Origin of the sequence: Caballeronia sp. M1242, assembly GCF_017220215.1 — a bacterium.
Taxonomy (GTDB): Bacteria; Pseudomonadota; Gammaproteobacteria; order Burkholderiales; family Burkholderiaceae; genus Caballeronia.
The window spans coordinates 1249113-1305883 of sequence record NZ_CP071130.1; the positions used below are offsets into that span (position 1 = coordinate 1249113).

At 65.2% G+C, this 56771-nt stretch carries 51 protein-coding genes (2 of these 51 cut by a window edge); 23 read left to right on the forward strand and 28 right to left on the reverse strand.

The window, feature by feature from the left end; translation table 11 throughout:
- A protein-coding gene (locus JYK05_RS19255) for a glycosyltransferase (protein ID WP_206468922.1) crosses the window boundary here: on the reverse strand, positions 1 to 499 show its 5' end (the start). 704 nt of this gene lie to the left of the window's left edge; the window shows 499 of its 1203 coding nt (coding positions 1-499); it begins with the start codon at positions 497 to 499; the stop codon falls past the left edge of the window.
- Between the two features lie 455 nt (positions 500 to 954).
- Between JYK05_RS19255 and ispH the strand changes: the two genes are divergently transcribed.
- Both ispH and hpnH read left to right on the forward strand, forming a co-directional pair.
- Positions 955 to 1929, forward strand: a complete 975-nt coding sequence (gene ispH, locus JYK05_RS19260) for a 4-hydroxy-3-methylbut-2-enyl diphosphate reductase (RefSeq protein ID WP_206468923.1) — start codon at positions 955 to 957, stop codon at positions 1927 to 1929.
- Positions 1930 to 1943: 14 nt separating this feature from the next.
- Positions 1944 to 3098, forward strand: coding sequence for an adenosyl-hopene transferase HpnH (hpnH, locus tag JYK05_RS19265; protein ID WP_175940761.1), 1155 nt, complete (start codon positions 1944 to 1946; stop codon positions 3096 to 3098).
- A gap of 69 nt (positions 3099 to 3167) precedes the next feature.
- Here hpnH and JYK05_RS19270 read toward each other — a convergent pair whose 3' ends face one another.
- From JYK05_RS19270 to JYK05_RS19285, 4 genes are all read right to left on the reverse strand, one after another.
- Positions 3168 to 3578: a type II toxin-antitoxin system VapC family toxin gene (locus JYK05_RS19270; protein WP_206468924.1), complete on the reverse strand. Its 411-nt coding sequence runs from the start codon at positions 3576 to 3578 to the stop codon at positions 3168 to 3170.
- Positions 3560 to 3799, reverse strand: a complete 240-nt coding sequence (locus tag JYK05_RS19275) for a type II toxin-antitoxin system Phd/YefM family antitoxin (protein WP_206469685.1) — start codon at positions 3797 to 3799, stop codon at positions 3560 to 3562. Before JYK05_RS19275 ends, JYK05_RS19270 begins: the two co-directional genes overlap by 19 nt.
- Before the next feature lie 142 nt (positions 3800 to 3941).
- Positions 3942 to 4136 (reverse strand): YbdD/YjiX family protein, encoded by a 195-nt coding sequence (locus tag JYK05_RS19280; protein ID WP_086967065.1) that lies wholly within the window; start codon positions 4134 to 4136, stop codon positions 3942 to 3944.
- A 22-nt stretch (positions 4137 to 4158) separates the two neighbouring features.
- Positions 4159 to 6243 carry a carbon starvation CstA family protein gene (locus JYK05_RS19285; protein WP_206468926.1) on the reverse strand — a complete coding sequence of 695 codons (2085 nt, stop codon included), beginning with the start codon at positions 6241 to 6243 and terminating at the stop codon, positions 4159 to 4161.
- A gap of 160 nt (positions 6244 to 6403) precedes the next feature.
- On the opposite strand from JYK05_RS19285, the gene JYK05_RS19290 reads away from it, so the two are divergent.
- Positions 6404 to 7816 (forward strand): cache domain-containing protein, encoded by a 1413-nt coding sequence (locus JYK05_RS19290; RefSeq protein WP_206468927.1) that lies wholly within the window; start codon positions 6404 to 6406, stop codon positions 7814 to 7816.
- Complete coding sequence (locus JYK05_RS19295) at positions 7806 to 8450, forward strand: response regulator transcription factor (RefSeq protein ID WP_206468929.1); 645 nt, start codon at positions 7806 to 7808, stop codon at positions 8448 to 8450. Before JYK05_RS19290 ends, JYK05_RS19295 begins: the two co-directional genes overlap by 11 nt.
- A 1-nt stretch (position 8451) precedes the next feature.
- Here JYK05_RS19295 and JYK05_RS19300 read toward each other — a convergent pair whose 3' ends face one another.
- Complete coding sequence (locus JYK05_RS19300) at positions 8452 to 9069, reverse strand: phospholipid-binding protein MlaC (protein WP_206468931.1); 618 nt, start codon at positions 9067 to 9069, stop codon at positions 8452 to 8454.
- Positions 9070 to 9332: 263 nt separating this feature from the next.
- On the opposite strand from JYK05_RS19300, the gene JYK05_RS19305 reads away from it, so the two are divergent.
- Both JYK05_RS19305 and JYK05_RS19310 read left to right on the forward strand, forming a co-directional pair.
- Positions 9333 to 11990 carry an MMPL family transporter gene (locus JYK05_RS19305; protein ID WP_206468933.1) on the forward strand — a complete coding sequence of 886 codons (2658 nt, stop codon included), beginning with the start codon at positions 9333 to 9335 and terminating at the stop codon, positions 11988 to 11990.
- Positions 11987 to 12946, forward strand: coding sequence for an MlaA family lipoprotein (locus JYK05_RS19310; RefSeq protein WP_371826441.1), 960 nt, complete (start codon positions 11987 to 11989; stop codon positions 12944 to 12946). Before JYK05_RS19305 ends, JYK05_RS19310 begins: the two co-directional genes overlap by 4 nt.
- A 55-nt stretch (positions 12947 to 13001) precedes the next feature.
- On the opposite strand, the gene JYK05_RS19315 is transcribed toward JYK05_RS19310, so the two are convergent.
- The 8 genes from JYK05_RS19315 to JYK05_RS19350 all read right to left on the reverse strand — a co-directional run bounded on the left by JYK05_RS19315 (position 13002) and on the right by JYK05_RS19350 (position 20598).
- The gene (locus JYK05_RS19315; RefSeq protein ID WP_206468935.1) at positions 13002 to 13475 is read right to left on the reverse strand and encodes an acyl-CoA thioesterase; all 474 of its coding nucleotides are present in this window, start codon (positions 13473 to 13475) and stop codon (positions 13002 to 13004) included.
- Between the two features lie 120 nt (positions 13476 to 13595).
- Positions 13596 to 14252, reverse strand: a complete 657-nt coding sequence (locus JYK05_RS19320) for a phosphorylase (RefSeq protein ID WP_241270021.1) — start codon at positions 14250 to 14252, stop codon at positions 13596 to 13598.
- A gap of 71 nt (positions 14253 to 14323) precedes the next feature.
- Complete coding sequence (gene shc, locus JYK05_RS19325; RefSeq protein ID WP_206468939.1) at positions 14324 to 16303, reverse strand: squalene--hopene cyclase; 1980 nt, start codon at positions 16301 to 16303, stop codon at positions 14324 to 14326.
- Complete coding sequence (gene hpnE / locus JYK05_RS19330) at positions 16303 to 17598, reverse strand: hydroxysqualene dehydroxylase HpnE (protein WP_206468941.1); 1296 nt, start codon at positions 17596 to 17598, stop codon at positions 16303 to 16305. Before hpnE ends, shc begins: the two co-directional genes overlap by 1 nt.
- Positions 17598 to 18446 (reverse strand): presqualene diphosphate synthase HpnD, encoded by an 849-nt coding sequence (gene hpnD / locus JYK05_RS19335; protein ID WP_206468943.1) that lies wholly within the window; start codon positions 18444 to 18446, stop codon positions 17598 to 17600. Before hpnD ends, hpnE begins: the two co-directional genes overlap by 1 nt.
- A gap of 213 nt (positions 18447 to 18659) precedes the next feature.
- Positions 18660 to 19601 carry a GGDEF domain-containing protein gene (locus tag JYK05_RS19340; protein WP_175940773.1) on the reverse strand — a complete coding sequence of 314 codons (942 nt, stop codon included), beginning with the start codon at positions 19599 to 19601 and terminating at the stop codon, positions 18660 to 18662.
- Between the two features lie 12 nt (positions 19602 to 19613).
- Positions 19614 to 20237, reverse strand: coding sequence for a chemotaxis protein CheC (locus JYK05_RS19345; protein WP_175940774.1), 624 nt, complete (start codon positions 20235 to 20237; stop codon positions 19614 to 19616).
- Positions 20230 to 20598 carry a response regulator gene (locus JYK05_RS19350; protein ID WP_175940775.1) on the reverse strand — a complete coding sequence of 123 codons (369 nt, stop codon included), beginning with the start codon at positions 20596 to 20598 and terminating at the stop codon, positions 20230 to 20232. The genes JYK05_RS19345 and JYK05_RS19350 overlap by 8 nt, the downstream gene beginning before the upstream one ends.
- A gap of 713 nt (positions 20599 to 21311) precedes the next feature.
- On the opposite strand from JYK05_RS19350, the gene JYK05_RS19355 reads away from it, so the two are divergent.
- Positions 21312 to 23561, forward strand: a complete 2250-nt coding sequence (locus tag JYK05_RS19355) for a hybrid sensor histidine kinase/response regulator (RefSeq protein ID WP_206468945.1) — start codon at positions 21312 to 21314, stop codon at positions 23559 to 23561.
- 92 nt (positions 23562 to 23653) lie between these two features.
- Complete coding sequence (locus JYK05_RS19360; protein ID WP_206468947.1) at positions 23654 to 25039, forward strand: hypothetical protein; 1386 nt, start codon at positions 23654 to 23656, stop codon at positions 25037 to 25039.
- A gap of 60 nt (positions 25040 to 25099) precedes the next feature.
- On the opposite strand, the gene JYK05_RS19365 is transcribed toward JYK05_RS19360, so the two are convergent.
- The 3 genes from JYK05_RS19365 to JYK05_RS19370 all read right to left on the reverse strand — a co-directional run bounded on the left by JYK05_RS19365 (position 25100) and on the right by JYK05_RS19370 (position 27214).
- Positions 25100 to 25651, reverse strand: coding sequence for an NADPH-dependent FMN reductase (locus tag JYK05_RS19365; RefSeq protein ID WP_206468949.1), 552 nt, complete (start codon positions 25649 to 25651; stop codon positions 25100 to 25102).
- A 311-nt stretch (positions 25652 to 25962) separates the two neighbouring features.
- On the reverse strand, positions 25963 to 26097 hold the full coding sequence (locus JYK05_RS26535) for a hypothetical protein (protein WP_256443411.1): 135 nt from the start codon (positions 26095 to 26097) through the stop codon (positions 25963 to 25965).
- A gap of 142 nt (positions 26098 to 26239) precedes the next feature.
- Entirely contained in the window at positions 26240 to 27214 is a 975-nt protein-coding gene (locus JYK05_RS19370; protein ID WP_206468958.1) for an AEC family transporter, read from the reverse strand.
- A 461-nt stretch (positions 27215 to 27675) separates the two neighbouring features.
- Here JYK05_RS19370 and JYK05_RS19375 point away from each other — a divergent pair, with 461 nt between their 5' ends.
- Complete coding sequence (locus JYK05_RS19375) at positions 27676 to 28245, forward strand: lipocalin family protein (RefSeq protein ID WP_206468960.1); 570 nt, start codon at positions 27676 to 27678, stop codon at positions 28243 to 28245.
- Between the two features lie 12 nt (positions 28246 to 28257).
- Here JYK05_RS19375 and JYK05_RS19380 read toward each other — a convergent pair whose 3' ends face one another.
- Together JYK05_RS19380 and JYK05_RS19385 are read right to left on the reverse strand one after the other, a co-directional pair.
- Positions 28258 to 28512, reverse strand: a complete 255-nt coding sequence (locus JYK05_RS19380; RefSeq protein ID WP_175940781.1) for a hypothetical protein — start codon at positions 28510 to 28512, stop codon at positions 28258 to 28260.
- 97 nt (positions 28513 to 28609) lie between these two features.
- On the reverse strand, positions 28610 to 30052 hold the full coding sequence (locus tag JYK05_RS19385) for a sigma-54-dependent Fis family transcriptional regulator (protein WP_206468963.1): 1443 nt from the start codon (positions 30050 to 30052) through the stop codon (positions 28610 to 28612).
- Positions 30053 to 30328: 276 nt separating this feature from the next.
- Here JYK05_RS19385 and JYK05_RS19390 point away from each other — a divergent pair, with 276 nt between their 5' ends.
- From JYK05_RS19390 to JYK05_RS19410, 5 genes are all read left to right on the forward strand, one after another.
- Positions 30329 to 31729: a GntP family permease gene (locus JYK05_RS19390; protein ID WP_175940783.1), complete on the forward strand. Its 1401-nt coding sequence runs from the start codon at positions 30329 to 30331 to the stop codon at positions 31727 to 31729.
- Positions 31730 to 31957: 228 nt separating this feature from the next.
- Positions 31958 to 33157, forward strand: a complete 1200-nt coding sequence (locus JYK05_RS19395) for a GNAT family N-acetyltransferase (protein ID WP_175940784.1) — start codon at positions 31958 to 31960, stop codon at positions 33155 to 33157.
- Between the two features lie 66 nt (positions 33158 to 33223).
- Entirely contained in the window at positions 33224 to 34015 is a 792-nt protein-coding gene (locus tag JYK05_RS19400) for a 3-hydroxybutyrate dehydrogenase (RefSeq protein WP_175940785.1), read from the forward strand.
- Positions 34016 to 34153: 138 nt separating this feature from the next.
- Positions 34154 to 35731 (forward strand): PAS domain-containing methyl-accepting chemotaxis protein, encoded by a 1578-nt coding sequence (locus tag JYK05_RS19405; protein WP_206468965.1) that lies wholly within the window; start codon positions 34154 to 34156, stop codon positions 35729 to 35731.
- Positions 35732 to 35788: 57 nt separating this feature from the next.
- Positions 35789 to 36022: a hypothetical protein gene (locus JYK05_RS19410; protein ID WP_159839271.1), complete on the forward strand. Its 234-nt coding sequence runs from the start codon at positions 35789 to 35791 to the stop codon at positions 36020 to 36022.
- On the opposite strand, the gene JYK05_RS19415 is transcribed toward JYK05_RS19410, so the two are convergent.
- The gene (locus tag JYK05_RS19415) at positions 36019 to 38043 is read right to left on the reverse strand and encodes an AI-2E family transporter (protein ID WP_206468967.1); all 2025 of its coding nucleotides are present in this window, start codon (positions 38041 to 38043) and stop codon (positions 36019 to 36021) included. The genes JYK05_RS19410 and JYK05_RS19415 overlap by 4 nt on opposite strands.
- Positions 38044 to 38270: 227 nt before the next feature.
- On the opposite strand from JYK05_RS19415, the gene JYK05_RS19420 reads away from it, so the two are divergent.
- The 4 genes from JYK05_RS19420 to zwf all read left to right on the forward strand — a co-directional run bounded on the left by JYK05_RS19420 (position 38271) and on the right by zwf (position 43626).
- Complete coding sequence (locus tag JYK05_RS19420; RefSeq protein WP_206468969.1) at positions 38271 to 38891, forward strand: glutathione S-transferase family protein; 621 nt, start codon at positions 38271 to 38273, stop codon at positions 38889 to 38891.
- Positions 38892 to 38913: 22 nt separating this feature from the next.
- Positions 38914 to 40992 (forward strand): pyridoxamine 5'-phosphate oxidase family protein, encoded by a 2079-nt coding sequence (locus JYK05_RS19425; protein ID WP_206468971.1) that lies wholly within the window; start codon positions 38914 to 38916, stop codon positions 40990 to 40992.
- 77 nt (positions 40993 to 41069) lie between these two features.
- On the forward strand, positions 41070 to 41969 hold the full coding sequence (locus JYK05_RS19430; RefSeq protein ID WP_206468973.1) for a LysR family transcriptional regulator: 900 nt from the start codon (positions 41070 to 41072) through the stop codon (positions 41967 to 41969).
- Between the two features lie 181 nt (positions 41970 to 42150).
- A complete protein-coding gene (gene zwf, locus JYK05_RS19435) occupies positions 42151 to 43626 on the forward strand; it encodes a glucose-6-phosphate dehydrogenase (RefSeq protein ID WP_206468974.1) in 1476 nt (491 codons plus the stop codon).
- Position 43627: 1 nt separating this feature from the next.
- Here zwf and JYK05_RS19440 read toward each other — a convergent pair whose 3' ends face one another.
- Positions 43628 to 44911, reverse strand: a complete 1284-nt coding sequence (locus JYK05_RS19440) for an FUSC family protein (protein ID WP_206468975.1) — start codon at positions 44909 to 44911, stop codon at positions 43628 to 43630.
- Positions 44912 to 45058: 147 nt separating this feature from the next.
- Here JYK05_RS19440 and wrbA point away from each other — a divergent pair, with 147 nt between their 5' ends.
- The gene (wrbA, locus tag JYK05_RS19445) at positions 45059 to 45664 is read left to right on the forward strand and encodes an NAD(P)H:quinone oxidoreductase (protein WP_206468977.1); all 606 of its coding nucleotides are present in this window, start codon (positions 45059 to 45061) and stop codon (positions 45662 to 45664) included.
- 743 nt (positions 45665 to 46407) lie between these two features.
- A complete protein-coding gene (locus tag JYK05_RS19450) occupies positions 46408 to 46941 on the forward strand; it encodes a nucleoside deaminase (RefSeq protein WP_206468978.1) in 534 nt (177 codons plus the stop codon).
- A gap of 14 nt (positions 46942 to 46955) precedes the next feature.
- On the opposite strand, the gene JYK05_RS19455 is transcribed toward JYK05_RS19450, so the two are convergent.
- Positions 46956 to 47726: an IclR family transcriptional regulator C-terminal domain-containing protein gene (locus JYK05_RS19455; RefSeq protein ID WP_175940794.1), complete on the reverse strand. Its 771-nt coding sequence runs from the start codon at positions 47724 to 47726 to the stop codon at positions 46956 to 46958.
- A 272-nt stretch (positions 47727 to 47998) separates the two neighbouring features.
- On the opposite strand from JYK05_RS19455, the gene JYK05_RS19460 reads away from it, so the two are divergent.
- Positions 47999 to 49405 carry an MFS transporter gene (locus tag JYK05_RS19460; RefSeq protein ID WP_206468979.1) on the forward strand — a complete coding sequence of 469 codons (1407 nt, stop codon included), beginning with the start codon at positions 47999 to 48001 and terminating at the stop codon, positions 49403 to 49405.
- Between the two features lie 95 nt (positions 49406 to 49500).
- Entirely contained in the window at positions 49501 to 50424 is a 924-nt protein-coding gene (locus tag JYK05_RS19465; RefSeq protein WP_206468980.1) for a LysR family transcriptional regulator, read from the forward strand.
- Between the two features lie 47 nt (positions 50425 to 50471).
- Here JYK05_RS19465 and JYK05_RS19470 read toward each other — a convergent pair whose 3' ends face one another.
- The 6 genes from JYK05_RS19470 to JYK05_RS19495 all read right to left on the reverse strand — a co-directional run bounded on the left by JYK05_RS19470 (position 50472) and on the right by JYK05_RS19495 (position 56138).
- On the reverse strand, positions 50472 to 50693 hold the full coding sequence (locus JYK05_RS19470) for a hypothetical protein (protein WP_206468981.1): 222 nt from the start codon (positions 50691 to 50693) through the stop codon (positions 50472 to 50474).
- A gap of 27 nt (positions 50694 to 50720) precedes the next feature.
- Positions 50721 to 52100, reverse strand: a complete 1380-nt coding sequence (locus JYK05_RS19475) for an ATP-binding protein (protein ID WP_206468983.1) — start codon at positions 52098 to 52100, stop codon at positions 50721 to 50723.
- On the reverse strand, positions 52097 to 52759 hold the full coding sequence (locus tag JYK05_RS19480) for a response regulator (protein WP_175940799.1): 663 nt from the start codon (positions 52757 to 52759) through the stop codon (positions 52097 to 52099). The genes JYK05_RS19475 and JYK05_RS19480 overlap by 4 nt, the downstream gene beginning before the upstream one ends.
- An 873-nt stretch (positions 52760 to 53632) precedes the next feature.
- Positions 53633 to 53911 carry a muconolactone Delta-isomerase gene (catC, locus tag JYK05_RS19485; RefSeq protein ID WP_206468985.1) on the reverse strand — a complete coding sequence of 93 codons (279 nt, stop codon included), beginning with the start codon at positions 53909 to 53911 and terminating at the stop codon, positions 53633 to 53635.
- 73 nt (positions 53912 to 53984) lie between these two features.
- Entirely contained in the window at positions 53985 to 55112 is a 1128-nt protein-coding gene (locus JYK05_RS19490) for a muconate/chloromuconate family cycloisomerase (protein ID WP_206469689.1), read from the reverse strand.
- 102 nt (positions 55113 to 55214) lie between these two features.
- Positions 55215 to 56138: a LysR family transcriptional regulator gene (locus JYK05_RS19495; protein WP_206468987.1), complete on the reverse strand. Its 924-nt coding sequence runs from the start codon at positions 56136 to 56138 to the stop codon at positions 55215 to 55217.
- 172 nt (positions 56139 to 56310) lie between these two features.
- Here JYK05_RS19495 and catA point away from each other — a divergent pair, with 172 nt between their 5' ends.
- Positions 56311 to 56771, forward strand: partial view of a catechol 1,2-dioxygenase gene (catA, locus tag JYK05_RS19500; protein WP_206468989.1) — the 5' end (the start) only. It continues 475 nt past the right edge of the window; 461 of the gene's 936 nt are visible here — the first part of the coding sequence; the start codon lies at positions 56311 to 56313; its stop codon lies beyond the right edge, outside the window.

Below are 56771 nucleotides of genomic sequence, written 5' to 3' on the forward strand. Positions count from 1 at the left end.
CGACCAGTTGCGTCGCGGCATCGGCCGGATGGTAGATGTCGGCGTCGGTGAGCAGCAGGAATTCGGCGGGAAGACCAAGCGTGTCGATTGCATTGATGCCCTGCGACTGCGCCCAGACCTTGCCCGACCATCCCGGCGGCAACGGCTTGCCCGTCAGCACGGTCAGGCGGTCTTCGAGGCCGAGATCGCGGGCCGCAGCGAGCGCGACGGCGGCCGTGCCATCGGCGCTGTGATCGTCGACGACCACGACGTGGAACGCGCCCGCATAGTCCTGCTTCAGCAACGAGCCGACCGCGCGGCCGATCACGTCGGCTTCATTGCGGGCGGGCACGACCGCGACGAGCGCGGGCCACGCGCCGCGTCGCGCGATCTCCGCTCGGCCGACGGCGTGCACCGCGGCATCCGAAAGCGCGGGCGCGGGCTGCGCGCGCCAGAAGCCACCTCGCGCAACGAGCAGCACGATCCAGATCAGGAATGACAGCCAGGCGATGAGTAACATGAGTTTGACGATTAGCTTGAACCCGCGTGGCGGGCAGCGCACCCATGCGCGCGCGAGCACCGACCGCGCTTGACGGCGAAGCACGCGTTGCGCGGAGGACACACGAATCAGGATGGCGGCGGCCTGCCGAAACCAGCCGCCGCGGATGTACACGGCGCGGGAAACGCGATGCGGCACGCCTTCACGCCGTCCCGGGCGACCGACAGTTTAATGGCTTTGGCGCGCGGGCGTATCGACGTCGCGCCGCACGCGTTCGCCCGCGCCGCGCGGCGAGCGCTCAAAAAGGGAACGCGTTAGAATACGCGGTCAATCTCGGCGCGCAGACAAACTTACCGGGTCCTTCTGCCGGTGTGCTTTCAGGACGTTGCAGGCATTGCGAATGCAACGTCAGTCAATCGAAGCGTGAGTTGCGCGTCTATTACCCGAAACCCGCGCTAGTCGGAGTTCGCTCGAACATGCGTATCATCCTTGCTCAACCCCGCGGTTTTTGTGCGGGCGTGGTCCGTGCGATCGAAATCGTCGATCGCGCGCTCGAACGGCATGGCGCCCCGGTCTACGTTCGCCATGAGATCGTTCATAACCGGCACGTTGTCGACAACCTGCGTGGCAAGGGCGCGCGTTTCGTGGAAGAGCTCGACGAAGTGCCGCAAGGCGCGGTCGCCATTTTCAGCGCGCACGGCGTGGCGCACAGCGTCGAGCGCGACGCCGAGGCGCGCGGTCTCGATGTGCTCGACGCCACCTGCCCGCTCGTGACCAAGGTTCACGTGCAGGGCCGGCAGTATGTATCGCAAGGGCGCACGCTGATTCTGATCGGCCACGCCGGGCATCCGGAAGTGGAAGGCACCATCGGCCAGATTCCCGGCAAGGTGGTGCTCGTGCAGAGCGAAGCCGAAGTCGACACCATGTCGCTGCCGCCCGACACGCCCGTCGCTTACGTCACGCAGACGACGCTTTCGGTGGACGACACGCGCGGCATCATCGACGCATTGCAGCGCCGCTTCAGCGATATCGTCGGGCCGGACACGCGCGACATCTGCTATGCGACGCAGAACCGGCAGGCCGCGGTGCGCGAGTTGTCGACGCAAGTCGATGTCCTGCTCGTGGTCGGCGCGACCAACAGTTCCAATTCGAACCGTCTGCGGGAGATCGGCACCGAGAGCGGCGTGCCGAGCTATCTCGTCGCGGACGGTTCCGAAATCAAGCCCGAATGGTTTGCGCATGCGCAGACGGTCGGCATCACGGCGGGCGCTTCGGCGCCCGAAGAAATGGTCGAACATGTGATCGATGCCCTGCGCGCCTTCGGACACGTCGAAGTCACGACGATGAACGGCCGCGAGGAAAAGGTCGAATTCAAACTCCCCGCGAAGTTGCTGCAACCGCTCGCCGCGCTGTCGGCCACGGCAACGGCAACGGCCATTCGCGAAGAATAAGGAGAGGACGCAAATTGTCTATTCCGATGCTCCAGAAGGTCCGCGTTGGCGCGTACATCGCCCGCCAGCATTTTTCGCGCAACAAGCGTTATCCGCTCGCGCTCATGCTGGAACCGCTGTTCCGCTGCAATCTGGCGTGTAACGGCTGCGGCAAGATCGACTATCCGGACCCGATCCTGAACCAGCGCCTGTCGCTGGAAGAATGCCTCGGCGCCGTCGACGAGTGCGGCGCGCCGGTCGTCTCCATTGCGGGCGGCGAGCCGCTGCTGCATAAGGAAATGCCGCAGATCGTGAAGGGCATCATCGCGCGCAAGAAGTTCGTGTATCTGTGCACGAACGCGCTCCTGATGGAAAAGAAGATGGATGATTACCAGCCGAGCCCGTACTTCGTCTGGTCCGTTCACCTCGACGGCGATCAGGCCATGCACGACCATTCGGTTTCGCAGGACGGCGTGTACGAGAAGGCCACCAAAGCGATCCGCGAAGCGAAGCGCCGCGGCTTCCGCGTGAACATCAACTGCACGCTGTTCAACGATGCCGATCCGGAACGCGTCGCGAAGTTCTTCGACACGCTCGGCCCGATGGGCGTGGACGGCATCACGGTGTCGCCCGGCTACGCTTACGAGCGCGCGCCGGACCAGCAGCACTTCCTGAATCGCGACAAGACCAAGACGCTCTTCCGCGAGATCTTCAAGCGCGGCAACAACGGCAAGAACTGGTCGTTCAGCCAGTCGGCCATGTTCCTCGACTTCCTCGCCGGCAACCAGACGTATCAATGCACGCCGTGGGGCAACCCGGCGCGCACGGTGTTCGGCTGGCAGCGTCCGTGCTACCTGCTCGGCGAAGGCTACGCGAAGACCTTCAAGGAACTGATGGAAACCACGGAGTGGGAAAAGTACGGCACGGGCAACTACGAAAAGTGCGCGGACTGCATGGTCCACAGCGGCTTCGAAGCGACCGCCGTGATGGACACGGTCGCGCATCCGCTGAAGGCGCTGGGCGTGTCGATGCGCGGGCCGCGCACGGAAGGCGCTTACGCGAAGGAACTGCCGATCGACAAGCAGCGTCCGGCCGAATACGTGTTCTCGAAGCACGTCGAGATCAAGCTCGAAGAGATCGGGCGCGCGCAAAAGAACAAGTCGTCGAAGACGGCTGCGGCGGCGCACTGAGTTTTAGTCGAAGGTTGAGATGTGCGAAGGGCGGATGGCTTGCGGGCCATTCGCCTTTTTTGTTTGCGGCTACCAGATCGTCTTGACGTGCTCATACTCGCGAATCAACCGATCCCGCGTCACGATAGGCGCCGCGAGCGCACGCGCCGTCGCGACGATCAGGCGATCCGCCGGGTCGTTGTGAAACTCGCCCGGCAAGTCGATCGACTTGATGGCGATGCTGCTATCTACGGGCATGAACCGCACGGCGTCGATACGACTGACCTTGTCGATCCAGTCGCCGACGTCCATCGACAGTCCTATCTTGCCGCGCCGCACGAGCAGCGCGATCTCCCACGCCGAGATGGTCGAGACGACGATCTCGCCGCGTTCGCCTGATTCCTTCTCGATTGCCGCGCGCGCCTGCTTGCTGAGCGCGCCTCCGCTGACCCACCACAGCAGCGTATGCGTGTCCAGCACGATCACCGATACGCCTCCCAATCGTCCTCGCCGATGGGCTCGAACGCGTCTTCACAAAACAGCACGCTGCCCCGCAATTCCTGCAGCGGCGTGAGCGCCGAGTTGTCATACCGCCGTACCTCGAGCACGGGCTTTCCATGGTTCGTCACGATCATGCTTTCTCCTGTTGATTCGACGAGCCGGAAGTATTCGAGCGCCTTCGCCTTGAACTCCGATTTGGAAACTCGCTTGTGAGACATGATATCGACCCTGGTCACGTGACGGTAGTCATTTTAGCCTCGTCCGAATGGATTAGGCAAAACGGACATTTTTCGAAGTCCAAATAAAAACGCGACGGCTCTCGCCGTCGCGTCATCTTCAGTGCTTGCGAAGATCAATCACGCATCAACAACACTTCCCCGCTCCCGATCCATATCTCGCCTCCTGCCGCTCGCGAAAGAACTCCGCGTACGTCATCACGGGCTTGTCGGGATGCGTCGTCTGCATATGCGTGACGTACGCATCGTAATCAGGCATGCCGACCATCAGGCGCATCGCCTGGCCGAGATACCGCCCTGCTTGCCGAAGATCGCTGAACATGGCCGACTCCTGGTTCTCGTGCTCAATGACCCGAGCGCACTGCCGCGCCGCCGCCCGTGGGCATCGGTTCGAACGGCGTTTCGCGCACCGTCGGCCTCGCCTCGCGGCGCGCGCGCAGCACGGCCAGCACGGCATAGACCGCGATGCTCACCACGACGAACATGAAAAGACCGGCCAGCGCGGCATCGATGTAATCGTTGAAGATGATGCGCTGCATCTCCGGCAACGACTTCGCCGGCGCCATCACCTTGCCTGCCTCGAACGCGTCGCGCAGCTTGCCGGCATGCGCGAGGAAGCCGACCTTCGGATTCGCGTCGAAGATCTTCTGCCAGCCGGCAGTCAGCGTGCAGATGAGCAACCACACCGTCGGCACAATCGTCACCCACGCGAAACGCTCGCGCTTCATCTTGAACAGCACGACGGTGCCGAGCGTCAGCGCAATGCCCGCGAGCATCTGGTTCGAGATGCCGAAGAGCGGCCACAGCGTATTGATGCCGCCGAACGGATCTACCACGCCCTGATACAGGAAGTAGCCCCACGCCGCGACGCACAAGCCGGTCGCGACGAGATTGGCTACCAGCGATTCCGTGCGGCGCAGCGCCGGGTGGAACGTGCCGAGCAGGTCTTGCAGCATGAAGCGTCCGGCGCGCGTGCCGGCGTCGACTGCGGTCAGAATGAAGAGCGCCTCGAAGAGAATCGCGAAGTGATACCAGAAGGCCATCATCGCCGGGCCGCCGATCACGCGATGCAGAATCTCCGCCATGCCGACTGCCAGCGTCGGCGCGCCGCCCGCCCGCGCCACGATGGTGGTTTCGCCAACGGCCTTCGCCGTCGAGGTGAGCATGTCCGGCGTCAGCGTGAAGCCCCACGACGTGACCGTCTGCGCGACCGCGTCCGGCGTCGTGCCGAGCAGCGCGGCCGGGCTGTTCATCGCGAAGTAGACGCCCGGCTCGATCACGCAGGCGGCGACGAGCGCCATGATCGCGACGAACGACTCCATCAGCATCGCGCCGTAGCCGATGAAACGCATGTTCACTTCGTTGTCGACCATTTTGGGCGTGGTGCCCGACGAGATCAGCGCGTGGAAGCCGGACACCGCGCCGCACGCGATCGTGATGAAGAGGAACGGGAACAGGTTGCCCGCCCAGACGGGACCGGAGCCGTCGACGAACTTCGTGAACGCAGGCATCTTCAGTTCGGGCGCGACGATCAGGATGCCGATCGCGAGTCCGAGAATGGTGCCGATCTTGAGGAACGTCGACAGATAATCGCGCGGCGCGAGCAGCAGCCACACCGGCAACACCGACGCGATAAAGCCGTAGCCGATCAGAATCCACGTCAGCTGAACGCCCGTGAACGTGAAGAGCGGCGCGAGCGTCGGCGATTGCGCGACCTGGCCGCCGTAGGTGATCGCGAGCATCAGCAGCACGAAGCCGATGATCGACACTTCGCCGATGCGCCCCGGACGAATGAAGCGCGTATAGACGCCCATGAAGAGCGCGATCGGAATGGTCGCCGCGACGGTGAACGTGCCCCACGGCGAATTCGTCAGCGCTTTCACGACGATCAGCGCGAGCACCGCGAGAATAATCACCATGATGAGGAACGCGCCGAAGAGCGCGATCACGCCGGGCACGGTGCCCAGTTCCATCTTGATGAGATCGCCGAGCGAGCGGCCGTCGCGGCGCGTCGAGATGAAAAGCACGACGAAATCCTGCACCGCGCCCGCGAACACGACGCCCGCCAGAATCCACAGCATGCCGGGCGTGTAGCCCATCTGCGCGGCGAGCACCGGACCGACGAGCGGACCCGCGCCCGCAATCGCCGCGAAATGGTGGCCGAACAGCACGTATTTGTTGGTCGGCACGTAATCGAGGCCGTCGTTGTGACGCACGGCCGGCGTCATGCGCAAGCCGTCGAGCTTCAACACCGTGCCGGCGATGAAGCGCGAATAGAATCGATACGCGATGAGATAGACGCAGACCGCCGCGATGACGATCCATAGTGCGCTGACCCGCTCGCCGTGCGCGAGCGCGATGGTGCCGAAAGCGAACGCGCCCAAGAGCGCGAGCGCGATCCAGACCAGGAATCCGGAAGCCCGATTCATGGTGTCTCCTATTTTGGTAAGTCTTGGATTTCCGCCCGCGCGGCTCGCGCCGTGGAGCGCCTCGGGCGTGTAGTATTCGCCTTCGTCCCGGACCTCACAACCGGACAACTACGTACGCTCGCTACGCGAAACTACGTAGAGCATCGAACGTTCCAGCGTCATGAACCTGAAAGCGAAGATTGTTGTGCTGGCGATCGTGCCGTTCGCGCTCGCCATTGGCGGTATCGAATATGGCGTGCGCCATCAGGCGACCTCGCTCGCCCGCGCCCAGCACGCGACGCTGCAAACGGCGTACATGTCCAGCAAGGAAGTCGAGTTGCGGCATTACGTCGAACTGGCGCAGAGCGCCATCGCGCCGTATTACGACGCGCCGCCCGGCGATCCGCGCAGCGACGACGAACGCCGCCAGCTTGCGCTCGATACGCTGCATCGTCTCGACTTCGGGCCGGACGGCTACTTTTTCGTCTACACGATGCGCGGCAAGTCGCTGATGCATCCGCGCCAGCCGGATCTCGTCGGACGAGACTTGTGGACCATGCGCGATCCCGCAGGCGAACTGACCATTCAGCAGTTGATCCGCGAAGCGTCGAAGGGCGGCGGCTACGTGCGCTATGTGTGGCAGCGGCCGTCCAGCGGCCAACTTGCGCCGAAGCTCGGCTACGTGGTGCCGCTCGAACGCTGGGGCTGGATGATCGGCACCGGCATCTATCTGGAGGATGTGGAGACGGCGCTCACGCGCATCGACGGCCAGGCCGCCGCGAACATCGACAGAACCGTGATGTGGATCGGCGGCATCGCGCTGGCGGCGCTCGGCGTGATCGCGTTGTGCGGCGCGGTGCTCAATATCAGCGAGCATCGCAGCGCGGATGCCAAGCTCAAGCGCCTCGCGCGGCAGGTGGTGGAGTCTCAGGAGCACGAACGGGCGCGGCTCTCGCGCGAACTGCACGACGGCATCAGCCAGATGCTGGTGTCCGTCAAGCTGCTGCTGGAATCGGCGCTCGCGCGCTTCGAACGGTCGCCCACGCGCGAAGCCGCCGCCGAAGCTGCGCTTTCCACCGGTCTCGGGCGTCTCGCCGCGACCTTGCGCGAAGTCCGCCGCATCTCGCACGCGCTGCGCCCCACGATGCTCGACGACCTCGGCCTCGCCGCCGCGCTGGAGCAGCTTGCCCGCGAGATGGACGGGCAGGACGGCATCGAAGTGCGCTTCGAACGGACGGCGGACGGCAAACCGCCCGCGCTGCCCGATCCGGTGAATACGGTGCTGTTTCGCATTGCGCAGGAAGCGCTGAACAACATCGCGCGGCACGCGCACGCGAGCCGGGCGACGCTTGCGCTCGATATCGCCCCGAACGGCGTGCGGCTCGTCGTCAGCGACAATGGCCGCGGTTTCGATGCGCAATCCGCGCTGGCCGATCCGGCGAGCGGCCTCGGCCTGCGCAACATGCGCGAGCGGCTGGACACGCTCGGCGGCACGCTTTCCATCCAGTCGCAACTGGGCCGCACGTCGATCACGGCGCACGTGCCGTTGCCGCTCGCCGCTCCGAACCTGCAAGGACTTTCCGATGACGCCTGAACCCGCCCGACTGCTGCTCGTCGACGATCATCCGCTCGTGCGCGACGGCCTGCGCGCGCGGCTCGAAGCCGTCCCGCGTCTCTCTGTCACCGGCGAAGCGGGCAACGGCCACGACGCGCTCGCGCTCGCGCTCGCCGCCGACGAAGCCACGCGCCCCGACCTCGTGCTGATGGACGTCGGCATGGCGGGCATGAGCGGCATCGAACTGGCCGCGCTTTTTCACGAGCGCTTCCCGGCTATCCGCGTGCTGATGCTCTCGATGCACGACAACGTGGAGTACGTGACGCAAGCCGTGCGCGCCGGCGCGAGCGGCTACGTGCTCAAGGATTCGCCCGCCGCCGAGATCATTCAGGCGATCGACGCCGTGCTCGCCGGCAAGACCTTCTTCAGCGCCGGGCTCGCAGCCCGCATGATTCAGGCGCAGGCCATGCAAACGCCGTTGGAACGTCTGACGCCGCGCGAGCGCGACATTCTCGACGCGCTCGCGCAGGGCTTGTCGAGCAAGCAGATTGCAACGCAGCATGGCTTGTCGGTGCGCACGGTGGAAACGCACCGGCTGAATCTCAAGCGCAAGCTCGCCATCGACGGGCAGGCGGAACTGATCAAGTTCGCCGTGGAAAACCGGCGCGGCTAGGTCAGCCGGCCGAACGCGCGTTATGCTCGGCCAGGTATTTGATCAACCCGTCCACGCCGCCCTTTTTAAGCTGACCGGCGAACTGCTGCTGATAGACCTGAATGAGCCACGCGCCCATCATGTCGATGTCGTAGATTTTCCAGCCCTGCGCCGTCTTGCCGAGGCGATAGCGCACCGGGTTGTCGCCGCCTGTCGAGACGACGTGCGATTCAACGACCGCGTCTTTCGCGCTGGCGTCGACGTTCGGCGGGTCGAAGCGGAACGTCACGTCCTGGTCCCGCAGTTGCGCGAGCGAAGCCGCATACGTATGCACGAGCAGCGTCTGGAACTGGTCGTAAAGCTGCTTTTGCTGCTCGGGCGTGGCGCTGGCCCACGCCTTGCCCAATGCAATGCGCGTAGTGCGCTGAAAGTCGGTAGCGGGCAGGAAGCGCGCTTGCACGAGTTGCGTGATCTTCGCCATGTCGCCGCCGCGCGCTTGCGGGTCGGCCTTCATCGCGTTGACGGTGCCTTCGACAGCACTTTTGACGACGGCCTCGGGGCTCGTTTGGGCGACCGCCGCACCGGAAAACGACAGCGTTGCGAAGAGAAAAGCGAAGCAGACAGACAGATAGCGTTTCATGGCACCCGTTCTCTAATGATCCAATTGTTCGGCGCGGACTCGTCAGGCCGTCGAGCCAGTATATCGACAGACCAGCGGGCCGACAGTTCACCGCCGCCCGACCGCGCCGTCTCCACCGGTATACTTGCGCGGCATCAACCGCCGTCGTTGGACTCGCGGTTCGGCCGCCGAAGCGAAAGCCGGCGCGCGAACGCGGCAGCGTCACTACGCGGCTCGCAATATGCGGTCCGCGAAAATAACAGGTCACACCAGGTAGCGTCTTCATGCTGACGTCCAACATTACCCGCTTCGTCACGCTCGCCATTCGCCGGCCGGCGTGGATTATCGCCGCTTCGATTCTGCTCGGCATCCTCTCCACGATTTATGTCGTTCACCACTTCAAGATCAGCACCGACGTCAGCCAGCTGATCGAAAACGAGCCGGAATGGGCGGCACGCGGCGACGCCATCGTAAAAGCCTTTCCGCAGCGCGGCGCCACGCTGCTCATCGTCGTCGAAGCGCCCGCCGCCGAATTCGCCGATGCCGCCGCGAACGAACTCGCCGCCGCGCTCGCCAAAGAGCCGGACCGCTTCAAGTCGATCTCGCAGCCGGAAGGCGGCGAATTCTTCGCGCACAACGGCCTGCTCTATCTGCCCACCGACAAGGTCGATCAGGTCACGAAGCAGCTGGTTCAGGCGCGCCCGCTCATCAACACGCTGGCGCACGACCCCACGCTCACGGGCCTCGCGCAGACGCTGAATACCACGCTCAATGTGCCGTTGATGCTCGGTCAGGTCAATCTCGGCCAAATGGCCAATCTGCTTGGCCGCAGCGCGACCGTGCTGGACCGCGTGCTCGCGAATCAGCCCGCCGCATTCTCATGGCGCGATGTCGCGAGTCCGGGCGGCGACGGCCCCGGCCGCGCCTTTATCACCGTATTGCCGCAACTCAATTTCAGCGCGTTGAAAGCGGCCGCCGGCACATCCAACGAAATCCGCGCGGTGGCCGCGAAGCTCGGCCTCGACAAGAAATACGGCGCGACGCTGCATCTGACCGGCGCGCAACCGCTCGCCGACGAGGAATTCGCCTCCGTGCAGGACGGCGCGGCGCTCAACGGCGCGCTTACTTTCCTCGTCGTGCTGATGATTCTCTGGGTCGCGCTGCGCTCGAAGCGCATGATCCTCGCGGTGTTCATCACGCTCTTCGTCGGGCTCTCGGTGACGGCGGCGCTCGGCCTGATGATGGTGCACGCGCTCAACATGATCTCCGTTGCGTTCATGGTGCTCTTCGTCGGGCTCGGCGTGGACTTCGGCATTCAGTTCGGCGTGAAGTATCGTGAGGAGCGGCATCGGCACAAGCGGCTCGACGTCTCGCTCGCGGAGACTGCCCGGCATGTCGCCGTGCCGCTCACGCTCGCCGCGACCGCCACCGCCGCGAGCTTCTTCTCGTTCTTGCCGACCGCCTATCGCGGCGTGTCCGAGCTGGGGCTGATCGCGGGCGTCGGCATGTTCGTCGCGTACGTGACCAACATGACGCTCTTGCCCGCGCTCATCAAAGTGTTCGCGCCGCCCGGCGAGGCGAAAGCGCCCGGCTTTCCGATGCTCGCGCCGGTCGATGAATTCCTCGACCGGAATCGCAAGCCGGTGCTGGTCGGCACGCTCGTCGTCGTGATTGGCGCGCTGCCGCTGCTCACGCACTTGCGCTTCGACTTCAATCCGCTGCATCTCAAAGACCCGCACACCGAGTCGATGGCGACGCTCATCTCGCTCAAGGACTCGCCCGAAGCCGCGGTGAACGATGTCGCCGTGCTCGCGCCGTCGCTCGCGGACGCGGACCGCATCGCGGCGAAGCTCGACAAGCTGCCCGAAGTGGAACGCGCGACCACGCTGTCGTCGCTCATTCCCGCCGATCAGCCGGCGAAGCTCAAGCTGATTCAGGACGCCGCCGATCAACTGCTGCCCGCGCTGAATCAGCCGGTGGCGTCGCCGGTGACGGACGCGGTGCGGGTCGCGACGCTCAAGCGCGTGTCGAACCAGCTTTCGCTCGCCGCCGACGAGCATCCCGGCCAAGGCGCGCCGGAAGCCAAGCATTTGTCGGCGACGCTCGCGAAGCTCGCCCAAGCCGACGCCGCCACGCGCGACCGCGCCGAGCACGCGATGGCCGAGCCGCTGCGCCTCGCCCTCGCGCAGCTTCGCGCGTTGTTGCAGCCGACCGAAATCACCCGCGCGACGCTGCCGCCCGCGATGGTCGAGTCGTGGGTGACGCCGGGCGGTCAGGCGCTCGTGAACGTGTCGCCGAAAGCGCCGCCGGGCGTCGATCCGAACGACGACACGCTGCTCGCGCATTTCGCGGATGCCGTGCAGCGGGTCGAGCCGAACGCCATCGGCGGGCCCATTTCCGTGCGCCATTCGGCCGAGGTCATCATCACCGCGTTCGAGCATGCCGCGTTGTATTCGCTCATCGCCATAACAGTGCTGCTGTGGCTCGCGCTGCGTCGTTTCGGCGACGTTCTGCGAACTTTGGTACCGTTGCTCGTTTCGGCGATCGTGACGCTGGAGTTGTGCGTCGTCTTCCGCATGCCGCTCAACTTCGCGAATATCATCGCGTTGCCGCTGATGCTAGGAGTCGGCGTCGCGTTCAAGATCTATTTCGTGATGGCCTGGCGGCAAGGACAGACGCGCCTTCTCCAGTCGAGCCTCACGCACGCCGTGATGTTCAGCGCGGCCACCACCGCGACGGCTTTCGGCAGTCTCTGGTTCTCGCATCATCCGGGCACGTCGAGCATGGGGCGGCTTCTGGCGTTGTCGCTTCTGTGCACGCTGATCGGCGCCGTGGTGTTTCAGCCCGTGCTGATGGGCAAACCGCGCAAGGTGCGCGCGGCGGACCGCGCGAGGCTGCGCGCGAGCCAGCGGCATGACAATCTAAGAGGAATTGAAGAATGAGAATGGCTCCAGCGGCGCCTGCCGCTGCCGCGCTTCGCAAGCTGGCGACGAGTTTCGCCGTCGCGGGCGCGCTTTTGATGGCTGGGTGCGCGACGGGTCCGGACCGCAATCCGCACGATCCGCTCGAACCGATGAACCGGACCATCTTCAAGTTCAACGACACAGTCGACAATTACGTGGCGCGTCCCGTCGCGCAGTTCTACGTGGACTGGACGCCGAGCCCGTTCCGCACGGCGGTCAGCAACTTCTTCTCGAATCTGGGCGATTTCAGCAACTTCGCGAACAACCTGCTGCAACTGAAGATCACGGACGCCACGCAGGATCTGATGCGCATCGCGATGAATTCGGTGTTCGGCATCGGCGGGCTGATCGACATTGCATCGCCTGCGGGCTTGCCGAAGCATCATCAGGACTTCGGCCTGACGCTCGGCCATTACGGCGTGCCGTCGGGGCCGTACGTCGTGCTGCCGCTGCTCGGCCCGAGCTCGGTGCGCGATTCGACGACATGGCTCGTCGACTGGCGGGTGAATCCGGTCAGCTATGCAGATTCGGAGATTCGCTGGCCGCTGTATGGCGTGAACTTCGTGAGCGCGCGCGCGGACCTGCTCGGCGCGACCGATCTGCTCTCGCAAGCCGCGCTCGACAAATACGCGTTCGTGCGCGACGCCTACACGCAGCGCCGCCAATACTTGCTGACGGGCGGCTCGTCGGCGTCGCTGCCCGATTACGGCGACGAAGGCGCGAGCGCGCCCGAAGGAGCGAGCGCGCCGGGCAGCAGCAGCCAGGAGCAAGGTCTGCCGAATTACGTCGATCCGGGCGCGGCGGCATCGCCTGCGGGCGGCGTCGGGCCGAAATCGCCGGCGCCGGGCGCGGGCGAGTCGAACACCGCGCCGTCGCCGAGTTCGAGCAAGTCGCAGGGTCTGCCTCAGTACGAGGACCCGGCGGAAAGCAAGTAAGCCGCTGCCGGCAGTGCTGCAAAGAGAAACGGGCGCTCAGGCGCCCGTTTTTGTCTCAATGCGCCGCCTCGGCGGCTTCTTCGCGGCCGATGTCATCGGTCGATGCTTTCGGCGCTTCCACCGCGCGCTGGTCGCGCCGATACGCTTCGAACAACTCGTCCGCATAGCGAATCTGCGTGCGGCCGTGCGGCGCCGGTTCGCCCTGTTCGTTCAGGTTGACGAACACCATCTTCTCGACGGTCAGAATGCTCTTGCGCGTGATCTTGTTGCGCACTTCCGCGCGCAGCGTGATCGACGTGCGTCCGAAATTCGTCGCCGTAATGCCCAGCTCGATGATGTCGCCCTGCCGCGCCGAACTGACGAAGTTGATCTCCGACATGAACTTGGTCACGACGCGCTGATTGCCCAGCTGCGAGATGGCGTAGATGGCGGCTTCTTCGTCGATCCAGCGCAGCAGGCTGCCGCCGAACAACGTGCCGTTGGGATTAAGGTCTTCGGGCTTGACCCATTTGCGAGTGTGAAAATTCATGGTGCGCTTCCTCTTACGTTCCTGCGATGACCGCGTACTTCACGCAGCCAACCTAGGGTTTTCCCTGATTATAACCAAGCTGAGGGTTAACCCGCAGAAAGCAAGACCGCGCGAACGCGACTAGTCGAAGGAAAGCGCCCGCGCCTTTTCCATCGCATGGCGCGCGTGGACGAGCGTCGTGCGGGCGGCGCGCGCATCGCCTGCGAGCCGCAGTAGCGCGCCGATTTGCGACGGCTGGCGCGCGAGTTCACGCAAGATCGGACCGATAGCGGTGGTGCCGTCATCGCGCAGGCCAGCCGTCGCGGCGGGCGGAAGCGTGCGCCACGCCGGATCGACGACCGCGCGACACACCGCGAACGGCAAGCCGCGCGCCGTCGCGATGGCGCCCGCGATATGCGACTCCATGTCGACCGCGAGCGCGCCCGTCGACGAATGCAGCGACCGCTTGTCGGACTCGCTCGTGACCGGCGCGGCGACGGCCGCCATCGGACCGGAGCGCGTGATGCGGGCGAGCGGCGATCCGCCGAAAGCCTCGACGATGCGCGCGGACCACGCGGCATCGGTCGGCAAGCTGCCGAACGGGCCCGACACGCTCTCTGCGACGATCAGCGTTCCCGGCTCCAGATCCGGCGCGAGTCCGCCCGCCGTCCCGAAGCTGATGATGCCCGCGCAGCCGCGCGCCACGGCATCCGACAAGGCGCGTTCGAGCCAGTCCGATCGCGCGGCGAACACGGCATCCACGCCGCGCCCGCGCACGATCTTCGCCTCGAACGCCATGCCCGTCACCGCGACGACGGGCGCGCCGACCAAAGGACGCGAAAGCGCGGCCGAGCGTGCGTCGCGCGCGTTCACATGCCCGCCGTCACGCGCGTTTCGCCTTCGCGCGTCAGGTTGCGGTAACGCGCGAGCGCCCACAACGGGAAGAACTTGCGATAGCCGTGATAGCGCAGATAGAACACGCGCGGGAAGCCCGTCGCGGTAAAGCGCGTTTCGTCCCAGAGGCCGTGCGCCTGCTGGGTCCGGATCAGATACTCGATGCCTCTCGCGACCGCCGGATGTTCCACGAGTCCCGCCGCCATCAGCCCGAGCAGCGCCCACGCCGTCTGCGACGCGGTGCTCGGCGCCTGTTCGTAGCCGCGATAGTCGAGCTTGTAGCTCTCGCCGTCCTCGCCCCAGCCGCCGTCCGCGTTCTGAACGCCGATGAGCCATTCCGCGCCGCGCTTCATGCGCGAATCCGTTGGCGCGACGCCCGCCGCGTTGAGCGCGCAGAGCGCCGACCACGTGCCGTACACGTAGTTCATGCCCCAGCGCCCGTACCAGCTTCCGTCGCGCTCCTGATTTCTCACGATGTAGTCGAACGCGCGGCGCGCCGGCTCGCTGTTCGCGGGCGTTTCGCCGAGTTGCGCGAGCATCGAAAGACAGCGGGCGGAGACGTCGACGGTCGGCGGATCGAGCAGCGCGCCGTGGTCCGAGAACGGGATGTTGTTCAGGTAATACTGCGTGTTTTCCGGTTCGAACGCGCCCCAGCCGCCGTCGCTGCTCTGCATGCCGACGACCCATTCGCGCGCGCGGGAGATCGCCTCGTCGAACATCGGCGTGCCGTTCTCGCGGCCCGCGCGCTCCATCGCCATCGCGACGACGGCGGTGTCGTCGACATCCGGATAGTGCGGGTTCGCGAACTGGAACGCCCAGCCGCCCGGCCGCACGTTCGGACGGCGCGAGATCCAGTCGCCGCGCACGTCGAGAATCTGCAACGGACGCAGCCATTCGAGCCCGCGCGCGACGGCGGCGCGCGCCTTCGGCATGCCGGTTTCGAGCAACGCGTGCGCCGCGAGCGACGTGTCCCAGACCGGCGACAGACACGGCTGGCAGTAGGCCTCGCCGTCGTCCGCTTCGTCGATGACCAGCAGCTTGTCGACCGACTTGCGCGCGATCGCGCGGTTCGGATGCTCGGGCGGATAGCCGAGCACGTCGTACATCATCACGGCGTTCGCCATGGCCGGGAAGATGGCGCCGAGGCCGTCTTCGCCGTTCAGCCGCTCGTCGACGAAGCGCACCGCCTCCGCGATCGCGCGCTCGCGGCCGGCTTTCGGGAACACGCTGTCGGTTGCGCGCAGCACGGTGTCGACCATGCGGAAGAAGGTGAACCAGCCGCGGTTCTGATGCCCCGCGCGCTCCGGCATGCCGGTGTTCACCGGCGCGTCGGTGAACACTTCGTCGATGCGCACGCCGCGCGGATTGCGCGCCACCGGCCGTTTCGCATTCAGCACGAGCAGCGGCACGATCACCGTGCGCGCCCAGTACGACACCTTCGACAGGTGGAACGGAAACCACATCGGCAGTCGCATGATTTCGACGGGCATCATCGGCACCGCGCGCCACGACACCACGCCGAAGAGCGCCAGCAAAATGCGCGTGAAGACGTTGACCTTTTCCGCGCCGCCCGCCGCGAGAATGGCGCGACGCGCGCGCTGCATGTGCTCGGCATCGGGCGAATCGCCGATCATCTTCAGCGCGAAGTACGCCTTCACGGTCGCGGAGACGTCCATCGCGCCGTCCGTGAAAAGCGGCCAGCCGCCGTCTTCGCGCTGAATGCGGCGCAGATAGCGGCCGATCTTCGCTTCCAGCTTGTCGTCAGCCGTCTCGCCGAGGTAATGCACGAGCAGCACGTATTCAGCGGGAATCGTTGCGTCGGCTTCGAGTTCGTAGAGCCAATAGCCTTCGGGAAACTGCGCCGCGAGCAGCGCGTCGGTGGCGTGGGTGACGGCGTGGTCCAGCGCGGCATTCGACGCCGGCGCGCCCACGGCCGACAGGGATAAATCGTTCATCAGCGTTCCATCGATGGGTTCAACAGCGCATCCGCGGCCTTCTGGCCGGAGCGGATCGCGCCTTCGATCGTCGCGGGGAGGTCCGTTGCCGTCCAGTCGCCCGCGAGCGTGAGATTGGGCCAGCGCGTGCGCGTCGCGGCCCGCAAGCCTTCCTGCGAGGGCACCGCCGCGAAGGTCGCGCGTTCTTCCGCGATGACCTGCCACGGCGGCATCGGCACGGGCGGCAGGCGCACGGCTTTCGCCACGTCGCGCCAAACGGCCGCCGCGATGTCCTCGTGCGGCGTCGATAGCAGCCGATCCGCGCTGACGATGGTCGCCGTGAGCCGGCCATCGCCTGCACAGAGCCAGTCCGCCGCGCCGTTCACGAAGAACGTCAGCCGCTCCGAGCCGATCGAACCGATCGAACCGACCGGCGCATCCACCGCGAAGTGCACGGTGACGATCGCGCGGAATTCATCCGGCGCGACGATTTCCGGCACCAGCGCGCGCGCCGCGTCGGGCGGCACCGCGAGCACGACGCCATCGCCCGGTCCGAGCGCGACAGACTCGCCCGCGCCCTCGAAAGCGAGCGAGCTTACCCGTTCCTTCGAATCCGTGCCCGAAAAACGGATGTTCGTCGCCCGCGCGCCGAGCCGGATGTCCGCGCCGCCGTACTGCAAGAGCCGCAGCGCGGGTTCGACGAACGCATGCGCCACGCCGTTTTTCGCGATGAGCGGCCGGCACGCCTGGCCGCCCGCCGCCAGCGTCTCGCGCAGAAGATGCGACGCGACCGTCGCGCTGGCTTCGGACGGGTCAGCCTTCAGCAGCGTGCGCAACAGTGGCCGCGCAAGTGAATCCCACACGCGGCCGCGCGCGCGCATCGACTCCTCGACGGTGCGCCCCGGCTTGCCGAAAAAGAGCGGCAGCATGGGCAGATAGTCGGCGGGCTGCGTGCCGGGCAGCCGCGCCTCGGCGTCGAAGATCCAGCGCGGCAAGCGTCCCGGCGTCATGCGGATGGCCCACGCCTGACCGCTCGCGGCATCGAAAAAAGGATAGTCGGCCTGCGTCGGGCCGCTGACGTTATCTGCGGAACTGATCGCCCGCAGAAAGCCGAGCGTGGCGTGATCGCCCGAGAGCAGCAGATGACAGCCGTTATCGACCGTCATGCCGAGTTTCGCGTCGAAGTACGAGCGGCTGCGGCCGCCTGCGCGAGGCGCCGATTCGTGGAGAACGACGCGCGCGCCGCGCCGCTGCGCCTGCACTGCGGCGGCGAGACCGGCGAGGCCGGCCCCGACGACGTGTACGAGCCGGGACATCAGAGAAGATTGCGCGCGACGATCCAGAGCAGGCGCGCACGCGGCGTGCGCACGCGCGTGCGCGGCAGGTCGAAGCCGCGTTTCAGGTTCGCCTCGAGCACCGCGCGATACGCCGCCGACATGATGCGCGGCGCGCGCACTTCGTGGCGCGGCGAGGCCGCCATGATGGCGTCGGACTGCGCGTAGTGGCCTTTCGCGCGCTCGGCGAGCACGGCGCACACGCGCGGCAGCCGCGCATCGCCGACGATCGCCGCCGGGTTGCTCGTCGCGATGCCTTCGCGCGCCAGCAGTTCGCGCGGCAGATAAACGCGGCCGATGGCGGCGTCCTCGTCGATATCGCGCAGGATGTTGGTGAGTTGCAGCGCGCGCCCGAGGTGATGCGCGAGCCGCCGGCCCGCGTCTTCCTGCATCCCGAAGATTCTCACCGACAGCCGCCCGACCGCGCTCGCGACGCGGTCGCAATACAGGTCGAGCGTGGCTTCGTCGGGCGCGACGATGTCGCCGGCGGCGTCCATCGCCATGCCGTCGATCACGGCGTGAAAGTCGTCGCGAGAGAGATGGAAAGCGTGAATGTGGCGGGTCAGCGCCTCGAGGGAGCGCTTCGGCGCGCCGCGATAGCAGGCGTCGATGTCCTCGCGCCAGCCTTCCAGCGCGAGCGCGCGTTCGCGGCGCGGCAGCGCGCCTTCGTCGGCGATATCGTCCACCGCGCGGCAAAAGGCGTAGATCTGGTACATCGCGTCCCGCTGCGCAGCCGGAAGGATGCGCATGGCGAGATAGAACGAACTGCCCGACGATGCCTTCGCGGCCTCGGTGGTGGATTCGTCGGCGATGAAGTTGGAAACGGCCAAGACGGACTCCGCTGTGGCGCCCCCAAGGGCAAATTAAGAGATCGGGCGCCGGTTCCGACGATCCCGTTGAGCGCGCGGAACGACGTGGCGCTGAAGAGGGAATGACCGAAGGAGACGGCCGGCGCGCGCCGGCTGCGAACTGCGCCGGAAGCGGCTAGGAGTATACCAATGATTCGGCCCGATTGCGCCTTGCGGCGGCGCGCGTGGCCGCGATCAGGCGAAGCCGACCGAGCGGTTGCGCCCCTCGCGCTTCGCCACGTACAGCGCGGCGTCGGCTTCGTTGATGAGCGCCTCGTAAGACGACGTCACCTCGCGCCGCGCGCACGCCACGCCGACACTCGCCGTCACCGGCACGCGGGCGCCCTGCACGTCGATAGGCGTTTCGCAGATCGAGTGGCGCACTTTCTCCGCGACGATCATCGCGTCGTCGAAGTTCGTGCACGGCAGAAGCAGCGCGAATTCCTCGCCGCCGAAGCGCCCGAACACGTCCTGCACGCGCACGGTCGCAGCAACGCGCTCGGCCATCACGCGCAGCACCGTGTCGCCGACCAGATGGCCGAACTCGTCGTTGATGCGCTTGAAGTGGTCGAGATCGAATAGCAGCATCGACAAATCGCCGCCGTAGCGTTGCCAGCGCGAGAATTCGTCGCGAATGCGCAGCTCGAAATAGCGCCGGTTCGCGATGCCGGTCAGGCCGTCGCGGTCGGCAAATTCCTGTAGCTTGGCCACGGCTTCGTCGCGGGCGCGCTGCATCATGCTCGCGTGGGTGGCATCGGAAATGGTCACGCAGACGGCCCGCACTTCGCGCTCGTGCGTGAGCGGCATGAACGTGCAGTCCTGCTGCATGAAGTCGACGCCGCCGGTAATCGGCCGGTCGTGATCGAACTTGAAGAGATACGGCCGCTGTTCCCACGAACTGAACGCGAAGCTGCCGAGTTGGAACACGCTTTCCACCTTGCGCGTGAGCCACACGCGCGGCAGTTCCGGAAAGCTCGCGAAAATCGACTTGCCCGTCACCTGCTCGGCCGTTTTGCCGCTGTGGTCCGCCATGAAGCGGTTCCACATGAGCACGTTCAGATCGCGGTCCAGCACGAAAATGCCGAAGCCGACGCGCTCGATCACCAGTTCGCTCAGCACATGCCGCAGTTCTTCCATATCGGCGCGGCGTCAGAAGCTGGAAAGCAGCGCGTCGAGCGCCTCGTTCAGATGCGCAATGGCGTCTTCGGCCATCAGCATCACCAGATGCGCGCGGAAGCTGTGATCCTCCAGCGCGAAGTTGACTTCGAGCAGCAGCGCCGTTTTCCACGCGAGCATCGCGGGCTGGAAGACTTCTTCGAGCGCCAGTTCCGCGCCGAGCATGCCCGGCGGCGAGAAGATCGGCGCGCGGCCGAGGCGGTCCAGAATGCACGACACGCACGCGCCGATCAACACCGTCGCCACGTCGAAGACGAGTTCCGTGCGCGTGGTCGCTTCGTAGGTGGACTTGGTGTAGGGATCGTCGACGAGCGCGCAAAGGTCATCGACGCTGCCGCTCTTGCACAGCACGATCGCCTCGCCCTTGATGTCCGAGCGAAAGCCCTGGCGCACGGCGGTCACGGCGTCGGTGATGCCGGTCATCTCGCGCAGCGCGGCGGACGCTTCGGACACGTTCACCACGCGCACGCGCGGCACCGACAGTTCGATAAACGTGCCGAGCAGCTTCGACAGGCGCGTGGCGGCCTGGCCCATCGCCATGTTGGCGACTTCCTGCAGCGCGTCGCGCTGGTCTTCGTTGAGGGCGGGTTCAACCATGGAGACCGTACTCCTTCAAAACGGGACGCAGCGCTTCGGGCGTCACGGGCTTCGGCAGGAACGCAATGGCTCCGAGCGCGCGCACGCGTTCCTGCGCGAGCGGTTGCACGTCGGCGGAAACGACGATCACGAACGTGTTCAGGTCTTCGTGCTGAAGCGCGTCGAGAACCTGATAGCCGGTCATGTCCGGCATCGTCAGATCGAGAAACATGACGGATGCGCGGCCCGCGCGATACAACTCGAGCGCCTCGCGTCCATTCGTCGCGTAGGAGATATCGACGTCCCAGTCCGCGGGCAGTGCGCGCGTCAACACCTTGCGCGCGAGCAGGGAATCATCGGCAATGACAATCGGCAAAGGCATGGTCGGTCGAATCGGTGAACGTTCGTGGCTGACGGGATGCATGGCTACACGGCATGCTCTCGTATGCGTTTACGGCGTGGCTGCGGAGTTCTTTAGGGAGACGGGCGGCGCGTACGTCGCCAGCCGCTGATGGCAGGCGAAATCGAATGTAAAGGCGCCCAAGCAGCGCGGCTATCCGGCGCGATGGAACGGCACGCGGCGAGGGCGCACCCGAGTGTCTGGTTCGGCGTCATGTTGCCTTGCCCCGTGCGTCGTCCGGGCGGCGAGCCGTGCCGGACCTTGGCCTTTTGTTCTGTTGCCCGCTCGCGCGGCGCGCGTGGCGAGCTTTTTCTGCCCGACATCCGCTCTGACGGCAGATTGATCGGAAGATTGCATTGTCGGCCTCGATCGACGCGAAAGCAACTCGCAGGCGCGCTGCTGCGGAATAACTCTTCTCGCGTTTCGCTCCAATCGAGAATGGACTTTCTCGGTGCGCCTAGGGCGAATCGTCCGATACTTCGCTGTACGTTTGCGCTACGGATATTCTCGCTAACTGCGCACCGCACACGCGTGCGAAAACCAGGCGTCGGCGCGAATGCCGACGCGCGGCGCGGTAGCCTCTTGGCATGGTTTCTGCATTCCTCGAACGATTACGCCGCGCGCGCCTCGCCCGCCCATAACCGAACGGGCGATCGCGCCGACGGTCGAGTAAAGTTTTCCACTTCGCTGCCAAAATGACGCTGCAACGTGAGGAGCACGACGCCAAGCCTGCCGCTATAGCGCGGCAGGACGAACCGCCGTTTCCGGTCGTCCCCGAACGGAACTTCGCCGCGCAGCGCATGACGCTCTACGCGCTGCTCGTGGCTGCCGTCGTGCTTCCGTGCGTCTACGTCGCCATTACCGCGATCTCGGATTACCACGCACGCGTGGCGAGCGCCTCCGACGCGGTCGCCCGCAACGCGCGAATCGCGGAAGAGCACGCGCTCAAAGTCTTCGATCTCAACGTCACGCTGAACGAACGCATCGTCGATCTGCTCGACGACCTCGACGCCGACGCGATTCGCCGCGAAGACGGCGTCGTTCATACGCGGCTCAGTCAGTTGATCGGCGGCTACCGTCAGGTGTCGGCGGCCTCGGTGTTCGGTCCCGACGGGCAGTTGCTCGCCACCAGCCGCGCGTGGCCGACGCCCGATGTCACGGTGGGCACGCGAGAGGACTTCATCGGCCTGCGCACCGACAGCCGGCTTGCGCAGATTTCTCGCGTGATGCTCGGGAAAGTCGCCGGCGAGCGCGTGTTCAACACAGCCGTCGCCCGCAAGACGCGCGACGGGCAATTCGCCGGCATGGTGTCGATCGCGCTGCGTCCGTCGTACTTCAACGACTTCTATCGCGAACTGCTCGGCGACAGCCCGACCGTGTCGATCGGTCTCGCCCGCGCCGACGGCGAAGTGCTCGCGTGGTATCCCGAGCGGCCGCCCGCGCGAATGGCGCTCGCCGCGAGTTCGCCGCTGCGCGAGGCGTATCGCGCCGGCACGCACGACGGCGTCATGAAGATGGTCTCGGGACTCGACAACGAGTTGAAGATCGTCGCGTTTCGCCGGGTCGGCGACTATCCGCTGTATGTGTCGAGCGGCTTTCCCATCGATACCATCTGGACGCAGTGGTATCGGCATTTGACCGTGCTCGCGCTGTCGATTCTCGCGCCGTGCGTCGTGCTGTGGGGCGTGATCGGGCAGTCGCTGCGGCGGCTCGCTATCGAAGAAGAAGCGTGGGAACGCTGGCAGGCCGAGGCGTCGATGCGCCGCTCCATCGAATCGGCGTACCGGCAGGCGCGCAAGATGGAGGCGCTCGGCAATCTGGTCGGCAGCGTCGCGCACGACTTCAACAATCTGCTGATGATCGTCTCGACGAACGTGCAGATCGCCCGGCGGCGCGGCCCGATCGGACTCGACCGCGAACTGAGCGCGATGGAGCGCGCGTTGAAGAGCGGCCAGTCGCTCACGCGGCAGTTGCTCGGCGTCGCGCGCAAGCAGCCGTTGCGCAGCGAGGTCATCGCCATCGGCAAATGGGTGACGGCGGAGCGCGAACTGCTGCGCGCGTCGCTCGGCGCGAAGGTCGCGCTGCACTCGGAAGTCGCGGCGGACGTGTGGACGATCCGCGTCGATCCGGCCGAGCTGGAACTCGCGCTCATCAACGTGGCCGTGAACGCGCGCGACGCGATGCCGAACGGCGGCACATTCACCGCGCGCGCGGAAAACGTGCGCTTTCGCCACGAGGACGGCTTTCCGCTCATCGGCGAATTCGTGCAGATTTCGCTGGAAGACACGGGCGTCGGCATGAGCGCGGACGTGCTCGCGCGCGCGTTCGAGCCGCTTTTCACGACCAAGCCGAAAGGCATGGGCACCGGGCTCGGCTTGCCGCAGGTCTTCGCGTTCTGCGAGCGGGCGGGCGGCATCGCGACCATCGACAGCGCCATCGGCGCGGGCACGTCGGTGCGTCTCTATCTGCCGCGGGCCGCCGCGACCGACGCGCCCGGCGCGGAGCCGGAACAGGCCGCCGCGACGGCGCAGGAGGCCGAAGGCCTGCGCGTGCTGCTCGTCGAAGACAACGAGGAAGTCGCCGCCGGCACGGAGGCGCTGCTCACGATGATGGGTCATCGCGTGACGTACGTGTTCAACGCCGACACTGCGATGACGCTGCTCGAAGCGGCTCGGGAGAACATGGCGGTGTCAGGTTTTCCGTTCGATGTCGTGCTCTCGGACATCCACATGCCCGGCCAGCTCAACGGTATCGATCTCGCTGAACGCATGCAGCGGTTCGAGCCGCGCATCCCGGTCATTCTCGTCACCGGCTATGCTGAAGAACTCGACCGCGCGCGGCAAGTCGATGCGCGCGTGCTCGCGAAGCCCTTCGATATCGCGCTGCTGGATACGCTGCTGCGCGGCATCCGCGAGGATCAGGCGGCGCGCTCCATCGATCGCTGACGCGGCTCCGGCACGAGTGTTGCGTCCATCAAACGCATGTGCGGCAACCCGGCGTTGCCGATCCGCGGATTCCGCTCATCGAGGAGGCGACAATGCGACACACCGTCATTGGAGTATTCGATACCTACGCTGAGGCCGAGAATGCGCGCTCGGCGCTCGTCACGGCGGGCTTCGCGCGCGGCGATATCGAGCTTCAGGCGAACCCGAAGCGGGACGATGCCGCGCAGCCCTCGAGCTTGAGCGACGCCGAGACGCACGCGCAGCCCGGCGTGCTCGCGAACATCGAGCGGTTCTTCAGCATGCTGTTCGGCGGACGCGATCATCCGCCCGAGGTCGCGCATTATTCGGAAGCGGTGCGCCGGGGCGCGGTGCTCGTCGCCGTCGATACGCCGAGCGAGGCGCAAGCCGATATCGCGCGCACGACGCTGACCGACTGCGGCGCGATCGACATCGACGAACGCGCGGCGAGCTGGTCGACGCTGTCGCACGGCGCGGCCGCGACGCCGCCCACGACCACCGACGACCGCGATCACTCCATTCTCGACGAACTCGGTCTCGGTCGGGGCAGCGGCGTTCCGGGCCGCGATCCTGTGAATCCGCAGCGTGCGGACGTGCCGCGCGCGCGTGCTTATCCGCGTTCGGACGCCGCCGCTGCCGATCCGGTCGCGCCGCCGATCGTCGACCCGCTCGCCGGTCCGCTCGGCGATCCGCTGCTCGATCCGATCGGCGAGCCGCGTACGCCGGCAGGCGGTGGAATCGGCAGCGAGACCGGCGCCGAAGCCTTCACGCGCACTGACCCCGCGACGCTGACCTCGCGCGACTACGTGACCGACCCCGCCGACGATCCGCTGATGCCGGCGACGCGCCCGCAGCGCGGCACGCCGGAGCCGTCGACGACGCAATACGAGCAGGTCGAAACGAAGCCGGCTAGCACCGCGCAAACACAGACGCAAGGACAGGCGCAAGCACCGGCGCCGACCGATCCGCTGACCGGCGTGCACGTCGATCCGAACACGGACTGGCGCTCCATCGACTCAATCGAGCCGTTGAGCACGCTGGACGAGCCCGCCAAGCCGCAGCAACTGAACATGCAGAATCAGGTGCAATCGCAATCGATGCCCGCGATGGGCGCGGCGGGCGATCCGATCGGCACGTCGGCGGCGTCGCAGGCGGCGGTTCCGCTCGGTCCGCGCACGGTGCCGAACGAGTACATGGAGTACGAAGAGGACTTCCGCGCTGACTACGCCACGAAGTACGCGACGACCGGCGAGCCGTACGAGGACTATGAAAGCGCGTATCGCTACGGCGCGACGCTCGGCAACGACGAGCGTTTCCGCAACCGCGCGTGGGACGACCAGATGGAGTATGAGATGCGGCGGGATTGGGAGAGCCGCCATCCCGAAGGCGATACGTGGGACCGCTTCAAGGCGGCGATCCGTCACGGCTGGGATCGCGTGACCGGGCAACATCACGCGTGACCGGCGATTGCTCCAAATGACAACGGCCCGCTCGCGCGGGCCGTTGTTGTTTGCGGCGCCTCAGGCGGCGAAATCGCGCACCCACGCGACGTATCGGTCCACGAAGGTCTGCAAGAACTTGCGCGTGTCTTCGCTCACGATATTTCCGTTCGCGTCGATGCGCTTTTCGTCGTGCTTGATGTACATCTCCGGCTGGCCCATCAGCGCGACGTCGAGGTATGCGCACACGCTGCGCAGATGCGCCTGCGCGAGCGCCGTGCCGATGGCGCCGACCGACGTGCCGATCACCGCGCCCGGCTTGCCGCCCCACGCGCTTTGTCCCCACGGCCGGGAACCCCAGTCGAGCGCGTTTTTCAGCACGCCGGGAATCGAGCGGTTGTACTCGGGCGTGACGAACAGCAGCCCGTCGGCTTCGGAAATCTTCTGCTTCAGCGTGCGCGCGGCTTCCGGGAAGTCGCTGTCGTATTCCTGGCTGTAGAGCGGCAAGCTGCCGATGTCCAGATGCTCGAAAGTGAAATCGCTCGGCGCGAGCGATTCGAGCGCGTGGGCAAGCTGCCGATTGTACGAATCCTTGCGCAGGCTCCCCACGACCACCGCGATCTTGTACGCCATGACATTTCCCCCGTCGAAAGGATGAGATTGAACGTCCGATACGTCGTCTGTAACCGACGCGAGAGCACATCATAGGCCCGCGTCGGGCGGTCGTCACGGTGATGCTGCGATGGGTGACCGGGTCCGTTTTTGTAGCCAATTGGGCAGTCCAGCCCGCGCCGCATGAATGCTCGCTTTGCGGCCAGCTATCCCCACCTTTATCCACAGAAACTGTGGATAAGTCGCGGAAATCGTCAGTGGACCCCGTTTTTCGATTCACGGACGAAACAAAACGCAGCGGCAGGCCTGTTTCCGTGCGATATGGATGCCTCTTACTGACCGAAGAAGACGTTGCATTGCGCGGCCGTGCCCTGACACGTCGACGGCTGAGAATCGGCCGCGTGCGCCGCGCCGGCTGCGGCAAAAAGAGCGATGGATGCGGCGAGAATGGAAAGAATGCGCTTCATGAGATGCCTCTGTTGAATTCGTTGACCGACCGGTCGGACCGGTTGAGGCGAACTTTAGCGGGGCGGCGACAGCGGAAAAAGCGGCTGCGACCGAAGTGGTTTTTGCCAAAATTGTAATAATCGCGGCGGTTTCGCTGAGCGATCACAGCATCACTGCAAGACAGAGCGTGACCGTGACGAGCGACAGTACGGTCGAGAAAAGAATCGTGCTCGACGTCACGCTGCCCTCGCGCCGATAGAACTCGGCGAGCATGAACGGGCCGGTGCCGGTGGGCAGCGCGCTGAGGATCACGGCGGTTTTCGCCCACAGCGGCGGCAGCGCGAACACTTGAAACGCGAGCCACCACGTCAGAAGCGGCTGCGCCAGGAGCTTGAGCGCGACGAGCGCGCTCGTCGTCCGCGCGTTGCGTGCTTCGCCCTTCGCGCCGAGAAACAGTCCGAGCGCGACGAGCGCGCAGGGACTCGCCGCGCCGCCGAGCAGCTTGATGAGCGCTTCTGCGCCTTCGGGCACCGCCACGCCGCTGCCGCTCATCAGCGCGCCCGCGACCGGCGCGATCAGAAGCGGATTCTTGCCAAGCGACTTCGCCACGCGCCACAGCGTCGCGCCGATACCGCTTCCCGCTTGCAAGCCGAGTTCGATCAGCACGATCGCGATGCCGAAGAGCACGCACACGGTCATGATCGTCGCGATGACGGCGGGCGCGAGGCTTGGCTTGCCGAACGCGAGCAGGCAGAGCGGCAAGCCCACGAAACCGGTGTTCGGATAGGCGGCGTTGAGCCCGTCGATGCTGGCATCGGCGAGCGGACGCGCTTGCAGCAGCCGAACGCCGAGCGTCAGCACGAACACGACCGCCGATCCGATGCCGAACACCGCGATGAACGCTGGTTGATCGAGCGTCTTCAATGGCGTCTTCGCCATGATGTCGAAGAGTAGCGCCGGTAGCGCGAGATAGACGACGAATCGGTTCAGTTCGGACGCCGCGGTGGGCCCGAGCTTGTTGAACTTGCGGCATACATAGCCCGCGGCGATGAGGCCGAACACGGGCAAGATAATGGTGACGAGCGGACCGAGCAGCGACGAGAGAAACGCAACGGGCGAAGAAACCGGCGATGACATGAAAGAGCGGTGGCGCGCGAGCCGAATCGGAAGAGCCGAAAGCATACTCGCAGATCGACCGGTGAGAGCTTTCGGGAGCAGTCGCAGGGTGAGGACCGCCGTGCCAAGGGGTCTCACTTTTTGATCTGGCGAACGCGTGACACAGCTTTCACTCTTTGCCGCAACTCGTTGATTCCAGACAAATCGCGGGTTTCGCGGATTTCGCGCTTTCGTGAAGACGCGCTCGCCCAGCGTCCACGGCTCGCACGCGGCAGTGCTTAGAGGTGAGACGATTCGGGATGCGGCGAGCGCGGCGAACTGCGTGATCGACTTGCGAGAAAAAAACCAATGATCGCAACGCCTTGCGCAATAGCCGTCGCGCGCCTCGCGCCGCCATACGGGCGATAGGTGAGACTTTCCGGGACCGCTCGCAACGGAACGGTCATTGCTATCGAATCAATCTCTAACGGACTCTGAAGCCAATGAAATCACGACGACCCTGGGCGTACGGCGCCGCGGCGCTGATAGCGATAGGAGGCATCGGCGCGCTCGCGGCCTATGGACTGAAGGGCGCGAAGCGCAGCGGCAACGAGCACGTGCCGGAGCCGTCGAAGGCCGTGGACCTCGACCGCTATCTCGGCCACTGGTTCGAATTCGCCCGCTACGAGAACCGCTTCGAGCGCAATTGCGAAGCGGTCACCGCCAACTACGCGCGGCGCGAGGACGGTCTCATTTCGGTCATCAACGCGTGCCGGGAAGGCAGCCTGACCGGGCGATACCGGTCGGCGGAAGGACGCGCGAAGGTCGTGCCCGGATCGAACGGAACGAAGCTCAAAGTTTCGTTCTTCGGCCCGTTCTATGTCGGCGACTACTGGATTCTCGATCACGCCGACGACTATTCGTGGTCCATCGTCGGCGAGCCGACGGGGCGCTATCTGTGGATTCTCACGCGCGAAGCCCGCCCGTCGGCCGAACTGCGCCGCACGCTGCTCGTGCGCGCCGCCGCGCTCGGCTACGACACCACGATGCTGCGCGAAACGCAACACGACTGAGCCAGTTCCGGCTCAGTTCGCCTTGCAGGCGAGGAGCAGCGAATTCTGATTGTTGTCGCTCGACTGATCGAGCACGTCGTAGCCGGCGGGACACGCGACCTTCGCGTTGTCGGTACACAAGCGCCAGCCGCCATAGGCCGGACAGGTGACGAGTTGCGTCGGCCGGCCGTCGGCGGAAAAAAGCGGCGGCGCGCTGCTGCATCCGCCGAGCGCCCACGCGCTCGCAGCGAGCATGACGATATGGCCGATTGCCTTGCCGAGCTTCATCCCGCACCCCTTGTTTTCAGGTCGTTATTCTTGATTGCGTCGTTTCACGAGTATGCCACGCGGAACTTTCGCGTCGATTTATGACGCGAAGCGCGATTCACACCTCGATGCCGAGCGCCTCGATCTTCTTGTACATCGTCGCCCGCCCGATGCCGATACGTTGCGCTGCTTCCGCCACGCGTCCGCCGCTCGCGCGCAATGCGTCGGCAAGAAAGCGGCGCTCGAAGTCGTTCATCGCCTGCGCGTAGGGTACGGCGGCTTCCGCTTGCGCCTTTTCAGCGGGCGCGGGCAGCGCGGCCGGCTTCGAGTCGATGAACGGAGCGAGCGCGCGCGCATCGATATGTTCGCTGTCAGAAAGCATCAGCGCCCGTTCGAGCGTGTTGCGCAGCTCGCGCACGTTGCCGGGCCACGCGCACGCGGTCAGAAGACGCAGCGCGTCGTCGTGAAGCACGAACTGGCGGATGCGACCCGTGCGCGCTTCGCCCGACAGGTCTTCGAGGATCGCGTACGCGAGTGCCTCGATATCGCCGAGCCGCTCGCGCAGAGGCGGCGCGTGAATCGTCAGCACGTTCAGCCGATAAAACAGGTCGGCACGAAAGCGCCCCGCCGCGACGAGCGCGGGCAGATCCGCCGACGTCGCCGCGATGATCCGCACGTCCGCGCGCACGATGCGGTTCGACCCGAGCGGCTCGAACTCCTTGTCCTGCAACACGCGCAAGAGCTTGCCCTGCAACGGCAGCGGCATGTCGCCGATCTCGTCGAGAAACAGCGTGCCGCCGTCCGCCAGTTCGAACTTGCCGATGCGCCCTTTGCGCTCCGCGCCCGTGTACGCGCCCGGCGCCGCGCCGAAAAATTCCACTTCGAGCAGCGTGTCCGGAATCGCCGCGACGTTGACGGTGACGAGCGGCTTGGCCGCCCGCGTCGATGCGCCGTGAATCGCGTGCGCGAGCAGTTCCTTGCCCGTGCCGGTTTCGCCGAGCAGCAGCACGGGCGAATCGACGAGCGCGGCGCGCCGCGCCTGCCGCTTCACTTCGAGACTGGCCGGACTCGTGCCGACGAAGCTCGCGAAGGTGTACTTGGCCCGCCGCGCCTGCGCGAGCGACTGCCGCGTCGCGATCAGTTCCTGCTGCACGCGCGAGTAGTGCGCGAAAAGCGGCGTGAGCGCCTTCATCTCGTCGAAGAGCGCGAAGCCGATTGCGCCGACGGTCGCGCCCTGATCGTCCTTCAGCGGCAGGCGCGTGACGACGAGCGGCTCGCGGTCCGTTTCGAGCACGTCGAGCAGAATCGGCTTGCCGGTCGCGACGACTTCGCGCATCAGGCTGTTCGGGATGACCGCTTCGCAGTCGAGACCGATGGCGTCTGTTGGATCGGAGAAGCCGAAGCGGGCCGCATAACGCTTGTTGATCCAGACGACGCGGGCGTCGGCATCGACGATGAAAGTGCCTTCGCTCAGGTTCTCGAACGTCTTGAAGAGCGACTCCATGGCGCGCCGCATGACGTCGCTATAGTCGGCGGGTACGTTGATCCAGTCGTTGCGCATCGGCGCTTGTCTCCGTGTTTTCTCTTGTTGGCGACAGCGTATCTCATATCGGAGACAGTCGACAGCCTTGAAAGGCTTGGCGACCGCAACGATTGATAGCTTGGCCGTCTCTTATCGGAGACAATCCGGCGGCTTCGGGCAGCTCGCGCCGCCTTTGCGCGCGCGCCAGTGTGAGTTCGCGATTGTTGGCACGGAAGCTGCATCATTGCGCGCCGCCGACGGCCTGCCGTAAAAGCCGTGGACGAAGTTCAAAGAACAACCATTAACGGAGACTCAATGTCGTTCCTCATCGTGCTCGCCGCCCTGGCGTTCCTGATGCTGGCCGCCTATCGCGGCTACAGCGTCATCCTGTTCGCGCCGATCGCCGCGCTCGCGGCCGTCCTGCTCACCGATCCCGCGGCCGTCGCGCCGGTGTTCTCGGGCATCTTCATGGAGAAGATGGTCGGCTTCGTGAAGCTCTATTTCCCGGTGTTCCTGCTGGGCGCGGTATTCGGCAAGGTGATCGAGCTGTCCGGATTTTCCGAGTCGATCGTCGCCGCCGCGATCCGCTATATCGGCAAGTCGCGGGTCAATGCGGTGATCGTGGCCGTGTGCGCGCTGCTCACCTATGGCGGCGTGTCGCTGTTCGTGGTCGTGTTCGCCGTGTATCCGTTCGCGGCGGAAATGTACCGCCAGAGCAATATCCCGAAACGGCTGATGCCCGGCGCCATCGCGCTCGGCGCGTTCTCTTTTACGATGGATTCGCTGCCCGGCACGCCGCAGATTCAGAACATCATCCCGACGACGTTCTTCAAGACGACCGGCTGGGCCGCGCCGTGGCTGGGCGTGATCGGCTCGGTGTTCATCATCGTCGTGGGGCTTTCGTTTCTGGAGTGGCGCCGGCGTTCGGCCATGGCCAAGGGCGAAGGCTATGGCACCTCGCTCGTGAACGAGCCGGAACGCGTCGAGTCCGCCAATCTGCCGAATCCGATGCTCGCCGTCGCGCCGCTGGTGCTCGTGGGTGTCGCGAACTTCGCGCTCACCCGCTGGATCCCGACGTGGTACGGCGCGAGTTATACCGTCGCGCCCAACGCGCTGCCGGGCGTGCACACGCCGGTGACCACCGCGATCAAGCCGGTCATCGCGATCTGGGCGGTCGAGGGCGCGTTGCTGCTCGGCATTCTGCTCGTGTTGCTGACGGCGTTTTCCCGCGTGAAGGAACGCTTCGCGCCGGGCACGCGCGCCGCCGTCGCGGGCGCTTTGCTTGCCGCGATGAACACCGCGTCCGAATACGGCTTCGGCGGCGTGATCGCGGCGCTGCCGGGCTTTCTGGTCGTCTCGGACGCGCTGAAAAGCATCCCGAATCCGCTCGTCAACGCCGCGATTTCCGTGAGTTCGCTCGCGGGCATCACCGGCTCCGCGTCGGGCGGCATGAGCATCGCGCTCGCCGCCATGTCGGACCTATTCATCAAGGGCGCGGAAGCCGCGCATATTCCGCTGGAAGTCCTGCACCGGGTGGTCGCGATGGCGAGCGGCGGCATGGACACGCTGCCGCACAACGGCGCGGTCATCACGCTGCTTGCGGTCACCGGGCTCACGCACCGCGAGTCCTATCGCGACATTTTTGCTGTCACCGTCATCAAGACGCTCGCGGTGTTCTTCGTCATCGGCGTGTACTACGCGACTGGAATCGTCTAATGGGTCGAATGGCCGCACGCTTTAAAGCGGCGGCCATTCGCTATTGTTTGTCCGATTAAAACGAGCACGTTTACCCTTATTACCGCCCGATAGTCGGTCATCTAGTATCTAATGCGCCAGTTATGTGCTCGATTAACTGATGCCTGATAAAATGACGGGACGACAGTGTCGTCCAGCGTAAGCATGTGCTCACGCTTAATCTGGAACATCTTAATCGCGGGCTTTTAAGTGAATCTGACTCCTGAAAAAGAAAATGTCTCTCGCGCTGATATTCCGACGTCCGCCGATCGGTCTCTGACATTCGAGCACTGCCGCGATCCTGAAAGCATTCGCGCTCTCCAAGCGGAATGGAGCGCATTATATCGCCATGTCGACGGCGAATATTTTCAGTCATTCGAGTATTGCTATAACAGCCTGATGTGCGAACACGTCGGCACGCGGCGCAAACCGCATTGCGTCGTCGCGAGGCGCAATGGAAAAATGGTGGCCGTGTGGCCGCTGCTCGTGTCTTATCGCAATTGCTGGAAATTCGCTGAACCGCTGACACCGCAAAACCGTTCGCCGAGCGATATTCTCGTCGCACCGGAAAAGGACGCGCAGCAAATCGTCGAAGCGCTGTACAAAGAGACCGTGCGAGCCACGCGCGCCGACGTTTTCGAGTTATGGCGCGTTCGCAAGACTTCGCCGCTTTATGCGTGCGTGAAGCGCCATGCCGTAATTCGCCGCGAAGAAGATGACCTCACGCCTTACGCGGCGTTACGCGGCGTTCAAGACTGGGATGCTTTCAGCCGCTCGCGGTCCGGACGCGAGAAGACCAAACCGGAGTACCTGAAACGGCGGCTCGCGAAAGAAGGACAGTTCAAAATCGAATTAATCGACGCTTCCGATCCGCGTCTCGAATCGTTCATCGAATGGTTCGTGGTTCAAAAGCGAAAGTGGGCGACCGAGAAAGTCGGCGAGAGTCAATGGACATTCTCCGATGCCAGCCTGAAATTCTGGAAAGCGCTTCTTTCCGGTCCGGCCGCGGCCTCCGGAATCTTTCGGCTCTTCGTCATGACGTTCAATGGCGAACCGGTCGCGGCGAATATTGTTTCGATGAATAGCGATACGTTCTATCTCATCGCGATCACTTACGATTTAAACCTGAAGAAATTCTCACCCGGCACCATTCTCGTCGATGAATGCGTGAAATGGGCTTTCGAACATCATTTGGACTTCGACTTCGGTCCCGGCGACCAACGCTACAAAACGTCGTGGAGCGGCGGCGAGTCGTATCCGATGTCCTCATTCATGGTGCTCGCGACGCCGTGGGGACAAACCGGTTATATGACGAAGCAATTCGTCAAACAGACGCGGGAACGCGCCATGCGCGTCGTTAATCGCGTCGTGCGAAAATCGGCTGCCCCGGCGACGCCTGAAAGCGATTAGTTGTTTTTGTCGAAGCAATATCGAAGATAGTCGTACCCGCAGCGCTACAGAAAAAGGAAACCGCTCATGACTCAGTCCGCATCGAACACCCTCGCCGGCAAGACCGCGCTCGTCACCGGCTCGACGAGCGGTATCGGCCTCGGCATTGCCACGGCGCTCGCGCAAGCGGGGGCGAATCTCGTGCTGAACGGCTTCGGCGACGTGAGCGGCGCGCTCGCGCAGATCGAGGCGACCGGCGCGAAGGCCGTGCATCACGCAGCCGACATGACCAAGCCCGCCGAGATCGAGGCCATGATCGCGTTCGCGACAGAACGCTTCGGCGCGCTCGACATCCTGGTGAACAACGCGGGCATTCAGCACGTCGCGACCATCGACGAATTCCCGGTCGAACGCTGGGACGCGATCATCGCGATCAACTTGAGTTCCGCGTTCCATACGATGCGCGTCGCGCTGCCCGGCATGCGCGAGCGCGGCTGGGGCCGTGTCATCAACATCGCGTCGGTGCATGGGCTCGTCGGCTCGGCGGGCAAGTCAGCGTATGTCGCGGCCAAGCACGGCATTCTCGGACTCACGAAAGTGGCGGCGCTCGAAAACGCGCGCACGGGCGTGACCGTCAACGCCATTTGCCCCGGCTTCGTGCTGACGCCGCTCGTGCAAAAGCAGATCGACGATCTCGCCGCCCGCGAATCGCTCTCGCCCGACGCGGCCCGCGCGAAACTGCTCGGCGAAAAGCAGCCGTCCGCGCAGTTCGTCACGCCGCAGCAGATCGGCGACATGGCCGTGTTTCTGTGCTCGGATGCCGCGAGCGAGATGCGCGGATCGGCGTTGCAGATCGACGGTGGATGGAGCGCGCAGTAAGCGTCAGCGACAATGCGCCGCATGCGCGCGGCGCCTTTGTCCGTAAAGGTTGTGGGGCTATTAGCCGTTATGTCCTTGTAATGCGAGGCCGCGTTCGACGTCGGAACGCTCCTCGCGAAGCGAACTTACAAGGACATCATGCGCGACAACCAGCCCGTCACCCAGCGAGAATTCGATTTCCCCGCAGCAGAAATGCTGGTCTCCGCCACGGATCTCTCCGGCAACATTCAGTACTGCAATCCGGCTTTCGTCGACGTGTCGGGTTTCTCGCGCGAAGAACTGATCGGCCAGCCGCACAACATCATCCGGCATCCGGACATGCCGCGCGAAGCCTTCGCGGACTTGTGGGCGACCGTGCGTGCCGGCCGTTCGTGGACCGCGCTCGTCAAGAACCGCCGCAAGAACGGCGACCACTACTGGGTGCGCGCCAACGTCACGCCGGTCATGGAGCACGGCAAGGCGATTGGCTATCTGAGCGTGCGCGTGAAGCCGAGCCGCGCCGAAGTCAAAGAAGCCGAAGCCCTCTACGCGACGATGCGCGCCGGCGATGCGCCCTTCCGGCTCGAGCGCGGCGCGCTCGTCCGGCGCGGCATCGCGGGCAAGCTGGCGGCGCTCGGGCGCGTGCCGGTGAGCGCGCGCGTCGCGGCGGGCTTCGCGGCCGCGCCAGTCACCGCGCTGATTGCGGCGCTTGCCGCCTGGCGCGGCGCGCCGCCGCTGCCGTTCTGGATCGCGCTCGGCGCGGGCGCGGCGGCGAGCGTCGCGGGATGGCTCGCGCTTTCGCGTCAACTGGACGCGCCGGTGCGCACCATGTCCGGCTTTGCCGCCCGCATGGCGGCGGGCGATCTCACGGTTGACATGCCCGCCGCGCGCCACGACGATCTCGGCGACGTGCAGCGCGCGCTCGGCCAACTGAAGGCGAATCTCGCGGCGATCGTCTTCGACGTGCGCGGGCAGATCGGCGGCGTGCTGGACGCCGCGCGCGATATCGCCAACGGCAACACGGATCTGTCGCGCCGCACCGAATTGCAGGCGGCGTCGCTCGAACAGACGGCAGCGACGATGGACCAGCTCACCACGACCGTTCAGGGCAACGCGGACGCCACGGTGCGCGCGCTGGAACTCGTGAAGGAAGCGCAGTCGGCAGCGGAAGACGGCGGACGCATCGCGGGCCAGGTCGAGCGCACGATGGCGGGCATCACGGCCGCGTCGCGCAAGATCGCGGATATCACCGACGTGATCGACGGCATCGCGTTTCAGACGAACATTCTGGCGCTCAACGCGGCCGTGGAAGCGGCGCGCGCGGGCGAGGCGGGCCGCTCGTTCGCCGTCGTGGCGACCGAAGTGCGCAATCTCGCGCAGCGGTGCGCGGCGTCGGCGAAGGAGATCGAGAACGTCGTCGCCATCAGCGTCGCGCAGATCGAGGAAGGCACGAACCTCGTGTCGCGCACGACGAGCCAGATGCGCGCCATCGACGAAGCGGTGCATCGCGTTTCGACCATCATCATGGAAGTGGCGAAGGCGAGCGGCGAGCAGGCGGAAGGCATCGCGCAGGTGAATCAGGCGGTCGCGCATCTGGACGATTCGACGCAGCAAAACGCCGCGCTCGTCGAGCAGGCGGCGACAACGGCCAAGCGGCTCGCCGAGCGCGCGGTCGTGCTGGACGAAGCCGTGCGGCTCTTCACGGTCGCGCCGCCGCGCGAAACGGCGACGGCGTAGTCTGCAAGCGCGCCGCGCTTGGTACTATCGGGACATTGCCAACGAGGAGTGTCTCCGATGACCGCTGAGAACAATCGCGCGGAAGAAGCGCGCGCGATGGAACGTATCGTCAATGCCACGCGGCAGGTGCAGTCCGCGTTTGTCGCGCTGCAGAAGCAGTTTCCGCCCGAAGGCGACGGCCGGCCCTCGCAGATGGCGCTCCAGACGTTCGACGCCGCGCTGCAGGAGCTCGAAGACGCGCAGGCGTCCTTCGACACCATGCTCAACGATCTCTTCGACGGCAATCGCTAGGCGTCGCCCAGCACGTTGCGCAAGGCCGGCGCGTCGGCTTGCGCGGCGCGGCTGCGGTTATCCACGGTGGGCGCGGACGCCTGCGAATCGAGGCCGGACCACGACACGCCATCGGTGGACTGGCGGCGCGCGGCCGCCACGCAGGCATCGACCAGTTCCTTGAACGACACCGCCGCCGAACTCGTCCGCACGAGCACTTCGCCTTGCAACGGACTTTCCGCGACCACGAGCCCGACGATCAACTCTGCCGCAGGCGCGCGCTGATGCAGCCGGCGCAGCAGATTGCGCAGATACGGCGGCGATTCGGCGGCATCGAACGAGACGACGCAGATGATGGTCACGCCCGACAAGTCCACTTCGCCGAAGCGCCCGCGCGAGAACCGCTCGTAGCCGGTCAGATCCGCGCCCAGCCCGTGCTTGCGGAAAAGCTGCACGGCGATGGTCGCGGCGAGATCGTCCAGCGGGCTTCTCCCCGCGATGCACAGCACTGACGCCGTGTGCCCTTCCGCGCCTGCGTCGAAGTATTCGGGCGGCGATTCGGATGCGATTGCCGTCGTATCGTCGGCGGCGAGATTCACGAGCGGCTCTTCCTTGCGCTGAACCACGGGCGTCACGTCCTCGGCGTCCTCCAGCCCTTCGATGATGTCGAGCGCCGATTCGTTGATGCGCTTCAACTGGTCCGCCGTCACGACGCCGCGCAGCACGTCGTTATGCGCGAGGCGCAAGCCTTCGAGCGCGACTTCGTCGTAATACGCGACGAGCGAGCGGTCCTTCAGCAGCGATTCGGCCTGCACGAGCGCCTCATCGGGATCGTTGGCGAGCAGGCGCTGATAGAAGTTTTCCGCTGGTGTCAGCGCGGGCCGGTCGCCGAAAAGCACATCGAGGAATTCGAGGCGGTCCACATGTCGCCCGAGAATGACGAGGCAAAGCGTGAGCGGCGTCGAAAGGACGAGGCCGATCGGCCCCCAGATCCAGCTCCAGAAAATCGCTGCGACGATCACCGCGAACGGCGAAAGGCCCGTGCTGTGGCCGTACAGAAGCGGCTCGACGATCTGCCCGGCGATGATGTCGGTCGCGCCGTATAGCACGATGGTCCAGATCAGCATGGTCCAGCCCGGCCCGACCGCCGCCGCGAAGATCACCGCGAGCAACGCGGCAATCCACGTCCCGACGTAGGGCACGAAGCGCAGGAGCGCCGTCATCACGCCAAACAGCAACGCACCCGGCACGCCGATCACCGCGAGCCCGATGCAAATGACGATACCCACCCCGACGTTGATGCCCAGCTGCGCCAGAAAATAACGGGAGAGGCGGCGCGCGGCCTCGTCCATCGCCGTGGTCGCGCGGTGCAGGTCGCGCGAACCGAAGAGGCGGATCAGCCGGTCGCGCAGGTCTTCCCGCTGCAACAGGATGAACACCGCGACGACGAGCACGATGCCGGTCGTTTCCAGCGGACTGATGACGGGCGATAGAAACCGCTGCGCCAGTTCCAGCGGCGACGGCGCCGGCTCGTGGACTTCGACGGGCATCGGCTGATCGATGGGCGAAGCCGCCGGGTTGTCCTCGTTCGCGTGGGGTTCTTGCTCGCGCGCCGGCGACAGGCGCTTCAGCGCACGCGACGCGCGCCCGAGAAACGCGTCCGCGCGGCCGACCGTCATGCGCTGCACGCTGTCGACCTTGCGCTCGACGGCCACCTGATACTTCGGCAGATCGCTCGCGAGTTGCGCGACCTGCGCGCCGATCAGCGCGCCGACAGCCGTGAGCACGGACAACGCGACGAAGACCGCGACGATCACCGACGGCACCTGACCGAAGCGCAGCCGCCGCAGAAAATCGACGAACGGCGCGAGCAGAAAACTCAGCAGGATTGCGAGGATGATCGGGATCATCACTGCGCGCCCGAAATACAAAGCGCAAATCACGACGACGACCGCCACGAGCGACGCCAGCGCGCGCAGGCCCGGCGCGTCGGGCGGCAGGATCTTCGCAGGAGGCCGGCGCGGGCCGGGAAGTGGAGGCATGGAGTCGGCTCGTAGGAAATACTTTCCGAAAGAAGCAAGGCGCGTGCCGGTGAGAGTTTTCGGGAGAGCTGCGCCAAAAGGTGAGCGGATACGGGATGACGGGCGCTGATTGAACTGCAAACAAGAATAGTGATTTGATTTCCGCTCGTATTCTGCTTCACGACGCACGAACCCATACTGCTTCTCAGGCGATCGGGATTCCCCCGGTCCACATGAGAGGAGTTGCCATGAAGCTCTACCACCACCCGCTTTCCGGCCATTCGCACCGCGCTCGTCTCTTCCTGCATCTGCTGAACATCGAGCACGACGAAGAGGAAGTCGATCTCGCCGCCCGCGCGCACAAATCGCCCGAGTTTCTGCGCCTGAACCGCTTCGGCCAGGTGCCCGTGCTCGTCGACGGCGAGCACGTCGTCCAGGACTCGAACGCAATCCTCGTTTACATCGCCAAGAAGGCCGGCGCGACGCAATGGCTGCCCGAAACGCCCGCCGAAGCCGCCGCCGTGCAGCGCTGGCTTTCGGTCGCGGCAGGGCAGATCGCGTTCGGTCCGGCCGCCGCGCGTCTCGTCACGGTGTTCGGCAGCAAGTTCGACGTCGATGAAGTCATCGCCCGCGCGCATGCGGTGCTCAAGCTGATCGACGACGAATTGCAAAGCCGCGACTGGATCGCGGATATCGGCAACGCGCATCCGACCATCGCGGATATCGCGCTTTACAGCTACATCGCGGGCGCGCCGGAAGGCAATGTCGATCTGTCCGGCTATCGCAACGTGCTGGCGTGGCTCGCGCGCATCGAGGCGTTGCCGGGCTTCGTGCCGTTCCAGCAGACCGCTGCGGGCCTGCGCGCCTAACCTCTTGCCGGAGACGACGATCATGCCTGCCACCGCTTCGATTACCGCGCCTTCGCCCTGGCATCGCGGCGAAGTCGAGATGCAAACCGCCGCTGGCGTCGCGGCGCGCATGCACGACGTCGGACAGCGCGTCGTGCGCCCATTCATGCCGGAACAGCATCGGCAATTCTTCGCGCAGTTGCCCTTCATCGTCGCCGGTACGGTCGATGCCGACGGCGACGCCTGGGCCACGTTCCTCACCGGCCGCCCCGGCTTTCTGAGCACGCCGGATGCGACCACGCTTTCCGTCGGGCACATTCGCGATCCGCTCGATCCCGCCGACGCGGGTCTTGCGGACGGCGCGTCGGTCGGCTTGCTCGGCATCGAGATGCATACGCGGCGGCGCAATCGCGTGAACGGCGTGATTCATCGCGATAACGCGGCTCACGGGCAAGCATTCGAAGTGGCCGTCGAGCAGAGCTTCGGCAATTGTCCGCAATACATTCAGTTGCGCGACTTTGCGTTCGTGCGCGACGCGTCAACGCCCTCGCCGTCCAGTCCCGTTTCGCTCGATGCGCAGTCGCCGCGCATGCGGGCGATGATCGAGCGCGCCGATACGTTCTTCGTCGCGTCGTACTTCGATCGCGAGGACGGGCATCGCCAGGTGGACGTGTCGCATCGCGGCGGCAAGGCGGGCTTCGTGCGCGTGTCCGACGACGGCGCGCTCACGATTCCCGACTTCGCGGGCAATCTGTTCTTCAACACGCTCGGCAATATCGCGGTCAACGGCCGGGCGGGACTCGTGTTCGCCGACTTCGAAACCGGCGACGTCCTGCAACTCACAGGCGATGCGCAAGTGCTGCTCGACTCGCCCGAAACCGCCGCTTTTCAGGGCGCCGAGCGCCTGTGGCGCTTCGTGCCGCGCCGCGTTCTCTTGCGCGAAGACGCGCTGCCGCTGCGCTGGACGTTTCGCCGCGAAGGCTGGTCGCCGAACTCGCTGATGACGGGCGACTGGAACGAAGCCGCGCAGCGCATGAAGGCTGCGGCGCTCGCGAATGCGTGGCGGCCGTATCGCGTGAGCCGCATCGTCGACGAAAGCGACGTGATCCGCTCGTTCTGGCTCGAACCGGCGGATGGCGCGGGCATCGTGCCGCACGCGGCGGGACAGCATTTGCCGGTGCGGCTCACGTTGCCGGGCGAAACGAAGCCGCTCGTGCGCACGTACACGCTGTCGGTCGGGCCGGCTGACGGCGTGTATCGCATCAGCGTGAAGCGCGAAGGCCGGGCGTCGGCGTATCTGCACGACGCGCTGAAAGTGGGCGACATCATCGAAGCGCGGCAGCCGGCGGGCAACTTCACGATCGATCCGTTCGAAGCGCGCCCCGCCGTGCTGCTGGCGGCGGGCGTCGGCATCACGCCGATGCTCGCGATGTTGCGCCATGTCGTCTACGAAGGACTGCGCAAGCGGCGCGTGCGTCCGGTCTGGCTGATCGCGTCGGCGCGCACGCTCGCGAACCGCGCGTTCGCCGCCGAGATCGACACACTCGCGCAAAGTGCGGGCGGCGCGGTCAACATGATACGCGTGCTGAGCGACCCGCAAGGCGCGCAACTCAAGCGCGATTACGACGTGTCGGGCCGCATCGACATCGATCTTCTGACGAGCGTCCTGCCGTTCAACGACTACGACTTCTATCTGTGCGGACCGGGCGCGTTCATGCAATCGCTCTACGACGGCCTGCGCGCACTGAACGTTGCCGACACGCGCATTCATGCGGAGGCGTTCGGTCCTGCATCGCTCGTGCGCACGCCGGATCGCGGCGTCGAGATGAAGCCCATGCGCCCGCCCGCCACCGAAGCCGTGCCCGTGCGCTTCGTGAAGTCGCAACGCGACGTGCAATGGCAGCCCGCGAGCGGCACGCTGCTGGAACTGGCCGAAGCGTCTGGCGTGGAGACGGAATCGAACTGTCGCGGCGGAACGTGCGGGACGTGCAGAACGCGCATCGTGAGCGGCGCGGTGTCGTATGCGAGCGAGCCGGCGTTCCACGTCGACGAAAAGGAGGCGCTGATCTGCTGCGCCCGCCCGGCAGCGGACGCCGACGCCCCGCTGCAACTCGATCTGTAGACCAAAGCGCCATTGCGGGACGTCCCGGCATGCCCGAGAATGCACGGCAACTTTCTCGCCCGCTTCCCGCATCCGACATGGACCGTTTTCAGGCAATGTCGACCTTCGTCACGGTGGTCGAAACAGGCGGCTTCGCGTCGGCCGCGCGCAAGCTCGATGTCTCGCCTTCGGTCGTGAGCCGCGTCGTGACTGAGCTCGAAGAGCGCCTTGGCGTGCGCCTGCTCACGCGCACCACGCGCGTCGTGCGCCTGACCGACGCTGGCAACGGCTTCTTCGAAGACTGCCGGCGCATACTCGGCGAAGTGGACACCGCCGAGCTCGCCGCGCGAGGCACGCACGCATCGCCGCGCGGCGTGCTCTCGCTGACCGCGCCTGTCTTGTTCGGCCGGCTGCATGTGACGCCCATCGTGCTCGACTACCTGTCGCGTTATCCCGAAGCCGATGCGAACTGCTGGTTCGTCGACCGCGTGGTGAATCTCGTCGACGAGGGCATCGACGTGGCCGTGCGCATCGCGCAACTGCCGGATTCGTCGCTTCAGGCGATTCCCGTCGGACGCGTGCGGCGCGTGCTCTGCGCGTCGCCCGCCTATCTCGCGAAGCACGGCACGCCGTCGCGCCCGGAAGACCTCGACGCGCACACGATCATCGCGTCTACGGGATCGTCTTCGCCGCCGGAATGGCGTCTTCACGATGGCGATCGCACCGTGATCGTCCGTACGCGAGCGCGCTTCATCACGACGACGAACGATTCGGCCATCGATGCGGCGCTCGCGGACTTCGGTATCGCGCGGCTCCTGTCGTATCAAGTCGCGCAGCACGTAAGCGAAGGTCGGCTCGTGATCGTGCTCGCCGAATTCGAGCCGCCGCCGCTGCCTATTCATCTCGTGCATCGCGAAGGACGCCACGTCACGCAGAAGGTCCGCGCGTTCCTCGATCTGGCCGTGGCGACCTTGCGCGCGGATGCATCGTTGCGCTAATCGCGCTAAAGGAAGGGCGTGGCGGCTTCGTGAATCTTTGAGGAATCGAACGCCCGTTAGCGCGCGAGCCGTGCAAAATGGCGGCAAACCATGCAACATAGCTCTCTTCGGCGTATTTGCGCTTCCAGCCGCGTTCCGGCTCGACGAACCGGCTCTTCCGAACCTCAACGGCTCACGCACCATGACGAACCCGACCTCTCCCAACAATGAACGCCCGCTCGACATGATCATCTTCGGCGGCGGCGGAGACCTGGCGGCGCGCAAGCTGCTGCCCGCGCTGTACATGGCGCATTCGCACTGCAACCTGCCCGCCGAGACGCGCATTCTCGCGATCGGCCGCAAGGACTGGACGCGCGAAGATTATCTGAAGAACTTCATGGAGAAGCAGTCGCGTCCGTTCATCGACGAGAAGGCTTTCGATGCGCAGTCCTGGGACAAATTCCTCGCGCTGTTCGACTACGTGCGCGTCGATGTCGAGAATCCCGACGACTTCCGCCGTCTCGCCGAAGCCACGCGGCCGAACGTGCAGCGCGTGTTCTATCTCTCGACTTCGCCTGAACTGTTCACGACGATTTGCGACAACCTCTCGGCGGCCGGCATCGTCGACGATCAAGCGCGCGTCGTGCTCGAAAAGCCGCTCGGCCATGATCTCGCCTCCGCGCGCGCCATCAACGACGCGGTCGGCCGGCACTTCAAGGAAGAGCAGATCTACCGTATCGACCATTATCTCGGCAAGGAAACGGTGCAGAACCTGATGGTGCTGCGCTTCGGCAATCCGATTTTCGGGCCGCTGTGGCAGGCGCCGTACATCAAGAGCGTGCAGATCACGGTGGCGGAAACGGTGGGCGTGGGCAGCCGCGCGGGCTTCTACGATCACACCGGCGCGCTGCGCGACATGGTGCAGAACCACTTGCTGCAACTGCTGTGCATCGTCGCAATGGAGCCGCCCGTTTCGCTCGATCCGGACGCCGTGCGCGACGAAAAGCTGAAGGTGCTGAAATCGCTGCGTCCGATGACCGTTTCCGACACCGCCCGCGACACCGTGCGCGGCCAGTACGCGGCGGGCGCCGTGGGCGGCGAGCCGGTCAAGGGTTACTTGCAGGAAGACAACGTGCCGCCCGACAGCCGCGCGGAGACGTTCGTGGCGTTGCGCGCGCATATCAACAACTGGCGCTGGGCCAACGTGCCGTTCTTCCTGCGCACCGGCAAGCGCATGCAGACGCGGCGTTCGGAAATCGTCATCGACTTCGCGGACCTGCCGTTTTCCATCATCCCGAGCGGGCCGCGCAACTATGGCAACCGGCTCATCATTACGTTGCAGCCGGAAGAGTCCATCCAGTTGCAGATGCTCGCGAAGGAACCGGGCAGCGGCATGCAGATGCTGCCCGTGAACCTCAATCTCGATCTTCAGCAGGCCATGACGCAGCGCCGCGCGGAAGCGTACGAACGCTTGCTGATCGACGTGATTCGCGGCCGGCTCACGCACTTCATGCGCCGCGACGAACTGGAAGCCGCGTGGGCGTGGGTCGAGCCGATTCTCAACGGCTGGAAGGAACTCGGCGACCGGCCGCGTGGCTACACGGCGGGCACGTTCGGCCCGGCGGCGTCTTCCGCGTTGATGGCGCGCGAGAATCTCGCGTGGGCGGAAGAAGGTTGATTCAGCGCATCGCGGGGCGCGCCGCGCGTCGCGATGCGAGCGCCCTGCCCGCGGCCATCACCGCCGCGAGCACGGCGATTCCGCAGAGAATGCCCGCGAGCCGAAGCGCCGCGGGCATCGGATCAGACGACCAGTGGTGATCCTGCACGAACACCATGATGAACGCGATGGTGAATTGCCGCCCGACATAGCTCGCGCCTTGCGCGCCCGTCTGCACATGACAGCCGATCCACACGCCCGCGCATAGCGCGAGCATGCACGCGGGCTCGCTATCGCCGATCAGCGGCAGAAGCGCGAGACTCGCCGCGCCCGCGATCAGGCAGCCGAGCACGCGCTGCACCATGCGCGACCCGATCGGCCGCCGCGTCGGCTTGCCGAGCGCCGATGCGGGCAGAATCAATACGGCGATGGCCGTGACCATCGCCTGCGCGAAGCCGGGCAAGTTCCACGCATACGCCACCGACGCCAGTATCGCCACCGACCACGCCGCATGCCACGCGAGGCGCTTGCGCATCGCTCGGGCGGACTGCATTTCCTGCTTCGCGCTGAGTGCGTGGAGCGGACCGGACTGAATGATGGACACGGCCGCCGTTTCGTGACTCGATCCATCGACGCGATCCGCCGTTGAGGACGCCCTCGCGCTCGATACGGGCGCCGCGCCCCGCGACCTCCGATACTGCTGCGCGGCCGCGTGAGAGAGCGCGGACACGGCCACGCACGCGAGCGTCCCGACGACGACTTCGGCCACGCGCGATAGCGCAAACGAAGCCGTCGCCGAAGCCGACGCCAGCCGATGCGCCTCGAACGTCACCATCAGCGCGGTCACCGCGCCGAGCACCCATGCATAGCCCGCATCCGAAGCCAGCGCGCGATACACCGACACGCCCGCGATCAGCGCCAGCAACGGCACGAAGAGCCACGGTGTATCGCCGATCAGCGGTCCCGCCGTCGCGCCGAGCAACGCGCCGGCGATGGTGCCGAGCACGCGATGCACGCCACGCTGCGCGCAGGCCGAGAACTTCGACTGCATGACCGCGAAGCCGCTGATCGCCGCCCACCAGATATGTTCGAGCCGAAAGGCGTATGCAAGCGCGACCGCGAGCGCGACGGATGCCATCGCCTGCGTCGCGAAGAACGCGCGGGCGGGCGTCGGTCGGATGGCGGCGAGTTCGCGCCCGAGCGATACGAATGCCTCGCGCACGAGATCAGCGAGGGCGTCGAATGCCGCGAAGGCGCTGCGCGACGTGGCGGAAGGGTCGTTAATCGTGGAATGGTCGTTCGGCATCGTCGGCGGTGGCGGGGTCTTGTCTGAGCGTAGACGCGGATCGGCGCGAGCGCAATGGAAGCGTCGACGTCCGGCAACATCCGCACGCCGATGCTATGGTTGAGACTCGCGACCCGCGATCAACCGGCGACATTACAAGGACATTCCATGGCGAAAGTACTGGTGCTCTATTACTCGATGTACGGTCACGTCGAAACGATGGCGCAAGCGGTAGCCGAAGGCGCGGGCGGCGTGCCGGGCGTCGAGGTCACGGTGAAGCGCGTGCCGGAAACCATTCCGGCGGATCAGGCGGCCGTCATCGGCGTGAAGCTAGACCAGCAGGCGCCCGTGGCCACCATCGACGAACTCGCGAACTACGACGCCATCATCTTGGGCACGCCCACGCGCTTCGGGAACATGGCCGGGCAGATGCGCACGTTCCTCGACCAGACGGGCGGCCTGTGGGTGAAAGGCGCGCTGGTCGGCAAGATCGGCAGCGTGTTCACGTCCACGGCTTCGCAACACGGCGGGCAGGAAACCACCATCACGTCGTTTCACACGACGCTCCTGCATCACGGCATGATCGTCGCCGGCGTGCCGTACGCGTGCGCCGCGCTCACCAGCATGGCGGAAATCTCGGGCGGCACGCCGTACGGCGCGACCACCATCGTCGGTGCGGACGGCAAGCGTCATCCGACGCAGAACGAACTCGACATCGCGCGATATCAGGGCAAGCACGTCGCCGAACTGGCAGTCAAGATCGCGGGCAAGTGAGACGCTCGACTGAGTGGCGCTGGCCGACACGCTTGACTCAGTCTGTTGGCGCTTATGCGACAAGTGCGATGCGCGGCGCTCGCGCTAGCCTCGCTGCAAGCCGTCGCGAGAGGATTGGCACGCTCGCTGCATAGCGAGTGCGTCGCGGCTTGCTGCCTGCCACTGCAAGGCGCGATCGGACCGGCCGCTGCTTGCGCCGGTCCGTTCTCTTATTCATGCATGGTCGCGTGAAAGCGGGTATCGACGGCTGCGAGCGGGCATGCTTGACGGCGCGCCGCCGTGTATCTCCAATCCGCGAGTGCCGACGCTTAGCGCGCTGTCGCCGGCTGCAGCGCTGAACGCAGCGATCTATCCGGTGAACGGCAGGAACGGTGTTGGCAAGCGACCGTGTACACCATCGGGTGCGTTCCTGCAACGCGCGAGGACGGCCGCACCGAACGGCGCACGATGTTCTGGACGTGCGGACGGAAAGCGCTCGCACTTCGAGCCGGTTTCATTCGGAAACCTAACGATACATTGCTTGGCCCTCGCAAACGTCACGCCGCGTGCGCCAGCAGAACTGCATGACTATCGCAGACGGCGTGGCGTTACTCGTTCCATCGTGGCGGTTGCGTCGGAGGCAATGAGACTTTACCGTTGTTCACAAGCCCGGCGACGACGCGCGCAGACCGCGCGCCAGCGCTCCCGAACATTCTCACCACAAACGAATCCCGTAACTCCTCACCTTTGCCAAGCCCGCCACCATGAGCCTGACCGCCCCCGCCTCGCATCCCGACAATCTACCGCCACAGGGCCTCACGCCCACGCGCGAGCAAATCATCCGGCATCTGCGGCGCGCGAGCGCCGTCGCCGAGCGCGCGACCTTGCTCGGGCATCATCCGTTCGGCGCGATTCTCGTCGGCCCGGATCAGGAAAGCGTGTTGATGGAGCAAGGCAACGTCGATACCGTCAACCACGCGGAATCGGTATTGGCGCGCGTCGCGGCGCTCAACTTCACGCCGGAGTATCTGTGGAGTTGCACGCTGTATACATCGGTCGAGCCGTGCTGCATGTGCGCGGGAACGGCCTACTGGGCCAACATCGGACGCGTGGTCTACGGGCTGACCGAAGCGCGCCTGCTCGAAGCCACCGGCAATCACGCAGAGAATCCGACGATGAGCGTCTCGTCGCGCTATGTCTTCGACCATTGCCAGAAGCAGGTGGAACTGATCGGCCCGATCGCGGAAGTCGAGGAAGAAGTCTTGCGCGTGCAGCGGGCGTTCTGGTCTACGCGATAAAACGGCGGTCGCCGCTAGATCACATTGAGCATCGCGAGCGCCGTTTCCTGCAACGGCGGCAATACGCGGGCGAGCGCGGCCTCGCTCGTCTCTTTCCCGATCGGCATGTTCACGGACAGCGCCGCGACCACTTGTCCGTGCCGGTTCTTGATCGGCACCGCGACGCCGCGCACGCCCACTTGCAACTGCTGTTCGAAGACCACGAAGCCGTCCGCGCGCGCCTGCCGAATCTTGTCGTAGAGCGCATCCTTATCGGTGATGGTGAGCGGCGTGAACGGCCTGAACTCCGTTGCGTCGAGCCATGCGCGCACCGCGTCCTCGTCCGTCTTGTAGGCGAGCATCACGAGTCCGGCCGACATCAACGCAGCCGGCACGCGCGCGCCCAGCACGAAGCCGGTGGTCATCACGCGCGAGGCGCCGTTGCGCGCAATGATGACGAGATCCCATTCGTCGAGCACGCTGACATACACGTTCTCGTGGATCAACGCGCTCAGGTGCTGCAAATACGGCTGAACGATGCGCGGCAGCCGCGCCGAGTCGAAATACGACCAGCCCACGCGCAACACGCGCGGCGTCAGATTGAAGAGCTTGCCGTCGGTCTGCACGTAACCGAGGTGCGCGAGCGTGAGCAGATACCGCCGCGCCGCCGTGCGCGTGATGCCGGTGCGCACGGCCGCTTGCGTCGGCGTCATGCGCGCGTGCTGGTCGTCGAACGCTTCGAGGATCGCCAAACCCTTCTCGAGCCCGGCGATCCAGTCTCGCTTGTCCAGTGCCGGTTTTGTCATATGCGGTTCGAGCCTTTGCTAGTGCTAACCCCCAAAGCGGCCGATTATCGAACGCGTGCGTGCGATAATCGCGCACAATTTATCACAAATCGTTGCCCGCTCGGGGTTGCGCTCTTATGCTCGTTTCACTCGTAAGGGACATGTTCGCGAGCCTGGCTCGATTGCCTCGCCGCCCGACCACGCGGCGGCGCGAATCGGCAGAAAACGCAGGTAAGAAGAAACGCACAGGCGGTAGCGTAACCACTCGTTAAACCAACATTCGGAGACACTTTATGGCTAGCCCTAAGGAAGAGGCGCACGGCGGCCGCCAGGCGAAAAAAGCGACGGCGAGCGGCTGGATCGGCTCGGCGCTCGAGTACTACGATTTCTTCATCTACGCGCAGGCGGCGGCGCTCATCTTTCCGCAGCTGTTCTTCCCGTCGGGCAATCCGAAAGTGGCGATCGTCGCATCGCTCGCAACGTACGGCGTGGGTTATGTGGCGCGGCCGATCGGCGCGTTCGTGCTCGGTCATCTGGGCGACACGCACGGCCGCAAGAATGTGCTGCTCATCTGCATGTTCCTGATGGGCTTCTCGACGATGGCGGTCGGTCTCTTGCCGACGTATCACAGTGTCGGCATGCTGGCGCCCACGCTGCTCGTCGTGTTGCGGCTGATTCAAGGCTTCGCGGTAGCCGGCGAGATTTCCGGCGCAAGCTCGATGATTCTGGAACACGCACCGTTCGGCCGACGCGGCTACTACGCGAGCTTCACGCTTCAGGGCGTGCAGGCCGGCCAGATCCTCGCGGCTGCCGTTTTCCTGCCGCTCGCCGCCTTCATGCCCGAGTCCATGTTCAATTCGTGGGGCTGGCGCGTGCCGTTCCTGCTGTCGGCACTGGTGCTGGTCGCGGGCTACATCATTCGTCGCGAAGTTCACGAAACGCCCGCGTTCGCAGCGGAAGGCGCGCACGGCGAGCTGCCGAAGTCGCCGATCAAGGAAGCCTTTGCGAACAGCACGCCCGACATGATCCGCGTCGTTTGCATGGCGCTCATGAACGTGATTCCGGTCGTCGCGACCATCTTCGGCGCGGCCTATGCGGTGCAGGCTTCGTACGGCATCGGCTTCCAGAAGAGCGTGTATCTGTGGATTCCGGTCGTCGGCAACATTCTCGCGGTGCTGGTGATTCCGTTTGTCGGCAACCTGTCCGACAAGATTGGCCGCCGCATGCCGATGATCGTCGGTTCGCTGCTCGCGGGTCTCTTGTCGTTCGCGTATCTGTATGCCATCAGCATTCGCAACGTGCCGCTCGCCATCGTCATGTCGCTGTTGATGTGGGGGGTCGTGTATCAGGGCTATAACGCGATCTTCCCGAGCTTCTTCCCCGAACTGTTCCCGACGCGTTCACGCGTGTCGGCCATGGCGATTGCGCAGAACATCGGCACGACGATTACCGCGCTGCTGCCCGCGCTCTTCGCGGCGGTCGCGCCGCCGGGATCGGCCAACATTCCGCTCACGGTCGGCGCGCTGGCGTTCGGCGTGACGATCATCGCGTCGATTGCGGCGTGGTCGGCGCGCGAAACGTATCGCGTGCGTCTGGACGACCTCGGCAAGAAGGACGCCGTGCCGATGAGCGAGCAGGAATACGAACGCATGCGCGCCGATTCGATGGCCGTCGAGAAAGTGGCCAAGGCTCACGCCTGACCGGAACACGCGCGTGTTCCACGGGGCCCTTCGGGGCCCTTTTTGTTGCTTCGCGATAACATGCGAGCCACTTCTTGCATGACGCGGAGGCATGAATGGCGGGGTTCAACGAGCGCATCCTGAACGGCATCAGCGTGTTCGCGGCGATCGTCGATGCGGGCACGTTTGCCGCAGCCGGCGAGAAGCTCGGCATGTCGCAACCGGGCGTGAGCCGCGCCATCGCGCGTCTGGAAGCGCGACTCAAGATACGCCTGTTCGACCGCACGACGCGCACGGTCTCGCTCACCGACGACGGCCGCCGCTTCTTCGAACAAGTCATGCCGCATCTGATCGGCCTCGAGGAAGCGGCGTCCACTGCGTCGGGCAGCGCGACGGCGGTGCGCGGGCGGCTGCGCGTGAACGTCGACCCGATCTTCTCGCGGCTCCTGCTCGGACCGAAACTCGAAGCGTTCATGGAAGCGCATCCCGAACTCGAACTTGAACTGCTCACGCGCGACCGTCTGGGCGACATGATCGCCGATGGCTTTGATCTCGCCGTGCGCTTCGGCGAGCCGCGCAATTCGAGCCTCGTCGCGCGCAAGTTGCTGGATACGCCGGTGCGCACGGTGGCCGCGCCTTCGTATATCGCGCGCTGCGGGCGGCCGGCGACGCCGCAGGCGCTTGCGAGCGGCGCGCACACGTGCATCGAATTCCGCGATCCGGAAACGGGGCGGCCGTTTCCGTGGGAGTTTCATCGGAAAAAGAAGCGGCTCACCGTCGCAACGCGCGGGCATCTGACGCTGAACGATCCCGGCACGATGCTGAACGCGTGCCTGTCCGGGTACGGCATCGCGCAGATACTCGAACTCGGTCACGCGGATCTGATGGCGGAAGGTGCGCTGATCGACCTGTTTCCGGACTGGCCCGACGAGCGCTTTCCGCTCTATGCGTTTCATCCGTCGCGGCATCATCCGCCGGCCAAGACGCGGGCGTTTCTCGACATGGTGATTGCGTTGACCGGGGCGGAGACAGGCGGGTGATTGCGGTGCGCGGCGTTTATCGAAGTCGCGCTGATCGCGCGGCGTGGTCAGCGCGCGCAGGCATCCGGACGCGCTTTCGCGCCGCGACGCTCGGGCGGCACCTTGCAATTGTCGACGCGTTGCTCGTCGCTGGCTTTGTCGCCGAGCCGTTCTTTCAGCGTCTTAGGCTCGGAGGCGGCGGACGCGCTGGCGGCATCGTCGGCGTGGGAAGTCTGCGCCGATGCGAAGCCGATAAGCAGCAAAGCAATACGAAACCAGCGGTTCATCATGGTCGAGCCTCGTGAAAGCTCAGAGCCTCACCGCACCGCCACCGCAGCGCACTCCGTTGTTTGCTCTTTCATTTCGACGCCGCGCAAGCCGCGCACCGACACCGCGAGCCCGCCCGCGCCCGCGCGGTTCTCGACAGTCAAGGTCGCCTGATGCCGCTGCGCCACGCGCGACGCAATGGCAAGCCCTAGCCCGCTGCCCTGCCCGTGCGTCCCCGCGCCGCGATAAAAGCGGTCGCACGCGCGCTCGATCTCGTCGGGCGGAATGCCGGGGCCCGTATCGAGGACCGTCAGCGCGATGCCGCTCGGCTCGCGGCGCAGCGTCACATCGACGCGTCCGCCGGGCGGCGTGTGGCGGATCGCGTTATCGAGCAGATTGTTGAGCAGCACAGCGAGCGCATGCGTGTCGCCGAGAATCGCGAACGCGTCGTCCTCGCTGCGCGCATCCTCCAGTTCGAGGCCGAGGTCGATCGACTTCGCCTCCGCAATCAGCGAGAAGTCCGACACCCGCGTCTCGCATAGCGTGCGCAGGCTCATCGGCGCGATGGCCGCCTCACGTGCCGCGTCCTCGCGTGCCATGCTCAGCAACTGCTGCGCAAGATGGATCAGCCGGTTCAGCCGCCCGTCGATCTTGCCGACCGTCGCGTCGTCCACTTTCAGCGAGCCGTCGCTGATGGCGCCTTGTATCTGCAATTTGAGCGCGGTGAGCGGCGTGCGCAGTTCGTGGGCGGCATCCGCGATGAACGTGCGCTGTGCCTCCGCCGCCTCGTTGAGACGCGTGAGCAGGCCGTTCAGCGCATCGACGAGCGGACGCAGTTCGACGGGCGTGCTCGCGGCAAGCGACACGGGCGCAACCGATTCCGGCGAACGCGCGGCGAGCGACCGCGAGAGCCAGCGCACCGGCGCGAGACCGCGCGCCACAACCACGAGCACGATCACCACGATGACCGGTATCAACAGCGCGAGCGGCCAGATGGTGCGCAGCGCGAGCGAAATGGCCATGTCCTCGCGCACGAAGTACGGCTGCGCCACTTGCACGAAGCGATCCGGCAAGGTCATGCCGAACGCGCGCCAGCGGTAGCCTTCGCGCTCGGCGGAGCGGAAGCCGTCGCCGAAACGCGGCAGCGCGGGTTCATGCGGCGAGTGATAGATGAGCCGCCCGGTTTTGTCCCAGATGTCGATGACGAGCCGGTCGTCGGCGATGCCTACGAGGTCGTGGCTGCGTCCCTCCGCGACATCCGACGCAGTGATGTTGCCCGGCAGCGAGACCGCGACGGTGCGCAGTTCGTAGTCGAACAGTTCGCCCGCCTCCAGCTGCGCCATGTGAAAGATGCCGTAACCCGCGAGCAGACACGCCGCGGCGAGTCCGCAGATGAGCCAGCCGAGCAGCCAGCGCCGGATGGAGTTCATCCGATCCTCTTCAGCCGATAGCCTACGCCGCGCACGGTCACGATCTGCTCGGCGCCGATCTTGCGCCGCAGGCTGTGCACGTGGACTTCGATCGCGTTGCTGCCCACTTCCTCGCCCCATCCATAGAGTTTCTCTTCCAGCTCCGAGCGGCGGAATACGCGCGACGGCTCCTCGATCAACGCCTGAAGCAGCGCGAATTCGCGCGGCACGAGATTCAGCGCGACGCCGCCCTTCGACGCTTCGTGCGCGGCAGGATCGAGCGACAAGTCGCCGTGCGTGTACACGAGTTGCGTATGGCCCGTGCGGCGGCGCAGCAGCGCGCGCACGCGGGCGGCGAGTTCGTCGAGATCGAAGGGCTTGAGCAGATAGTCGTCCGCGCCGGCGTCGAGGCCACGAATGCGGTCATCCACCGCGTCGCGCGCCGTGAGAATCATGACCGGCGCATGGCCGCCGTTCTTGCGGTAGACGCCGAGCAGATCGAGGCCGTCGCGCTTCGGCAAGGTGAGATCCAGCAACACGAGGTCGTACACGTCGTTGCCGAGCGACAACTCGGCCGCGCGGCCATCCTGCGCCCAGTCCACGGTGTAGCTGGAGCGGCGCAACGCGGCCAGCACCGTCTCGGCGATCATTTCGTCGTCCTCTACCAAAAGCAGGCGCATGCCCTTCCCCAAGCTTTGACGTCGCGGCCATTCTCCTTGCGTCTTGCTTAAGCGCCACTTAACGCCCGGCACGCCGGACTTAAGGATCGCATAAGCAACCAGCCCGCACTATACCGCCAGGCGCGCCGCAAACCGTGCACGCGCGCTTCTTGGGTGCGAGCGACCGTTCTCGTTTTGCGGCGCGCATGCGGTGCTTTTGGAGCTATGCCGCGCGGTCTGCGGATGCGCGTCGCGCGGGCGCGGCGGGCGCACAGGCTTCGCGACGCTCGTATCCGACGCGGTTTACGGACGATGCTGCGCGGCTCGTCCAACTGCAATCTGCCGAAAGCCGTCGTGCCGCGGCTGCTGCCGTCGTCGCGGCGCGCTGTCGGCGAGAAGTCCACGCGGTCGGGCGTGACTCGGAACTCGCCCGGTCCGGTTCGAGCCCGGCTCTTGGCCGGGCTCTTTTTTTGTCCGGCGCGCGCTCCGGCCTGCTTGAGGTGAGAGTTTTCGGGAATCACGTGGAGGAACCGCCCGCTGGCGGGCTTCTGCGCGTGGCTCAGGTGAGGTTTTTCGGGAGCAGCCTTTCTCCCCTTTCCCGCGAAACGCGCCAGTAAGCGCGAGGAAGGCACACCTTCCGTCGACGCGTGCTGACAGTTCGTCGGAGAACAACGTGCGGCGCCGTTCCGGGAACGATTCCCCAAAACGCGGAGCCGAGTCCCGCGAAGCTCGAATCCGAGGCAGTCGCGATGCTTGTCCATCACCCTCGTCCTGCACGATGCCAATAGAGCCACGCCGAGCTAGCACTGCCACGAAGGCATTAAGATGCGCGGCGAACAGGCAATTGCTGATACAGACCGCTCGTGCTCCGACTCATGGCGGCAACGGGTGCCCTCAACGAATCGACGACGGATGCCGTGCAAGCGGCGTGACTTGCATCGTCATATACGGGAACAAGGGCAGCGCCGACAAGATGGTGTGCAATTCGTCGTGCGAGTCGACATCAAAGACACTGTAGTTCGCGTACTCGCCAACGACGCGGTGCAACTGCTGCCACTTTCCGGATCGCTGCAGTTCCTGCGAGTAAGCTTTCTCGCGTGCTTTGATCTCATCGGCCTGTGCCGCCGGCATATCGTGCGGCAGACGCACGTCCATTCTTACGAGATACAGCATGTTTCCTCCTGAGGGGGACACTCCCGTTGCAAGCGAAAAGGAGCGTCATGTCGATGTTCTTGTTGACGCGCGCTTAAGCCTTCTTGTCGCGGCGGTAGAACGCCAGCTTGTCTTCGTCGATGTGCAAGCCCAGGCCCGGTCCTTCCGGAAGATGCAGGTCGAAGTCACGATACTGCGGACGGGCGGTCACGATGTCATCCTTGAGCAACAGCGGTCCGAATAGTTCGGTACCCCATGCCAATTGCGGGAGCGCGCTGAAGCCGTGCGCGGATGCAATAGAGCCGATGCTGCCCTCGAGCATCGTCCCGCCATAGAGCAGCACGCCCGCCGCGTCGGCGATGGCAGCCGTGCGCATCATGCCGTAGATGCCGCCCGACTTCGCGATCTTGAGCGCGAAGACATCGGCGCACGCGCCTCGCACCAGGTCGAGCGCGTCCTCCGGCCCGGTGACGGCTTCATCGGCCATGATCGGCACGACGAAGCGCGCAGCCAGTCGCGCAAGCGCGCCGCGTTGCTCGCGAGGCGTGGGCTGCTCGATGAGGTCGATACCCGCAGCCTCGAGCGCTTCGATGCCTAGCGCAGCATCGACTTCGTTCCATGCCTGATTCACGTCGACAGTGACCTTAGCCCGGTCACCCAGTGCTGCCTTGATTTTCGACACGTGAGCCACGTCATCGCGCACGCTTCGGCGGCCGATCTTCAACTTGAAGACGTTGTGGCGGCGTTCGGCGAGAAACATCTCCGCTTCTTCAATGTCGCGGTGGGTGTCGCCGCTGGCGAGCGTCCACAGCACCGGAAGCGTCTCGCGGGCCGAGCCACCGAGAAGCGCTGACACGGGAACACCTAGGCGCTTGCCCTGTGCGTCCAGCAATGCCGTTTCAATGCCTGACTTCGCGAACCGGTTGCCTCGGGCGACCTTGTTGAGCTTGAGCATGGCGGCGTTGATGTTGGCCGCGTCCTGACCGATCAACGCTGGCGCCAGATAGGTGTCGATGGTCAGCTTGATGCCTTCCGGAGATTCCTCGCCGTACGAGAGTCCACCGATGGTCGTGGCTTCACCAATGCCCTCGATGCCGTCGCTCGAGCGTAGACGGATGATGACCATGGTCTGTTGCTGCATGGTCGCCATGGATAGCTGATGCGCGCGAATGGTCGGCAGGTCGACCAGAATCGCTTCGACGGATGTAATGTGGGCGTTCATACCTGGAGCGGCAAAGTGGAGTGGTTGCTCCAGTATTGACCGGCAAAACACCGTGTGTCCAACACCTTGCACGTCTAATGCCATACTCGTCGGGTATGACGACTACCGCCCCCTTTCGACACGCGGGACGTAGGGGATGTGATGCTCTTCGTAAAGGCGATAAATGAGCTCGAGGATCTCGCGCAGGTCCCGGGATTCGTCCATTGCTCGCGTGCTCATGATGATGGGCGATACAAGCGTCGGGTCGTCGAGTTCCATATAGCTGACATCGTCCCGCTTCAATCCATAGACGCTACTGGGAACCACGGACACCCCTTCTCCTGCTGCGACGAGACCCAGGGCAATCTGGAGTTCGCGCACCTCGTAAATGCGCCGAGGCTTGAGGCCGCGCTCGTCGAATGCCGCCAGTACCTGGTCCGCGTAGCTCGGGCGAGGCGCCTTGGGGAAGATGATCAGGGTCTCGTTGAGCAGGTCACGTAGCGCGATGACAGGTTTCGCGGTCGACAGCGGATGCCCGAAAGGGAGTGCGGCAATCAACTTCTCTTCCCGCAGCACGACCCGGCGGATGTTCGCATCTTCGTTCCTGATGCGGCCGAATCCGACGTCGATCCGTCCTTCCTTGAGCGCACGGAGCTGATCCATCGTCGACATCTCGTGAAGACTCAGTTCTACAGTCGGGTTCTCGTCGCGAAAGCGCCGGATGATTTTCGGAAGCAAGCCATAGAGCGTCGAACCGACGAAACCGACGGAAAGACTGCGCTCGATGTTGCCCACCCGCCTCGTCATCGATTCGAGTTCGGCCGTTTGAGCCAGCAACTGCGACGCGTGGCTGTAGAAGAATTTCCCCGTCTCGGTGAGCTTCAATGGCCGCGAGTTGCGCTCCAGAAGCTGAACGCCAAGCGTCTCTTCGAGCTGCTGTATTTGGCGGCTCAACGGAGGCTGCGCGATATTCAATCGCTGAGCGGCGCGTGTGAAGTTTTTCTCTTCCGCGACGGCGACGAAATACCGCAAATGTCGCATCTCCATCTCTATACCTCCCAGATATAGCCCGATACTAAAACAGTGTTGGACCGAGGGGTAATCTGTCCACTATCCTGCATTCACACGCTATTCCGACGGCCAATTATACCTTCTAAACATAGAAGGCCAGGCGAAAGGCGAGGGTTAACCCGACTGATAGAGAGATTCAGGAGCAGACATGAGCGTCAAAGTGTTCGACACCCCGGAAGTACGAGACCTGCTGAAAGCCGCCGCGAACCTGGGCCGTGACGATGGCAATGCGCGCGCCAAGCAAATCGTCCATCGCCTGCTGAGCGACCTGTTTAAGGCCATCGACGACCTCGACATGACGCCCGACGAAATCTGGGCCGGCGTCAACTATTTCAATAAGCTCGGTCAAGACGGCGAGGCCGCCCTGTTGGCCGCTGGCCTGGGTCTCGAAAAGTATCTGGATATCCGCATGGATGCGGAAGACCGCGAAGCCGACATTCACGGCGGGACGCCGCGCACTATCGAAGGGCCGCTGTACGTTGCTGGCGCTCCTGTGCGCGATAGCGTCTCGAAGATCGACATCAACGCGGATGAAGACGCGGGTCCGCTGGTTATCCGAGGCACGGTGACCGGACCGGATGGGAAGCCTGTGGCGGACGCAGTTGTCGA

What these genes read in the sequence shown, in the direction of transcription:
- ispH (WP_206468923.1), top strand. Translation starts at nt 955, where the DNA reads ATGCGTATCATCCTTGCTCAACCCCGCGGTTTTTGTGCGGGCGTGGTC.
- JYK05_RS19280 (WP_086967065.1), bottom strand. Translation starts at nt 4,136, where the DNA reads ATGTTCAGCGATCTTCGGCAAGCAGGGCGGTATCTCGGCCAGGCGATG.
- JYK05_RS19285 (WP_206468926.1), bottom strand. Translation starts at nt 6,243, where the DNA reads ATGAATCGGGCTTCCGGATTCCTGGTCTGGATCGCGCTCGCGCTCTTG.
- JYK05_RS19290 (WP_206468927.1), top strand. Translation starts at nt 6,404, where the DNA reads ATGAACCTGAAAGCGAAGATTGTTGTGCTGGCGATCGTGCCGTTCGCG.
- JYK05_RS19295 (WP_206468929.1), top strand. Translation starts at nt 7,806, where the DNA reads ATGACGCCTGAACCCGCCCGACTGCTGCTCGTCGACGATCATCCGCTC.
- JYK05_RS19300 (WP_206468931.1), bottom strand. Translation starts at nt 9,069, where the DNA reads ATGAAACGCTATCTGTCTGTCTGCTTCGCTTTTCTCTTCGCAACGCTG.
- JYK05_RS19305 (WP_206468933.1), top strand. Translation starts at nt 9,333, where the DNA reads ATGCTGACGTCCAACATTACCCGCTTCGTCACGCTCGCCATTCGCCGG.
- JYK05_RS19310 (WP_371826441.1), top strand. Translation starts at nt 11,987, where the DNA reads ATGAGAATGGCTCCAGCGGCGCCTGCCGCTGCCGCGCTTCGCAAGCTG.
- JYK05_RS19315 (WP_206468935.1), bottom strand. Translation starts at nt 13,475, where the DNA reads ATGAATTTTCACACTCGCAAATGGGTCAAGCCCGAAGACCTTAATCCC.
- JYK05_RS19320 (WP_241270021.1), bottom strand. Translation starts at nt 14,252, where the DNA reads ATGGCGTTCGAGGCGAAGATCGTGCGCGGGCGCGGCGTGGATGCCGTG.
- shc (WP_206468939.1), bottom strand. Translation starts at nt 16,303, where the DNA reads ATGAACGATTTATCCCTGTCGGCCGTGGGCGCGCCGGCGTCGAATGCC.
- hpnE (WP_206468941.1), bottom strand. Translation starts at nt 17,598, where the DNA reads ATGTCCCGGCTCGTACACGTCGTCGGGGCCGGCCTCGCCGGTCTCGCC.
- JYK05_RS19340 (WP_175940773.1), bottom strand. Translation starts at nt 19,601, where the DNA reads ATGGAAGAACTGCGGCATGTGCTGAGCGAACTGGTGATCGAGCGCGTC.
- JYK05_RS19345 (WP_175940774.1), bottom strand. Translation starts at nt 20,237, where the DNA reads ATGGTTGAACCCGCCCTCAACGAAGACCAGCGCGACGCGCTGCAGGAA.
- JYK05_RS19350 (WP_175940775.1), bottom strand. Translation starts at nt 20,598, where the DNA reads ATGCCTTTGCCGATTGTCATTGCCGATGATTCCCTGCTCGCGCGCAAG.
- JYK05_RS19355 (WP_206468945.1), top strand. Translation starts at nt 21,312, where the DNA reads ATGACGCTGCAACGTGAGGAGCACGACGCCAAGCCTGCCGCTATAGCG.
- JYK05_RS19360 (WP_206468947.1), top strand. Translation starts at nt 23,654, where the DNA reads ATGCGACACACCGTCATTGGAGTATTCGATACCTACGCTGAGGCCGAG.
- JYK05_RS19365 (WP_206468949.1), bottom strand. Translation starts at nt 25,651, where the DNA reads ATGGCGTACAAGATCGCGGTGGTCGTGGGGAGCCTGCGCAAGGATTCG.
- JYK05_RS26535 (WP_256443411.1), bottom strand. Translation starts at nt 26,097, where the DNA reads ATGAAGCGCATTCTTTCCATTCTCGCCGCATCCATCGCTCTTTTTGCC.
- JYK05_RS19370 (WP_206468958.1), bottom strand. Translation starts at nt 27,214, where the DNA reads ATGTCATCGCCGGTTTCTTCGCCCGTTGCGTTTCTCTCGTCGCTGCTC.
- JYK05_RS19375 (WP_206468960.1), top strand. Translation starts at nt 27,676, where the DNA reads ATGAAATCACGACGACCCTGGGCGTACGGCGCCGCGGCGCTGATAGCG.
- JYK05_RS19380 (WP_175940781.1), bottom strand. Translation starts at nt 28,512, where the DNA reads ATGAAGCTCGGCAAGGCAATCGGCCATATCGTCATGCTCGCTGCGAGC.
- JYK05_RS19385 (WP_206468963.1), bottom strand. Translation starts at nt 30,052, where the DNA reads ATGCGCAACGACTGGATCAACGTACCCGCCGACTATAGCGACGTCATG.
- JYK05_RS19390 (WP_175940783.1), top strand. Translation starts at nt 30,329, where the DNA reads ATGTCGTTCCTCATCGTGCTCGCCGCCCTGGCGTTCCTGATGCTGGCC.
- JYK05_RS19400 (WP_175940785.1), top strand. Translation starts at nt 33,224, where the DNA reads ATGACTCAGTCCGCATCGAACACCCTCGCCGGCAAGACCGCGCTCGTC.
- JYK05_RS19405 (WP_206468965.1), top strand. Translation starts at nt 34,154, where the DNA reads ATGCGCGACAACCAGCCCGTCACCCAGCGAGAATTCGATTTCCCCGCA.
- JYK05_RS19410 (WP_159839271.1), top strand. Translation starts at nt 35,789, where the DNA reads ATGACCGCTGAGAACAATCGCGCGGAAGAAGCGCGCGCGATGGAACGT.
- JYK05_RS19415 (WP_206468967.1), bottom strand. Translation starts at nt 38,043, where the DNA reads ATGCCTCCACTTCCCGGCCCGCGCCGGCCTCCTGCGAAGATCCTGCCG.
- JYK05_RS19420 (WP_206468969.1), top strand. Translation starts at nt 38,271, where the DNA reads ATGAAGCTCTACCACCACCCGCTTTCCGGCCATTCGCACCGCGCTCGT.
- JYK05_RS19425 (WP_206468971.1), top strand. Translation starts at nt 38,914, where the DNA reads ATGCCTGCCACCGCTTCGATTACCGCGCCTTCGCCCTGGCATCGCGGC.
- JYK05_RS19430 (WP_206468973.1), top strand. Translation starts at nt 41,070, where the DNA reads ATGGACCGTTTTCAGGCAATGTCGACCTTCGTCACGGTGGTCGAAACA.
- zwf (WP_206468974.1), top strand. Translation starts at nt 42,151, where the DNA reads ATGACGAACCCGACCTCTCCCAACAATGAACGCCCGCTCGACATGATC.
- JYK05_RS19440 (WP_206468975.1), bottom strand. Translation starts at nt 44,911, where the DNA reads ATGCCGAACGACCATTCCACGATTAACGACCCTTCCGCCACGTCGCGC.
- wrbA (WP_206468977.1), top strand. Translation starts at nt 45,059, where the DNA reads ATGGCGAAAGTACTGGTGCTCTATTACTCGATGTACGGTCACGTCGAA.
- JYK05_RS19450 (WP_206468978.1), top strand. Translation starts at nt 46,408, where the DNA reads ATGAGCCTGACCGCCCCCGCCTCGCATCCCGACAATCTACCGCCACAG.
- JYK05_RS19455 (WP_175940794.1), bottom strand. Translation starts at nt 47,726, where the DNA reads ATGACAAAACCGGCACTGGACAAGCGAGACTGGATCGCCGGGCTCGAG.
- JYK05_RS19460 (WP_206468979.1), top strand. Translation starts at nt 47,999, where the DNA reads ATGGCTAGCCCTAAGGAAGAGGCGCACGGCGGCCGCCAGGCGAAAAAA.
- JYK05_RS19465 (WP_206468980.1), top strand. Translation starts at nt 49,501, where the DNA reads ATGGCGGGGTTCAACGAGCGCATCCTGAACGGCATCAGCGTGTTCGCG.
- JYK05_RS19470 (WP_206468981.1), bottom strand. Translation starts at nt 50,693, where the DNA reads ATGATGAACCGCTGGTTTCGTATTGCTTTGCTGCTTATCGGCTTCGCA.
- JYK05_RS19475 (WP_206468983.1), bottom strand. Translation starts at nt 52,100, where the DNA reads ATGAACTCCATCCGGCGCTGGCTGCTCGGCTGGCTCATCTGCGGACTC.
- JYK05_RS19480 (WP_175940799.1), bottom strand. Translation starts at nt 52,759, where the DNA reads ATGCGCCTGCTTTTGGTAGAGGACGACGAAATGATCGCCGAGACGGTG.
- catC (WP_206468985.1), bottom strand. Translation starts at nt 53,911, where the DNA reads ATGCTGTATCTCGTAAGAATGGACGTGCGTCTGCCGCACGATATGCCG.
- JYK05_RS19490 (WP_206469689.1), bottom strand. Translation starts at nt 55,112, where the DNA reads ATGAACGCCCACATTACATCCGTCGAAGCGATTCTGGTCGACCTGCCG.
- JYK05_RS19495 (WP_206468987.1), bottom strand. Translation starts at nt 56,138, where the DNA reads ATGGAGATGCGACATTTGCGGTATTTCGTCGCCGTCGCGGAAGAGAAA.